The organism is Marivirga sp., from assembly GCF_035704835.1.
Classification (GTDB): Bacteria; Bacteroidota; Bacteroidia; order Cytophagales; family Cyclobacteriaceae; genus Marivirga.
On the sequence record NZ_DASSWQ010000023.1, the window covers coordinates 115,344 to 173,014 of the forward strand.

The window sequence follows — 57,671 nt, forward strand, 5'->3', positions numbered from 1 at the left end:
ATACAGGAAAACACCTTTAATGATCATGAGTTTTTTCAGACTGACTAACCAATTTTTGAATTTCATTAAGCTCATTTGGTGTTATTGGTCTCCATTTTCCTTTTTCAATGTCTAACTTAACATTCATAATTCTAACCCTTTTTAAACTAGCTACCTTGTATTCGAAATATTCGCACATTCTTCGGATTTGCCGGTTTAATCCTTGAGTTAAAATGATTTTGAAAGTACTTTTCCCTAATTGCTCTACAAAACACTTTTTGGTTATGGTGTCTAATATTGGAACTCCATTAGCCATTTTTTCAATAAAGTCGCCATGGATAGGTTTATTTAAGGTAACGATATATTCTTTTTCGTGATTATTTCGTGCTCTTAGTATTTTATTGACAATGTCTCCATCATTGGTTAAGAAAATCAATCCTTCGCTGTATTTGTCTAATCTTCCTATCGGGAAAATTCTCTCAGGATAATTGATGTAATCAATGATATTATCTTTTTCTCTACGAGTATCTGTAGTACAAACAATTCCTCTTGGTTTATTAAATGCTAGATATACAAAATCAGATTTAGGTTCAGAAATCAACTTTCCTTTCACCCTAACTTCATCCTTAGGTCCTACTTTAGTACCCATTTCAGGGATTTTCCCATTGATGGTGACGGCTCCTTGTTCTATTAATTTGTCTGCATTTCTACGAGAACAATAGCCTGCTTCACTTAGAAACTTATTGATTCTTTTTAATGGTGTATTCAAAATTCAATTTTTAAGCGTCATGATTTCAACAATCATTTATTGATGTTAAGTTATAAAAAGAAGATGGAAAAGTGTAACTAATCTTTTAACAAAAAAATCCTGCCCATGAAGCATGAACAGGATTGAAATATTTTAAGATGTTGGGTAAATCAACTTTCAGCTCCTTCTGCTGGTGTCTCTGAACCTTCACCTTCAGTTCCTTCTTCTCCTTCAACATTCTCACCTTCATCATCAGTAGTTTTACCTCTAAGTGCTCTAGGAATTTCAACTACAGCAATAGATGCTTGAGGAGTATCTAAAATCTCGCAATTTTCAACAGATACTGATTCAACTTTGATTGACTTACCAAAGTCTAATGCACTAATATCTAAAGTAATATGCTCAGGCATATCTTTAGGCAATGCTTTTACTAAAAGGTTTCTTCTTTTGTGAATCAATGTACCCCCTTTAGTTACACCAGGTGCTGTACCTTCTAAATGAACAGGAATGTTCATTTTGATATTTTTCCCTTTGTGTAATTCTAAGAAATCAGCGTGTAAGATGATTTCATTTACTGGATGAAATGAAACATCCTGTAAAATAGCCTGATACTTTTCGCCTTCTATGTTTAAGTTAACGAAATGTGCTTCAGCTGTAAATACTAATGGGCGAAAAAGAATCATTGGCGCATAAAAGTGGACTTGCTGATCTCCACCGTATAATACGGCAGGAACCATTGCTTCCGCTCTTAATCTTTTCGCCTCTTTTTTGCCAAGATTTGCTCTTTTATACCCTATAATCTCAACAGTTTTCATAATTATATATTTATTAAAAGTGAATATTTACTATTTATATGAATAATGAACTTATAGATTCATTATCGTGAATTTTTCTTATCGCTTTGGCAAACATGTCAGCTACCGAAAGCACTTTAATCTTTTCTGATTTTTGCTTTAATGGCAATGTATCAGTTGTAATTAACTCATCTAAAGTAGAGTTTGCAATATTTTCATACGCATTTCCAGATAATACAGGATGAGTAATAACGGCTCTAACCGTTTTGGCTCCTTTATCTTTCAAAATGTCAGCAGCTTTACATAATGTTCCAGCAGTATCAACTAAGTCATCAAATAAAATAACATCCTTTCCTTCAACATCTCCAATTACTTGCATGGAAGCTATTTCATTAGCTTTTTGTCTGTGTTTATCACAAACTACCATGTCAACTTTGAAATGTTTAGCATATTTTCTTGCTCTTGCTGTGCCTCCCACATCAGGAGAAGCAAAAATTGTATCTGGAGTAATGCTCTCTTGAAGATAAGGAACAAAAATAGCGGATGCATCCATATGGTCAACGGGGATGTTGAAAAATCCTTGAATTTGTCCAGCATGCAAATCACATGTTACAATTCTATCTGCACCAGCGGCTTCAAATATATTCGCTAACATTTTAGCTCCAATAGCAACCCTTGGTTTATCTTTTCTATCCTGACGTGCATAACCGAAATAAGGGACTACTAAAGTTACTTTGTATGCACTTGCTCTTCTTGCTGCATCCACCATTAAAAGCAATTCCATGATGTTATCAGCAGGAGGGAAGGTAGATTGTATTAAAAAAACGTGATGACCACGAATTGATTCTGTATAATAAGGTGAAAGTTCTCCGTCACTAAACTTTTGTATTTCAACGTCTCCAAGTGGTTTACCGTAACTTGCAGCTATTCTTTCAGATAAATATTTTGAGGCAGAACCAGAGAAGATTTTAACGGAGGACATGTTTTTTATTTTTTGCGCTTAAAATAAAATATCCCGTCCTACTCAATTGGACGGGATTTTGTTGCCCGACTAGGGCTCGAACCTAGACTCTTCTGTACCAAAAACAGACGTGTTGCCAGTTACACCATCGGGCAGTTTTGTTTGCCTTATTGCTAAGGGAACACAAAGGTAAAAACGGTTTTATTATTTGCAAACAAAGAGATGAAAAATATTAATTATTTTTTCCATCTGAAGGAAGATAAGCGTAATTATTTAAAATACTTAAGATAGCAACTCTCACTTTTCTAGGGTCATCAAAAATATTCTCTGAATATAAATCAGTAGTATACCCTTGCCATATCATAGAATAATTTGAACTTTCCGTAAAATTGATTACCAACGTCCCATTAGTAATATTCAAATCTTTGTTTTCGTATTCTTCTCTTTCTTTCTCTTTTTTATTTTTAAATAATACAAAATCTTGCATTTTGGGCTGGTCATATCCTCTATATTTTAGAGAATCACCATAATAGAAGTAGTTTACATAGAAACTGGGTTCTTCAGGATCGTACTCATAGCCCAACAGCTCTAGATGATTTTTAATAGTTGATTTTACTAATTCATTTTGAGAATCTGGAAAGTTCTGAGGTGTTATGAAAAAATCAAATGATTTATAATTATTAAAATCTCCTAAAAAGTTATAATCGTATTCTACTGGATATTCTTTTGTAATAAAACAACCATTTGAAAATAATAATACGGCTAACAGAATTTGATATAATCTTTTCATCATATCAAGTTAACAATATTATTCTATTTCTGTTTTGTCACAGTATAAAATTTTATAAAAGATAACATTTACGACATATTCTCTACCCACTTTCTAGCATTTACCAAGGCCTCAACCCAAGGTGAAATTTCATCTGTTTTTCTTTCGGTAGGATAATTAGCCCAATTCCATGGGAATATACTGCGTTCCAAATGTGGCATAATAGCCAAATGTCTTCCATCATTAGAACAAATAGCAGCTGCATTAAAGTCAGATCCGTTTGGATTTGCTGGGTATTGGCTGAAGCTGTATTTGGCCGCTATATTGTAATCTGATTCTGAAAGTGGCATTTCAAATTTTCCTTCACCATGGGCAATCCAGATGCCTAATTTAGTTTTTCCAAGACTTTTCAGCATTATAGAATTATTTTCTGGAACTTCTACATTTACAAAGCCACATTCAAATTTATGGGAATCATTATGTGCCATTCTGATTTTTTCTTGATGCTGAGGGTAAATCAAATCTAACGCAACCATTAGCTGACAGCCATTGCACACTCCCATACTAAGCGTATCTTTTCTATCATAGAAATTTTTCAATGCTCTCTGAGCATTTTCATTGTATTTAAAGGCTCCTGCCCAACCTTTTGCGGAACCTAATACATCTGAATTAGAAAATCCACCAGTGAAAACAATAAAATTGACATCAGATAAATCTTCCTCTCCGCTCATTAAATCTGTCATATGGATGTCTTTTACATCAAATCCAGCCATATACATCATGTAAGCCATTTCACGCTCACTATTAACTCCTTTTTCTCGAATTATTGCAGCCTTTATGCCGCTTTCTGAATTGCGATTAGTGTCTAAGCCGAGCGATTCAAAAGTACCTTTAAATTGTTTAGGGAAGTTGAAAGATAAGGCTTGATTTTTATAATTATCAAATCGAGATTTTGCTAATTTCTTTCCACTTTGCTTTTCATCAAGCAAGAAAGAAGTTTCATACCATTCATCTCGTAGGTCTGCGATATCTAAGATTAAGTTTTGTTCTCCTTTTTTAATGCTGAGCTTGCCTGAATTGTTGATTTTTCCAAGTGAAGTAACTTCAATGTTAGCTTGCTTTAAGTCTTCTAAAATCGCAATATCTTCTATTTGAAGGACTAAACCAGGCTGCTCGCTGAATAGTAATTTTACTAAATCCACTTCTTCAAATACATTGAAATTTAAATCTAAGCCAATGTTTTGATGAGAGAATGTAATTTCTAATAGAGAAGTAATCATTCCACCCGATCCTATGTCATGTCCAGATAAAATTTTCTCTTTATTTATTAGTTTTTGAATTTCCTCAAAGGCTGTTTTGAAATGACTTGCAGATTTAATATCAACTGTCTTTTCTCCCAATGAAGCTTGAGTTTGAGCAAATGCAGAACCGCCCAGCTCAAAAGTTCCTTTCCCCATATTGATATAAATCAAATGGCTATCTTTTTTCGGAATTAAAGCTGTTTCAAGTGTCTTTTTTATGTCGGATACTTCTCCTGCAGCTGAAATAATCACAGTTCCCGGAGCATAAACTTTGTCTCCTGAAGGATATTTTTGCACCATAGAAAGCGAATCTTTTCCGGTAGGGATATTAATACCCAGTTCGATTGCAAAATTACTTACCGCTTCGACCGCCTCGTATAAACGTGCATTTTCGCCTTCATTCTTTGCTGGCCACATCCAGTTGGCACTTAATGATATTCCCTTTAAACCATCTTGAATAGGAGCGAAGATGATGTTTGTTAATGCTTCAGCTATCGATAATTCTGAACCTGCTTTTGGGTCGATTAATGCACTGATAGGAGCATGCCCAATCGATGTGGCAATTCCTTTTTCACCCATATAATCTAGGGCCATTACTGCCACATTGTTTAAAGGCAACTGGATAGTCCCTGTAGTTTGTTGTTTGGCTACTTTTCCAGTAACACATCTATCTACTTTGTTGGTTAACCAATCTTTACAAGCTACCGACTCTAATTTTAAAACATCTTTAATGTAGCTTTCAAGTTCTTTAGATTCATAATTTAGTGTAGTGAAGTTGGTCTGTTGTTTTTGGTCTGAGAGTATGGTTTTTGGAGCACTTCCAAACATAGAGGCTAATGGCCAGTCAACAGGATTTTCATCATTTTCGTTATCTACAAAACTGAAATGATGGTCTCCAGTGATTTCACCAACCACATAAAAAGGTGCTCTCTCACGTTTAGATACTTTTTCTAATTTAGCGATGTCTTTTTCTTTAATCACTAATCCCATTCTTTCTTGAGACTCATTTCCTACAATCTCTTTGGCTGAAAGGGTTGTGTCGCCAATAGGTAGTTTTCTTAAATCAATTTTTCCACCTGTATCTTCCACTAATTCGGAAAGACAATTTAAATGTCCTCCAGCACCATGGTCATGTATGGATACAATGGGATTTTCAGAAGATTCAGCCATTGCACGAATTGCATTGGCGACTCTTTTTTGCATTTCCGGATTGGCACGCTGAACCGCATTCAGCTCAATTTGATTTGCAAAAGAACCCGTGTCCACTGAGGAAACAGCACTCCCGCCCATTCCAATACGGTAGTTATCACCACCCATCACTACAATTTTATCGCCTTTTTGAGGGATGTCTTTTTTGCTTTGATCAGCTACTCCATATCCAACACCCCCAGCTTGCATGATTACCTTATCATAGCCATATTTTTTTCCAGCATGTTCATGCTCAAAAGTGAGGACAGAACCTGAAATCAATGGCTGTCCAAATTTATTTCCAAAATCGGAAGCCCCATTTGAAGCTTTAATCAGAATGTCAACCGGACTTTGATAAAGCCAAGGTCTTTCTTCCATATGATTTTCCCAAGGACGGTTTGATTTTAGTCTTGAGTAGGAAGTCATATAAACGGCAGTTCCGGCAAGAGGAATTCCTGCCTTTCCACCAGCCATTCTATCTCTGATTTCACCACCAGAACCAGTTGCAGCACCATAAAAAGGCTCAACAGTTGTTGGGAAATTATGCGTTTCAGCTTTCAATGAAATAACAGATTTAAATTTCTTTTTTTGAAAGTAATCGGCTTTTTCAGGATTTTTAGATGAAAATTGCTCTACTTCAGGACCTTCAATGTAGGCAACATTGTCTTTGTAGGCAGAAACTATTTTGTTTGGGTTTTCCTTGGAAGTCTTTTTAATCATTTGGAACAGTGTATGAGGCATTGCCTTTCCATCAATCACGAAAGTTCCATTAAATATTTTGTGCCTGCAATGCTCAGAATTTACTTGAGAGAAACCAAAAACCTCGCTATCAGTTAAAGCACGTCCTAAATCTTTGCTTACCTGTTCTAAATATTGAATTTCTTCATCGCTGAGTGCTAAGCCTTCCTTTTCATTGTAGGAAGCAATATCTTCAATTAATTTAATTTGGTCGGGTTGTTTATCAATCGTAAAAATATCCTCGTTTAAGCCATGATATTTTGCTTGCAACATTGGATCAATTACGTCAGTGAGCTTTTCAATCGATTCAAACATTTCGATTCTGAATATGCCTTCAAGCCCCATTGTTTGAGTGATTTCCACTGCATTGGTACTCCAAGGACTTACCATTTCTTTGCGTGGTCCCACATAAATAGCTTTTAATTCCGAAGCAGGTAAAGTTTTCTCTGCATCAAGTAGCCATAATAGTTTTTCTAAGTCTGTTTCAGAAAAAGGTTCTTGGTGTCCTAAAGCGTAGATTTGATGATTTTTACCTTGGAAAAAGCTCAGCATAATGTATTTTATGTAGGTGGAATTTATAAAGTCGCAAAGTTAGAAATTATCCATTATTTAACCTAGAATCTAGAAAATTAGAATCTAGAATCTATTGCCAAGAACTAAGGGTTAGTTAGAAGCTCAGATCTGAGCCTACGGTATCGTATGATCAAGACTGGCGACTAAGATTATTCTAATTCAAATAATATTTCAGCTTATTTCTACTCTATTTTAAACTTTTCTGTCCCAATTACGACCCTCCGTACTGCCTTTTCTTCCCACTTCGAGCTTGTAACTCCCAACTTTTTCTTCCTACTACATTTCAGCATTTACCACAATCAGTCTGATCTTTGTGTAATTAATGGGCTTTTGCAAGATGTTTAGCCGTATCAGCTATCAAGGTATTGTGTCCTGCCTCCAAAATGACATGTTCATATTCTTTCACATGCTTTAATAAGTCCATCATATTCTCGGCAGTTATGATTTTATCATATTTTCCTGTGAACATCATCATTGGGATTTTATTTTGGTTAAGTAATGATGCGATTAGTTCTAAATCAAATTTCAAATGTCTAAAGACGACCCAGGTAAGGTAAACCCTGCGTCTCTTTTCCCGGGTATTCATTTGTGTATTGGCAAACTTCAATAGGCTTTTATCTACCAGTCCTAACTTTTTGGTAAGATTTAAAATCTGATAAAAATATTTTGGCTTCACTATCATTGCTCTAAAAAATCTGCGAAAGGAAGTAGGGTAGGTTGCTAAACTATACCAAAACAATGTTTTTATCCCATCTGGTGCTATCAATAAAAATTGCTTAATCCTACTTGGAAATAGTTCAAGACTCGCTAAAGCAAATTTTCCGCCCATGCTATATCCACAAACTGCAAATTCTTCGATATTATGTTTTTTAAAGAATAGATTCAATATTTCTTCCCAATACTGTTTCTCTAAAGCCTGATTTCTATCCTTCCATTCACTTTTGCCATGAAAATAAATATCAAATGAATAAACAGTGTATTCATCTCCTAGAAGTTCATGAAAGGGATTGTAAATTTCTTTTGACTGACCAAAACCATGGAAGGCCAGTAGTGGTATTTTTCCATTTCCAGCTATAGAGTAGTGCAAAATATTTTCTCCAAATTTTATATGGTCATTCTTCATTTATAAAAAAGTATAATATGATAATGAAATGCTTAACAGAATTTTTAATTATAAAAAAGACTAATACATTATTATGGTAATTCTCTTAAAATCAGAAGTTTAAAAATAAGTTATCAGAACTCGAAATTATTACAAACAAAAGCTAACTTTGTCCGTTGGAAACCGAGGAAACTTTTAATCTAATTTTAGTTTCCTGAGTATAAATCGCAATATAATCATTTGAACACAGAGAAAAACATATTAGAGGGCGCAAAAAATTTGTTTATGCAGTTTGGCTTGAAATCTATAACAATGGATGACATTGCCAGAAAGGTAGGCGTTAGCAAAAAAACCATTTATCAGTTTTTCAGTGATAAAAATAGCATTGTTTACCGTTCTGTTAATGAACATTTTTCCGATCATAGAGAAGAAATAGACAGAGTTTTGGATCAAAGTAAAGATGCAATTGAGGCGATGTATAAAATTTCTAAATGTATGAAAATGCAAGTAGAAGCGGTTAACCCAACTGTTCTTTACGATTTACAGCGCTATTTCCCGAAGGCTTACAAAAGATTTCTTGAATTTAAAAACACATTCATGAAAGAAAGAATGGAAAAAATCCTTCAGGAAGGCATTGTTTCAGGCTTTTTTAGATCAGAAATCCATACGGAAATACTGATAATACAAAGAATAGAACAAGTTCAACTCGCTTTTAACAATGATATTTTCCCAAGAGATAAATTTGATTTTAAGGAGATTCATGAGCAGCTTTTTGATCATTTTATCCATGGGTTACTTACTGAAAAAGGAAAACAGAAATATAATCAATATTTAAATGAAGAGCAGGATGCTTAACAAAATCAGATTTTTATGCACATGGGCTTTTTTATTGCCATTTGGCATTATAGCTCAAGAGGAAATGGCCAAACCTATGAGTTTGGAAGAATGCGTTAGTTACGCGTTAGAAAATAATCGAAATTTGAAAACAGTCAGACTAGAAGAGGCTATAGCTGAAACACAAGTTGCAGAAACCCGATCAATCGGATTGCCACAAGTTAATTTTCAAACTGGTGTTAATTATAACTATGAAGTTCGGAAAGCCTTCCTTCCTGAAAACTTTGTTGACCCAAATGGAGATCCTGAAAATTCAGTTGCAGCACCTTTTGGTGTTGAATATGATGCCAATGCAAATTTTGCAGTTTCGCAGTTATTATTTGATGGTTCTTATTTTGTTGGTTTGCAAGCTGCAAAAACATTAAGAGAATTAAGACAAAAAGAATCAAATCAATCAGAAGTAGAGACTGTTTCAGCCATTACTAAGGCTTATTATTTGGTTTTAATATCGGAAGAAAGACTAGAATTAGTAGATGCAAACAGGGAACAGCTCGAAAGAGTCCTAACTGAAACCGAAGCACTTTATGAAAATGGGTTTGCTGAGAAAATTGATATAGACAGAATCCGTGTCAATTTGAATAATATTACGACTGAAAATAAAAAGGCGAAAAGAGGATTTGAAGTTTCTATGGATGTATTGAAATTTCAAATGGGACTGCCTTTAGACACTCCATTAGAACTCTCAGGAAATATTGAAAGCCTAAGTTTAGATGCAGGTGAATATTTAAATAAGGAGGAAAGCTTTGATTACCGGGAGCGAACAGAATATTCGATTCTTCAAACAAATCAGGATTTGGCTAATCTTGATTTAAGAAATAATAAAGCAACTTTACTGCCTAAACTGTACGCAAATTTAAGTTACGGTTGGAATACTGGTACCAATAGAACTATTGAATTATTCAATTTTAATGATAGATGGTTAAGTTTTGGTGCAGTAGGAGTGAGTTTAAATTGGGATTTATTTACTGGCTTAAGAAGGTCAAGTAAAATGGAGAGAAACCGAATTCAGATAGAACAGCTCGAGATTCAGAAAGACCAGTTGAAAAGCTCAATTGATATGGAAATCAAGCAAGCTAAAAATGATTTAGCTTCCGCAAAAGAGAGTCTGGATGTGCAGCAACAAAATATGAAATTAGCTCAGTCGGTTTATGAGCAAGTTGAAGTTAAATATAAAAATGGATTGGCGAGTAGTCGTGAATTATTAGATGCTGAGACTTCTAAAAAAGAGGCAGAGACAAATTATTATGGCTCACTTTATGATGCCGTTATTGCCAAAATAGATTTGGAAAAAGCTTTAGGAATATTGTATTGATTTGATAAAAATGAGAATAACTATAAAAATGAGAAATTCAATTTTAATAATTGCCCTTGCCGTTTTCATGGGAGCTTGCACTGGAGAATCCGATGTGGAAAAACTGAAATCAAAGCTAGAAACAATTGAAAAAGAAATTCAAGCTAAATCAATTGAAGCAGCTGAATTACAAGCACAAATTGCAGCACTAGACCCTGAATTTTCAAAAAAATCTAATCAGGCTGTTTTGATAAAGTCGGATGAAATAGAAATTCAAGATTTCGAACATAAAATTCAAGTGCAAGGTGAGGTGGCCTCTCGTAAATTTATTACGATGGGTGCTGAAACAATGGGTAGAGTAACCCAAATAAACGTAACGACAGGCGATATGGTAAAACGAAATCAATTGTTGGTAAAAATGGATGCATCCACAACTGAAAATAACATCAAAGAATTGAAAACTGCTTTAGAATTAGCAACTACAATTTTCAAAAAGCAAAAAAACCTGTGGGAACAGGAAATAGGTACTGAAGTACAATATTTGGAAGCTAAAAATAGAAAGGAAAGCCTTGAAAGGCAATTAGCAACAGCTCAATCTCGATTGGATATGGCTTATATTAGAGCTCCCTTCAATGGTCGTATAAATGATGTTAATGTGAATATGGGTGAAATAGTGCAGCCTGGTATGCCAGTTTTAAGTTTGCTTAGTCAAGAAGAAATGTATCTAAAGGCAGCAATTTCAGAGGAATATATTAATGATTTTGATCAAGGAGATTCTGTAGAAGTTTATTTGCCCTCTATTAAAAAATCCTTTTCAACGGTAGTAAGTGCAGTAAGCTATGTCATAAATCCTGCTAACAGAACTTTTCAATTAGATGTGAAGGTCAATGAATTTGTAAAACAACTGAAACCTAATCAATTTGCTCGCTTAACATTGGTAGATTATGAAAATGAAAATGCCGTGGTGGTACCATCTGATGTGGTGCAGCAAGATAATATAGGGAATTTTGTATTTGTTGTTAAAACTGAAAATAATCAAAAGAAAGCCCAAAAAGTGAGGGTTGTAAGAGGAAAAACTTATAACGGGAAGACCGAAATATTGGAAGGTATAGAGGCAGGAGCAACGATTATTACATCTGGTTATAGAGAAGTCGTGAATGGTATTGATGTTCGTTTAGGACAATAATTTCGAAAAATATTTTTATGAGCGATCAAAATAAAAAGAAAGTAGAAAAGGAATTTGGCCTAACTAGTTTATCGGTCAATAACAGTACGACCGTTTATGTATTGTCTTTCCTTATTGTGGTTTTAGGAATTATATCTTATATCAACTTACCAAAAGAAAACTTTCCTGAAATAGCGCAGCCTACCATTTATGTAGGTACCCTGCATCCTGGGAATTCACCAGCTGATATGGAGAAATTGATTACGCGTCCACTTGAGAAAGAAATCAATACCATTTCTTCAGTCGATAATATAAAATCAACTTCAGTTCAAGATTTTTCAACTATCATCATTGAATTTACTACTGACACGGATGTTGAAGAGGCATTGCAGGAAGTGAAAGATGCGGTTGATCAAGCTAAATCGGAGCTTCCATCGGATTTGCAGGATGAGCCTAATGTATTTGAACTAAACGTGGCAGAATTCCCGATTATGAATATTAATTTATCGGGAAATTATAGCGTGGAAACTTTGAATTCTTATGCTGAATATTTGGAAGAGGAAATGGAGAAATTTCCTGAAATGTCCAAAGCAGAAATCAGAGGTGTAGATGAAAAAGAAGTCCGCATTATGGTAGATCCTCTTGAAATGGAAGCGCGTAAGATCAGTTTCAATGATATCGAAACTGCCGTTCAGCAAGAGAACATGACCATGTCAGGTGGGAATATTAAAATTGGTGATATCAGGAGAACAGTGGCGATTTCAGGAGAGTATGAAAACCCTGAAGCTTTAGAAAACCTTATTATCAAAAATGAAAAGGCCAATATTGTTTACTTAAAAGATATTGCAGAGGTAGAATTTGACTACAAAGAAAAGCAAAGTTATGCACGATTAAATAACGAGGCAGTAGTCATGGTAGATGCTGTGAAAAGAAGCGGGGAGAACTTGCTAATTTTGACAGACAAGATTTATGAAGTAGTAGAGAAGGCTAAGGAAGAGGTTTTTCCGGAAGATTTAGTAGTGACTATTACGAATGATCAATCTCAGCAAACTAGAGACCAGGTAAGCAGCTTGGAGAATAACATTATTTCAGGAGTTATTTTAGTGGTTCTGGTGTTATTATTTTTCTTAGGAACTCGAAATGCACTTTTTGTTGGAGTAGCTATTCCAATGTCAATGTTTATGGCATTTATGATTTTAGGAGCTTTAGGTATCACCATCAACATGATAGTGCTATTCTCTTTAATTATGGCACTCGGTATGTTGGTGGATAACGGCATTGTGGTGGTGGAAAATGTTTATCGATTAATGGAAGAAGGGTATACACCAATAAATGCTACAAAAATTGGTGTTGGAGAAGTTGCACTTCCTATTATTTCCTCAACGGCAACCACATTGGCGGCTTTCTTACCATTAGCTTTTTGGCCAGGCTTAATTGGTGAATTTATGAAGTATTTACCAATTACATTGATTATCACTTTAGGTTCATCATTGTTTGTAGCCTTGGTTATTAATCCGGTGTTTATCGCATCATTTATGCAGATAGATGATGGAGAAAAATTGAACTACAAGAAAGTTTGGAGAAATGCAATTATCTCATTTGTTATTGGTGCTATCTTTATAATTTTTGAAGTGTATGCTGTTGGGAATTTAGCTATATTATTTGGAGTGCTTGGTCTGTTAAATACCTATGTTCTAACACCACTTTCACGTAGATTCCAGAAAGGCTTTTTACCTAATTTAGAAAAATTATATTCCCGAGCCCTTGAATTTGCAATTAGAGGCTGGAATCCCTATTACTTTTTGGGAGGTACAGTTTTGGCGCTTATTGGTTCAGTAATGCTTTTAGGTGTTTTTACACCTAATGTGTTGTTTTTTCCTGAAAATGAGCCCAAATATGTAAACGTTTTCGTGGAATTCCCTGTAGGGACTGATGTTGAACATACTAATGAATTTTCTCTTAAAATTGAGCAGGAAGTGAAAGAAGTGATTGCTCCTTATTCTGATATTGTAGAATCAGTTGTGGCTAATGTAGGAAGGGGTGCAAGTGATCCAAGTGATCCTACTGCTATGGGACAATCTGATACTCCTAATAAAGCTAGGATAACGGTCAATTTCGTAGAGTTTAAGTACAGGAATGGTGTTTCAACCACTAAAGTCATGAATGAAATAAGGGATGCTGTTTCAGATAAGTATGCTGGCGTTTCCATTACCGTAGATAAGGACCAAGCAGGTCCTCCCACTGGAAAGCCCTTGAATATTGAAATCAGTGGAGAAGACTATGATAAATTAATTCAAATTACGGAAGATTTAAAAGTTTTTATTAATAACCAAAATATTGGGGGAATAGAAGATTTAAAAAGTGATTTGGAAGTGGGGAAACCAGAACTTACTATCAATATTGATAGGGAAAGTGCCCGAAGATTTGGTTTGAGCACCGCTATTATTGCGAATGAAATCAGAACAGGTCTATTTGGAAAAGAAATATCAAAATATAAAGAAGGAGAGGATGATTATGAGATTCAATTGCGCTATTCTGATGAGTATCGATATGATGTGGATGCCTTAATTAATAAAAAGATTACTTATCGAGACCAATCCACTGGAAAAGTGAATCAAGTTCCAATTAGTGCTGTAGCAGACTTATCTTATACGAGTACTTATGGTTCTATCAACAGAAAGGAATTGGATAGGGTAGTAACTGTTTATTCCAATATTTTGGATGGATATAATGCCACAAATGTCAATAATCAGCTGAAAGCTGCTATGAATGATTTCGAGGTCCCTACTGGTTATGAAGTAAAATTCACAGGTGAACAAGCAGAGCAAGAAGAGGAATTAGAGTTTTTAAGCTTAGCTTTATTAATGGCAGTTTTCCTGATTTTTTTAATAATTGTGGCACAATTTAATAAATTGACAGCTCCATTTATCATCATGAGTTCTGTGATTTTCAGTACAATCGGAGTTTTCTTAGGGTTAGTGGTGTTCCAAATGGATTTTATCATCGTTATGACCATGATTGGAATTATTTCACTAGCTGGGATAGTTGTCAATAATGCCATTGTGTTAATTGATTTTATTGAAATCAGTAAAGAGAACAGGAAATTAAACTTAGAAGAGGGTGAAAAATTAACTTACGAAATGGTGAAAGATGCTGTAATGCTTGCAGGTAAGACACGTTTAAGACCGGTTTTATTGACTGCAATCACAACTGTTTTGGGACTCATTCCGCTGGCTATAGGATTCAATTTCGACTTTATAAAATTATTTACAAGTTACGATCCTGATTTCTATTTAGGTGGAGATTCTGTAATGTTTTGGGAGCCAATTTGTTGGACTATTATTTTTGGTTTGACATTTGCTACTTTTCTAACATTAATAATTGTGCCCGTAATGTATCTTATCGCAAATAAAGTAAATGCTAAATTTGGGATAGGTAGGTAATTGAGTTAGAAGTAGGAAGAACGAAGTTTTCGCTTCCTACTTCTAACCCCTAACTTCCCACATCTAACATCAAAACATGTCCAAAGTTATTCTCATACCAATAGTAGCGGTAATATTCATCCTGATTGATCTTTATGTTTTTCAGGCGGTGAAGATTGCTGTACAGAATTTTTCGCCCTTGGCGAAAAACATCACTTATGGTATTTATTGGGGATTTACGGCCATTACTATTTTAGGCTTCTTTTTGTATCACTTTACTGATCCAGACTTCTTTTCCAGAATTGCTCGTCAGTTTATGTTGGTATTGGTTTTTATGAATTATCTATCCAAGGGCATTGCTATGATAGTCCTGATTTTAGGTGACTTGTATCGATTGGGCGAATGGGTAGTTTATCAAATCAAGGATCAGTTTTCAAGTTCTAATTCATCAATCGAAGGAAAAAAAATTACACGGTCCGAATTTATAGCAAAATCAGCTATAGTAGCGGGAGGATTGCCTTTGGCAGCTATGAGCTTTGGGATTATTTCAGGTGCACATGATTACCGTATCCGTAGAAAATCAATTGTAATTCCTAATTTACCCAAAGCGTGGCACGGAGTTAAGGTTGCACAAATTTCTGATATCCACAGCGGAAGCTTTTGGAATAAAGTAGCCGTAGAAGGTGGAGTAGATATGTTGATGGCTGAAAAGCCCGATATGATTTTCTTTACTGGTGACTTGGTTAATAATGAAGCTGATGAAGTAGAAGGTTACATCTCCATATTTTCAAAGCTTAAAGCAGATTTAGGAGTATTTTCAACTTTGGGAAATCACGATTATGGTGATTATAAAAACTGGAGTAGTGAAAAAGCCAAAGCTCAAAACTTAGCAGACGTAAAAGAAGCGCACAAAATAATGGGTTGGGATTTGCTATTGGATGAAAATCGGATTTTGAAGGTGGATAATGAACCACTAGCAATCTTAGGAGTTGAAAACTGGGGAGCAGGCCGATTTGCTAAATATGGAGATATCAGCAAAGCCTATGCAGGCACTGAAGATTTCCCAGCGAAAATATTATTATCGCATGACCCAAGCCACTGGGATGCGCAGATTAGAAAAGATTACAAGGATATCGATTTAATGCTAGCGGGACATACACATGGTTTCCAGTTTGGCATAGAAGTTCCGGGGTTTAAATGGAGTCCTTCGCAATATGTATACAAACAATGGGCAGGTCTTTATGAGGAAGGTAACCAAAAACTATATGTGAATAGGGGGTATGGTTATCTTGGATATCCTGGAAGAATTGGCATGCCGCCTGAAATCACTATTTTGGAGTTGAGGCAGGGTTAAAGTCACCAAATCGTTCGCTCTAGCCTAACATTTGCACGCACTTCCAATTTTTCTTAAATCAAATTCTTAAGTTTAAGCTAATTTTTCGAGTTTCTAACTCGATATTTTTAGAATCCTCGATACAATCGAGGACTAGCAGTGTGCCGCGTGTGACTAGTTCAATAAATAAACTAATCCCATCAAACTTTCCGCTCAATCTCTTTCAAATTCTCCATTTTCTTATTTCGTAAGAAGCCGTTAATGTCCTCAAAATGCTCTTTCACTCTTTTATTGCCAAATTCAAACACTTTGTTGGCTAGGCCATCGAGGAAATCCCGGTCGTGAGAGACTAGTATCATAGTACCCTCAAAAGCTTTTAAAGCATCTTTTAAAATCTCTTTAGTTTTGATATCCAAGTGATTGGTAGGTTCATCCAGAATTAACAAATTAACTGGCTGAAGCAATAATTTAATCATCGCCAAGCGAGTGCGTTCCCCACCGGAAAGTACTTTTACTTTTTTATCAAGGGCATCACCACTGAACATAAAAGCACCCAACATATCCTTTATTTTAGTTCTTACGTCTCCTTTGGCAATATTGTCAATGGTTTGAAATACGCTGAGGTCACCGTCTAATAATGCCGCCTGATTCTGTGCAAAGTAGCCAATCATACTATTATGCCCCACTTGTAGCTCACCTTCATAATCAATTTCGCCCATGATGGCTTTCACTAAAGTAGATTTACCTTCACCATTTTTACCTACAAAGGCAATTTTTTCACCTCTGGCTATGGTCAGGGAAACATCATTGAAAACTACATGATCACCATATGCTTTACTCAAACCATCTGCAATAACAGGATAATTCCCTGAGCGTGGAGCAGGAGGGAATTTCAAATTCAATGCGGCTGTGTCTACCTCATCAACTTCCACAATCTCCATTTTTTCCAGCATTTTCACGCGTGATTGTACTTGAAGGGTTTTGGAATAAGTACCTTTAAAACGATCAATAAATTGCTGAATATCGGCTATTTGCTTTGCCTGGTCGTCAAAATGTTTTTGCTGCTGTTCACGTCTTTCCTTGCGAAGTTCTAAATAGTGAGAGTAATTTGTTTTATAGTCGTAAATTTTTCCTTGTGTGATTTCTATTGTGCGATTGGTTAAATTATCCACAAAAGTTTTATCGTGACTGATTACCATTACTGCTTTTGCATTATTGGTTAAAAAATCTTCTAGCCATTGCACCGACTCTATATCCAAATGGTTGGTGGGCTCATCTAAAAGGATTAAATCAGGTTTTTTCAATAGAATTTTAGCCAATTCAATTCGCATTCTCCATCCACCACTAAATTCAGCAGTAGAGCGATTAAAATCTGACCGTAAAAAACCTAAACCTAGCAAAGTTTTTTCTACTTCAGCGTCCACATTAATATCATCAATGCTATAGTATTTTTCGCTCAGTTCAGAAACTTGCTCAATAATCTTGCTGTATTCATGAGATTCATAATCTGTCCGTGTTTCCAATTGTTGATTACACCACTCCATTTGATTTTTCATTTCTAAAATGGCAGCAAAAGCTTTAGAGGCTTCTTCAAAAACAGTAGAGTCATCTTCTGTTAATAAATGCTGTGGTAAGTAGGCTATAATGGCATCTCCGGGTGCTGAAATTTTACCATAAGTAGGTTTATTAGCCCCAGCAATAATTTTTAATAAAGTCGATTTTCCTGCACCATTTTTCCCCATGAGGGCTATGCGGTCATTCTCATTAATATTAAAAGTAATATTGTTAAATAGGGTGGAGCCACTAAATTCAACGCCTACTGCATCAACTGAAATCATATTGTATCAAATTAAGCCGCAAAGGTATCAATTAATCGGGTGATAATTTCAATAGCTTAAGAATGTTTGTTTATTAAGCTGTTTAGAATTAATAAAGCCCTATTTCAATTAAACTTTTTGATTTTTAGTTTTTAGCTACTCAATTACGTAAGTGATAATAAACTATCAATTAAGTAAAACTGCTTTCTTGATTTGACCACGAATAAAAATCATGATAGTAAATACCACAAATAAAGGATGGGAAATCATTTCTCAATATGCTCATGGCTTGCTGGCGGGTCAAATTGCGGCACAGATTCATCCAAAATACCGTCCTAAGCAATGGGTGGAAACCCTTACGGCTATAATTGAGCATGATGATAAACAGATGGACTTAGATATGCAGTCTTGTTTGTCTGACACAGGCCTGCCAATGGATTTCGCATTGAGTAAATCAGAATCACAAAACAGTATAATAAAAAGAGCTCGAGGTCTGATGGATCTGGCCCTTCATAAATCGAGCTGGATAGGCTTATTAATTTCCTCACATTTAAATTTCCTCTATAATAATGATGCGGCAGGAAAAGAACTGAAAGGCTTCTTAAAAGAAGGTGATACATTTAGAAAACAGACGGTTAAAAAATTTGGAATTAATGAGGAGCAATTAAATGAATATTATCAACTACTAAGATTTAGCGACAGACTTTCCTTAATGATTTGTAAAGACGAAGTACCGATAAATGGTAGAAAACTAGAAATCAATAAAAGCATAGATAATCAAACTTATTTTGCAAGTAAGGATGAAAAAGGAAATTTAATTATAGAGCCGTGGTGCTTCAAAGCCCAATCATTTGACTTTTCAGTTGAAACACGATACGTAAAACAAGCGGTTTTTGGTTCAGGAAAAGCGTTGAAGAAAGCTATAGATAAATCAGAAGTAACTTTAAAGGATTTTAAGTTTAAAATAGTAGTTACTTAGTATAATAAATTGAAGGGTTCTAAATATAAATTTATGAGGTATTAACTTCATAAATAGGTGAATTAATTGTGATTTTCTAAAATTAGAAATATAACTCCTGGGTTGAAATACCTCACATCCTCAGAAACTGTTTACTGAGCCCACGTTGATTTTTAATCTATTAATTTCTGTGATTTATGTAAGATTTAGATGTTTGGATGTAAATGATTTTATCATGAAATATGGACATTTGACTACTAAAACATCTAAAATTAGATTATGAAAAATTTAAAAGTTTACATCACGGTATTAGCTATCGCTTTTTCCTTCTTTCCAGTTAGTCTGAAAGCTGATTCAGCTAGAAATGTGAATAAAGCAGATTCTTCTGCAGCAATGCAAATAAGGTCACAAGTTTTAATGAATCGTATTGTTGAAATCAAGGACATGAATTTTTCTGACATGGATCGCACAGAGAAAAAAGAATTGGCAGAAGAAGTAACAGCGGCTAAAAAAGAGCTTAAGGCATTAGGTGGAGGCGTTTATTTGTCAGTGGGGGCAATTATATTAATTGCGCTTGTATTGATTCTTATTTTGTAAGAATATCGTTACGTTAACAAGATAAAATTTTAAAATTTCGAAAGTTCGAGTCTAAAGCTCGAACTTTTTTTGTTGGGGGTAAATTTAATTGTATTCCAATACTTTTTTTAAAGTCAAAGAATATTTACCTCAAGAACCAAGTTAAAGATCTAGACAGGTTTGTACTCTTTAATAAAACCTAATCCTTTTAATTTAAATAGGTTTGAAGCTCTCAAAAGCCTCGCCACAACTATTACAATGGTGTAAAGACCTACAAAGCGTTGGTCCGAATGGTGATTTTAGAGTCGTATTTGTACTATCGCAATTTGGACATTCTGCATGTTCAATGATATCCAAGTCTTCAATTAGATTATTATGAACAGGAGGGGGAGCTAATCCGAATTTTTTTAATGCTCTTTTACCTTCATCAGAAATCAAATCAGAGCTCCAGGTTGTTTTTAAGTTCAAATTGACTGTATGATTGTCGATTCCATTTTTACTGAGAACATCTACCACATCTTGCTTCATATAATCCATAGCCGGACAACCAATAAAAGTAGGGGTCATGTTAACGGTTACATGGTCCTCTTCGATTTCAATGCCCGTTATCACACCCAAATCAACTAATGAAATAACAGGGATTTCAGGGTCTTTCACCTCTTTCAACAATTCCAATATTTTATCATCAGTTAATGTCATTTTAATAATGATTTTATATTCTTTATCTATTAGTTCTGATTAATGAAAATCTATTACCAATCCGCTGTAGGATCTACTCTAAAAACTTCACTCATCTCTTCTACTAGAGGTTGAAGATGTTTAGTATGTTTTCCATATCTACCCCCAAAAATAGGTTTAATAGTATTCCACTTTGGTAAATTCAAATTAGCTTGCTCTAAAACTATCGCAATATTTTCTTTCCATTGCTCTTCAATCGCTTTTTCACCAGGATAAACACCTGCTTCAATTATTTCTTTTTCGAATTTTGAAGGTTCAAATATCCCTAAAGCATATGGTAAAGCTTCATTCAAGCTGTTTTGCAAACGATCATGAGCTTCTAAGTTTGCTGTTGCTAACTGCTTTATCCAAGTATTAGCGTGCATTACGTGATATTTAATTTCACCTTTTAATTTTCTAGCTACTTGTGCAACTTCTTCAATTGGACACTCAGCCAACATACTAAATCTAATGTAATCTGCATGGTCGAATAAAAAATGACGAATCAAACTGAAGTCATACTCCCCAATAGGAAGTTCAACAAATTGACAATTATGAAATTGGTCAGCATTTCTTGTGAAGGCTACGGTATCAGGCTCTTGCTCACCCAGTTGATGCAATAAACTATAAAAAGCTAGGCTTTGACCCACTTTATCTTGCGCCATTGAAGAAAATGCAATATCCTCTTCCAATAAAGGTCCCATACCTGTCCACTCAGAATTTCTATGACCTAAAATCAATAAATCATCTGCAATTTTATATAATAAATCTTTTAGTGCTTCTTCAGTCATGACTTATACGTTTTGTTCTGCTTTAAATTTTTTGATTTTATCGGTTGCTTTATAATCCATAGCATCACGATATTTTTTGTCAGGTAGCGTATCCCAGATATCTTTGAAATCTTCCCCTTCAATTTTAAGAAGGTCTTCTGTTTTAGCTACCCAAATATTGAGAATAGGCTTCTCCTCTCGAAAATTACTTTTTGCTTTGAGAAGTGAATCTTCATAACAAGTAGCATCTAAATTCCCTACATGAGCATGTTGCTTCCCTCTTTTTCTTAAATGAAAGATTTCATATTTCTCATCCTTTCCCTTTTCGGCATCGTCCAATATTTCTTTATGTATGAAATCGTAAATATCCTCACCATTTTCCGTGATAGGGGATACTTTTATATTATCTGTCTTTACTACCCAAACTCCTGTGCAACTCATTCCCCTTCTGCTAAATTGTTCTTTGGCAAAAAGAAAAGCCATGTCAATCGTAGGAGCATGCACAATGCCTTCATGCTGATAGGGTTTGTTTTCTTTGGGCTGCACGAATACTTCGAAGGTGACAAATTGATCCTTGCTATCCTTACTTGGAAAAGTAGTTCCAAATTCAGCAGGAATGTGTAATCTGTTTATTCTAGGATCTAATGAGTTTAAAAAATCAGACATATTTTAATTAACAATTAGTAATTAATGATTGATACTACTTTTGATTAAGTAATATTCCCTCCTCCCGACTTTGAGTACGGGACAGGTTACGCGGGAATGAAGAAAGTGCAGCTAATTCGTAATTCTTTACGCAAGTGGTGCTACGTATTCTTCGCCTTTAGTTTTAGCTGTTAAGGCTCTTCTAACCCAAGCACCTCTTTCTTCTGCTGTTCTTCTTACGGCTAAGCGCTCTTTGTTACAAGGCCCATCACCATTGATTACTCTTTTAAATTCTTCCCAATCTGGCTCAGAGAATTCCCATTCTCCACTTTCAGTATTCTTTTTCAAGTTTTCATCAGGAATAGTTAATCCTAATTCCCAGATTTTAGGAACATACATATCCAGGAACTGCTGACGGCATTCATCATTGGTTGCCATTTTCACTTTCCATTTGGTCAAAATCTGAGTATGTGTGGACATTTTATCAGAAGGGCCAAAGAAGTGCATCATAGGAGGCCACCATCTGTTTACAGCAGCTTGCATCATTTCTCGTTGCTTTGGAGTTCCTGTAGCCAAGTGAATCACACAATGATGACCATATTTCAAGTGGAAAGACTCTTCAGCGCAAATTCTATCCAATGCACGGCAGTAAGGTCCGTAACTACCTCTAGCATTTGCCAGTTGGTTTACAATTGCACCAGCATCTACTAACCATGAAATAAAGCATGAATCTGCCCATGTAAAAGTAGGGTAATTGAAGATGTTAGAATATTTGGATTTTCCTGTAATTAAATCTTCAATCATTTGCTCACGGCTTTTTCCTAGAGTCTCGGCAGCACCATAAAGTAATTGTGCATGACCTACTTCATCTTGAACTTTGGCCATTAAAGCCAATTTTCTTTTAAAACCAGGAGCTCTTGTAATCCATGTTCCTTCAGGTAAAGAACCGATAATTTCAGAATGAGCGTGTTGTTCAATCATTCTGACTAATTGTTTTCTATACAGCTTAGGCATCCAATCGTTAGGTTCAATTTTTTCACCTCTTTCGATTCGAGCTTCAAATTCTGCTAATTTTTGTGGGTCTTCATCTTTTAATAAATCATTATTGATTGATGATGATTCAAATACTTGTCCGCCTCCGTACATAATTTTTTATTTTTTTTATTTTAAGATCTAATTTTTAGCCCATTAATGAATACGTCTGTTACATTTTCAGCTATATCTTCTGGGCTTAATTTTCCTTCTGGTTTATACCATGAAGGCATCCAGTTGATGGAAGAAAGCAATGCTAAAACAGTAAATTTTGCATCCATTTTTTTAAAGATTCCTTCCTTATGTCCATCTATTAATATTTGTACAAACTTATTTTCATAATTGTTACGCATCGTAAGAAAGTCTTTTAAATAAGCTTCACTTAAATGTCGCCATTCTGAAAAGAAAACTGCACTAGCTGCTCTATCTTTCGTTAAAACTTTAATATGAGAAACCACAGCTTTTTTTAATTTTTCATCAGCACTCATTTCCTCTAATTCAATTTTCTCTAGTGATTCAAAAAAATCATTAGCCATTTGAAAACAAATAGTTTGTAAAATTTCCTCTTTTGACTTAATGTGAGAATACAAACTAGCAGCTTCAATGCCGATGTAACCCGCTAGATCACGCATGCTCGTTGCTGCATAACCTTGTTTTTGAAACAGGTGAGTAGCTTTTTCAATAATTTGTTGTTTCCTATTTACTTTAGTTTTGGTTATCATTGCTCAAATATAATAAACAAACGTTCGTTAGGGTAATTTAGTTCAAAGATTTTTTTCATTGAGGTAGAGTTACTAATTCAAATCCTCAAACATCCTCTAAATCCTCTTGCTCCATAATATGAATCAGCACCATTGTGATAGATAAATACTGTTTCATATCGATAATCACCAAACAAAGCACCACCTAGTTTTCTGATTTTATCAGGTGTCTTTATCCAACTTGAGGTTTTAGTATCGAAATTTCCCAAGGTTTGTAAATATCGATACTGGACTTCAGAAAGCAATTCGATGCCAATTTCTTTTGCCATTTCCTCAACATTGTTTTTCGGAGGATATTTTTTTCGACCTAGTAGGGCTGCCTTATCATAACAGATACTTCTTCTGCCTTCAGGGCTCTCCTTTGAACAATCATAAATCAGAAATTCACCTGTTTTTTCATCTTTTCCTACCACATCAGGTTCACCACCAGTGGATTCCATTTCATCGAGTGTTTGTAATTTCTCGGTGTTTGTTTCTAATCTATTTTGTACTTCTATCCATTTTATGGATGAATGTCTATGTTTATTTTGTTCAAATCTTAGTTTAAGCTTTTCTAAAATAGCAGATTGCTTCTCTGTACTTAACTGCTTTGTGATGGCCATATTTAAAATTATGCTAGTTTGATATGAATATAGTAAATTATCCTCAGAAATAATTAATTGAAAATTTCAATCCTTTTGAATTTATTTTGTGTCTTTTTCCAGTATTGAAATTATTCTTTGATATGAGTAAAAAAATGATCTTTATTTTAGTATTATTTATATCTTTTGGTCTTAACGGACAATCTGATTCTACAGCATTTAATAAGAAGCGATTTGTTTTTTCTGTGGGATTAACAGCCACAGCTTATACAGCTGGTATTTTGTATCTATCCGAAGTGTGGTATAAAGATTATGAGCGCGTGCCTTTGCATTTTTATAATGATAATGCTGGTTGGAATCAGATGGATAAGGTCGCGCATGCTTATATAGCTTATCATCAAAGTAGAGCGGGTTATGAAATGCTAAAATGGAGTGGTGTAAATGAAAATACTTCTATTTTCTTAGGTGGGAGTTTAGGCTTCATTTTCCAACTTCCTATTGAGATTTTTGACGGGCTCTATGAAGGTTATGGGTTTTCCTGGGGAGATGTTTATGCTAATACTGCTGGCTCTTTATTATTCATGACACAACAAAAGCTTGCTAATGAACAAATAGTGAAAATGAAGTTCTCTTATTTCCCAAGTTCATATTCAAAAATTAATCCTCGTGTATTGGGTGATAATGCATTAGAAAGTTTATTTACGGATTATAATGCGCAAACATATTGGTTAAGTTTGAATCTTAATAGGATAATACCAAATCAAAAAATTCCTGAATGGTTAAATGTAGCCATAGGATATAGTGCTGGTGGTATGCTTTCAGAATTCGATAATCCATCAAGGGTAGGAGGTCAGCAAATTTCTGAAATTAATCGATATCGTCAATTTTTTCTCTCTCCCGATATTGATTTTGGGAAACTTAAATGTAATAACAGATTTTTAAATGGAGTGCTAGAAGCATTAAATTTAACCAAATTACCTGCACCTGCAGTGGAATATAGCACAGAATATGGGTGGGTATTTCATTTTATTCATTTTTAGTAGTTTCTAAGTTCTTGCTAATAGTAAAGTAAAATGTACTTCCTTTCTCAGGAATTGAATCAACCCAGATATTACCGCCATGTATTTCTACAATTTTTTTACAGTTAGCTAAGCCTAATCCTGTGCCTGGAAATTTGTTTCTATGTAATCTGTGGAAAATGGTAAATATTTTTTCTTTGTGTTTAGATTCAATGCCTATTCCATTATCAGTAATTAAAAACTCCCATAAATCTGCCTTCTCATTTGCCTTGATTTTGACGGTGATGTCTTCATCATCTTTTTTGAATTTAATAGCATTTGCAATCAGGTTTTGCAGTAATTGCTTAAACTCAATTTCATAACCTTTTATCTTGGGTAAGCTATTATAAATTATTTTAGCTTGATTTTCAGTAATAAGTTGGTTCAGATCCTTCTCTAATTCTTGAACTATATCTTTTACTGAAAAAACAGATATCCGTTTTCCTTTTCCTAACTGAGCATATTCTAATAATGAATCTAGTAATATTGCCATTCGTTCCGAAGATGTTTGAATATGGCTTAAAAATTCCTGTCCCTTTTCGGGTATAGATTCTTGATATCGACTAATGGTTAAATGAGCGAAGGTCTGCATAGACCGTAATGGTTCCTTTAAATCGTGGGCAATGGTATGAGCGAATTGGTTAAGTTCCTCGTTTTTATCTCTTAATACTTTTTGCGTCTCTGCCATTTTCAGATTATCGTTATTAATGGTTTCATTAAGCGTCCTTTGCTGAATTATATTTTTTTCTAATTTCTTAAAAATCACATCAAAACAAGCGACAATAATGATACTTAAGAAAATAAGGTTAACCACTATTCCGAACCATGTTATCATTTGATGATTTTCCGTCAAAGGAAGATGAAACCATTTAAATTCAATATTTAACCCTATAAAAGTGAATATAATGGCATTTATTAAAATCGATAGATAAGCTAATTTTCCAGAATGGATAAGGCAAGAGACAATAGTAACTGAAAACAAATATATTAGTCCAGGACCTTCCAATTTTAGTTGATAAAGGAGTGTCCATGCAACACCAAATAGAAATGAAACGAGTATTAATTTCCTAGCTTTTATTTTAATTGGTTTTGCAAAACCCAAAATTAGTAATACTATAAAAGTAAGAATATTTAAAATCACTAGATTATAGTACCCAGTTCGGTAAGAAGCAATTATACCTGGAATGATAGCAATGGGAGAAAATGCTAATCCATATAGTAAAATGTAAAAAAATAATTGATTTCGATAATAAGATAAATTTTGTATTGAATCTTGTTGTCTAAAAATCGTTCTGGCCACTGTAATTTTATACTTGCTCCAAAAGCTCATTACCTAATTTTAAAAAGTAGATTTAATTGATATTCAAGATAATAGAATATATTCACTTTATGAATTTAGATTATTAAAACTAGTTGTAATGTAATGTTTTTTACTGGAATAATTTTATTTCAATTATGTCAAGTCAAATGTTTAAATTCCAAATAAATATGTAAAACCATTGACCCTGAACTTCTTCATTAAAATATAAAATCTTGTTTTTATAATAATCAGCGACAAGAAGGAAAGACTAATTTACTCTTATGTTCATTAAACCTGCTGCTCCATTATGGTAAAAGCTTTTTTTAAGATGGAGTGAAACAAAAAAGCCTTTCGTATTTCTACAAAAGGCTTCTGAACTTATGTTTTAGAGGTATTAATCAGCTTCTACAACAAGTGAAATTTCTTTCTTCACTTCTTTGTGTAAGTCAATAGTAGCTTTATACTCTCCTAATTGCTTAATATCTCCTGAGATAGCAATTTTCTTTCTATCAATATCAAAACCTTTTTCTTTCAAAGCATCTGAAATTTGAACTGTTGTTACAGCTCCAAATATTTTTCCGCTTTCACCAGCTTTAGTTTTAATATTTAAAGTTAAATCACCTATTTTATCAGCGATAGCTTGAGCATCATTCTTCAATTTTTCTGCTTTATGTGCAGCCTGACGAATGTTTTCAGCAATTTTCTTAGCGTTTGAGTTATTGGCAATTATTGCAAATCCCTGTGGGATAAGATAGTTTCTACCATAACCGGGCTTTACATTTACTGTATCATTTTTATAGCCCAATCCATTTATATCTTGTGTTAAGATTACTTCCATTTTTATAAATATTTTTGGGTTAATTATTTTAATGAATCAGTAACATAAGGTAATAAGGCAATGTGTCTTGCTCTTTTTACCGCCTGCGCTACTTTTTTCTGATATTTAGCACTTGTCCCAGTAATTCTGCTTGGTAATAATTTACCTTGCTCATTAACAAACTTCAACAAGAAGTTAGGATCTTTGTAATCAATATATTTGATACCGTATCTTTTGAATCGGCAATATTTCTTTTGATTATCTTGCTTTTTCTGGTTAATTGGCTCGTTATGAAGTGTCATTTCGCTACCTCCTCTTTTTGTTCTTTAGGTTTATTAAATGCGCCTTTTCTGCGTCTTTCTCCGTATTCTATAGCATGCTTATCTAAAGCTACTGTTAAGAATCTCATGATTTTCTCGTCTCTTCTATACTCCAACTCCAGTGCAGCAACAACTTCAGGCGTAGCCTTAAATTCAATTAGGTTATAGAAACCAGTGCTTTTATGCTGAATAGGGTAAGCTAATTTTTTTAAGCCCCATTGCTCAGCATTAATGATTTCAGCCTTTTTGTCTTCTAAGACTTTTCTGAACTTGTCGACAGCATCCTTCATCTGAGCATCAGATAAAACGGGAGTAAGTATGAATACCGTCTCGTAATTATTCAATTGCATTTGTTTATTGTTTAAAATTAAATCGCAAAAATAGTGATAATCTTTAAAATCAACAAATCATTGCTTGAAGTTTATTGATATATTATTGTTTCTTTGCAACCTTTATCGAGTTTCCGCTGTCTTACACACCGAAAGTACAAACTATGAGATTTTTATTTACCGTATTTGTTTTGTCAATTTTTACTATTTCTTGTATGGACATGGATCAAATTAATCAAGATTTATGTATTCCTGTGGTTTGTGGCGAAATTCAAAATAATAAAGCTAATCTAGCCTTATTTAATGATAGTGGAGTCGATTTTGACGTTTTATATTATGATATAAGTGGACAAAGTGACTCTATTGGTTTCTTTCCATTGAAGCAATATACTTGTTGGATTAATATTGATTCACTTAACACTGATTATTTTATTGCAAAAGGTCTATCCGATAATCAAGTCTATAAATCAGATACCTTATGGCTTAACCAAAATAGTGAAGCTTACACTTCAGGTGTGTTTGTTCTAGAGATTTATCACTCGAATATTGATAATAAACTTAATCTTCAATTTGTAGAAGATTATTCAGGAGAGTGTAAAGGTTTATAAAAGCTTAAGTGAAGCTAACTTTTTGGTCAGAAATCAGTTTTCTAATAATGGCTAGAAAGTTAATTGTTTTTATCATTCTAATACTTCTTCTTTTTGTTTTACTTGTCCCTAGGCAAGAAGATTATTTCCAAAGAATTGCAGCTGACTATGGCACTATTCATAAAAGTTCAGAATTAAGTTCAGATGCTTTAAAGAAACTTGGTCAATTTGAATATCACAACAGATTATTTTACAGTCAATTTGAATATCAATTTGGTAATATTTCAGTTTCTTATTTCGGAATTTTGAGTTTCATCATTTTTGAAAAATCAGAATTTAAGGAACCACAAAGTCCTCAAATCACAGTTTGAGGATGATTTATAGACCATTTTTTGCTATTTAATTATTTTTTATAATTTTAGGATTGACATTAGTCATCACTTTTTAATTCCACTTAATCATCTCTATGAATTTTTTTTACCGTTTACAAACAATCGGAGTTCGAGAAAATTACCCTGAATACGGAAATGCTAAAATCAGATTAAGCAACATGGCGGCATTATTTATAATGTTTTTTGTTGCGATGCCATTCTCTTTAATTGCTTATTTTTATGTACCTCAATTAATTGCAATTCCCTTGGTAGGAATTTTAGCAATGGGATTAGTCTGGGTTTTTAATAGAATTGGAGCTATTTATCTTGCCAGAATACTAGTTGCTGTGGGACCTCTTTTTCTCGCTGCACTTTTTACCTCAAATCTGATTCATGAAAATGATACGGTTCCTTTAGTATTCTATCTCATCATGACCTCTTTTTCAATCATTCCTTTTTTAGTATTTGATATCAGGGAGAAGTCTTATTTACTCATCTCAATCATTCTTAATTTCATCATTTTTGTTGGGGTAGATTATTTGCCTTTCATTTGGGTAGAAAATGTAAGTTTAGACTTTATCACAGAAGGAATTTTATTTCAGGTGAATTATGTGGTATCTATCTTATTAATATATGCGGTTGTCTTTTTATTAGCCTACTTTAATTATAGGTCAGAGCTGAAAAGCCAGCATTTAATTGAAAGTAATAAGGAGCAAACTCGTGAGCTGCATGAGTCCGAAAGTGATTTAAAAAAGAATTTAGAAGAAGTACAAAAAGCACAGGAAGAGGAAAAAAATAGAGCTTGGGTGACAGAAGGTTTAGGTAGGGTAAATTCTCTTATGAGACAATTTGACAATCTTGAGCAGCTCTCAAAAGAAGTAATCAGTGAAATTGTTAAATATGTAGAAGCTAATCAGGGTGCGATTTATCTTGTAGAGAAGGAAGAAGAAAATGAGGAACCTTATTTGGAAATGAAGGCTGCTTTTGCTTTTGGTAGAAAAAAGTTGATTAAAGATAAGGTGAGAATCGGAGAGGGGTTAATAGGACAGTGTTATCTTGAGAATGATATGATTTATCTGACTGAAGTCCCTGATGATTTTATTAGGATAAAGAGTGGTTTAGGAGATGCACCTCCAAAAAACATTGTCATTATGCCATTAATGACAAATGATAAAATTGAGGGCGTTCTTGAAATTGCCTCTTTTAAGGTTTTACCAGATTATAAGATAGATTACCTGAAGAAGTTAGGAGAAAGTTTAGCAACTTCATTTAGTATGAATAAAATTAATGCTAATACTAAAAGATTGTTAGAGCTTTCTCAAGAACAAGAAGAACAGATGCGTTCTCAGGCAGAAGAATTGCATCAAAATATGGAGGAATTGCAGGCTACTCAGGAAGAGATGGAGCGGAAGAATAAAGAAACTGAGGAGCAAAATCAACAACTTCAGCAGCAGGAAGAGGAACTACGACAAAATATGGAGGAGCTTAGCGCTCAGACGGATGAAATGGAAAGACAGATGCATGATATGGAAAAAATGCAAGCTGAAATGAAAGCAAGAGAGGAGATTTTGAATGAATCAACGATTGTTTCAGAAGCTGATTTGTACGGAACCATCACTTATGTAAACCAGAAACTTATTGAAGTTTCTAAATATTCGAAAGAAGAAATGATAGGGAAGGCACACAACATTTTCCGTCATCCTGATATGCCATCAGAAGTTTTTAAATTATTATGGGAAACCATTAAAGCAGGAAAAGTATTTCGAGGCATAATAAAAAATAAAGCTAAAGATGGATCTGTGTATTGGGTTGATGCCGTTATCTCACCAGTTTTAGATGCAGATGGAAAGCCTAAAAAGTATGTGGGAGTTCGTTATGTAATTGAACAAGAAGAAATTGCTCAGAAATTATTTGATAAACAGCTAGAGGAGATAAGGTTGATATAAATTATTGGAAGTTGTAAACGTAACCTAAGCTTGCTTCTGAAAAGTCGGCTTGACCAAAATTAGCATTTATATGAGCCGAAATGTATAGGTTATGTTTCGGCTTTTTCGCAGTATTTAACAGGTAAAGCTTAATTCCCATTCTGCTAGGAAATATTTTTTTCAGAGTATACTTTATGCTTTCTGTATTTTCATATTCTTCGGCAAAATGGTAATAGAATGGTTTCGATAAATTTATACCCCCTTCAATTGAAATCCCCACATGGTAAATTAAATATTCTATTCCCATCATAAAAAAATGATTATTAGGGTGTATTTCCAATTCTTGCAATATAGGGCTGTTAGCTATGGAATCAGCATAATGTTGATAATGTCGGGTTCCGAAACCTGCATACCAACGAAAATGCTGTTTGAAAGTGATTCCAACTCCAAAACTACTGCTAAAAACTAATTTCTTATCTCCACCCACGGGACTAGTTGTGCTTCCCAATTCATGGAAACCAATTCCACTTCTTGCAACAATAAATACTTCTCTACTTTTAGGTATTTCTTTTGAATTTGATTTTGCGATATTGAAGGTAGAAGGAGTTAATGCAACGGATAGAACTGCTGAATTTAGACCATAATTAGGTAATTGTGTATGTCCATTTGATGAATGATGGTATCCAAAACCCAGCCGTATGTTGTTATGATCAGTTAATTTAAAGTTTCTGTAATACATCCATTGAAAAGCCCAGTTAAAATGACTCCCAATCGATTTATTTAGTTCATTTTGTTGGTGGGTTTTCGTAAAATATGAAGTACCAATTCCCCACTGAAACATACCTTTTTTAAGATTTAAACCTAAAACTGGCATAACATTTAATTCATTACCATATACAAACGGATTTCCTAATCTATGGAAGCCAGCTTGAATTCCGATCAAAGGAAATTTATAATATTGGTTGGTAGGAGTATCCTCATTTGAGGATTTGTAATAGGTGATGGCAGCACCAATTCTCGGACCAAATTGAGGTCCATTCATATAATTAGGCACAATTGAGCCTATCATGACCTCAGGAATTAAGTAGTTATTTTTTTGGGAAAATGCGGTAAATTGCAATGTAGCAAAAAAAGCAATTACAGTGATTGTTTTTAATAGTGGCATTAATTATTTAAATAAAAATCACTTAATTGATCACAAACTTCATTTTACCAATGATATAATCGTCTGCATATAATTCGACATTATATACACCTTCTTCATATTCCTCGCCTCTATCATAGACAAATGAAAGTTGTTGTTGAGTATTATCAAAAAGTATTTCCTGTTTTGCAGTATAGAACATTTCTTTCCCTTCTACCATGAAAGATCCTGAGCCAGTGGAAATATCAAATAATGCATTACCAGCAGGATTTATAACTCTTAATATAATATCTTTTCCTGCTGGCTGAGCTATATTATTTTCTGCTAAATTAAACTGAATTTTTAATTTAGATAGATGTCTTGGTTTGAATTCAGTTCCTTCTCTTTCTCGACCTCTGTCATTGATGGCAGTTAATCCAATGTTTTCAGCTTTCAGCTTGGAGGCTTCTGCTACCTTATCCTCTAATCTTTCTCTATTATCTTTAAGCCTACTTATACTATCATTAAGCGCATTTTTATCAGATTTCAAGTCAGTGTTTTCAACAAGCAATTCTTTATTGATTGCTTCTAATTTTTTTATTTTCTCATCCTGCAAATTCAATAATTCTTCGTACCCCCCCACTTTATCTTGATAGCGTTGAATTTGATTTGCTGCCCAATTGTTAGACCGTTTAAGTTCTTCTTTTTCACTTTCTAAGTTTTTTCTGATAAGCTGAAGCTCGCTTATATCGCCACCCAAATTCTTTATTTCTGCGATTTTCTTATCTAATTGGATACTGATACTATCCAGTTCACCATATGTTTTTGCCAAATCCTGTTGTAATTGCTGATTTTCTTTTTCGGCATCTAGGTAAAATTTAATACCAATAATTGCCACAATCACTACGATAAAGGAAAAAATGATTATAATCTTCTTGGAACTTTTACTTTCTTGTTCTTGTGAGTTTAGATCGGATTTATTTGGTTCTGCTGACATTTGAATAAAACTTTTTATAAGTTTATTATTGTAGTTCTTTACTACAATTTATTTAGTAAAATTTAAACTTCAAATTTAATCAAATATTATAGTTTACCGCATGGAGTTAAATGAAACTTATTGGACTGATAGATATAAAAATAATCAGCTTGGATGGGATATAGGATATCCATCACCTGCTATTGCTGAGTTTATGGGCCAAGTAGAGAATAAAAACGCTAAAATTCTTATTCCTGGATGTGGAAATGCCTACGAAGCTGCGTATTTATGGAAAAAGGGTTTTAATAATGTTTTTCTGTTAGATTTCTCCAGTATTCCATTACAAAAATTTTCTAGTGAAAATCCTGATTTCCCGAAAGCTCAGTTACTAAATATTGATTTTTTTAATGTAGATGGAAAATTTGATTTTATAATAGAGCAAACATTTTTTTGTGCTTTAAATCCAGATTTAAGGAGTAATTATGCTGAAAAAATGATTCAGCTACTTGAGCCTGCGGGTCGGTTAGTTGGTTTACTTTTTAATATTCCACTCTTTGAGGATCATCCGCCCTTTGGAGGTAATCAAAAAGAATATAAGAAATTGTTTTCTAAATATTTTGAAATTCAAAAGATGGAGACTGCTTACAACTCCATCCCTGAGCGGCAGGGAAATGAGCTTTTTATCAAATTAAAGCCTATTAATTAAAAATCAAGAATATAATCTTGTTTCTGGAAATCGGGATTAAAAAACAATAAACCAGCATCAAATAAATCAATACTTGTAGTTACCTCTTTATACTTCTTTAATTCCTCCCAAGCTTTTTTCATGTCAGCTGACCAATGAATATCATCTAAGATATAAATCGAATGCGTATTCAAGTAAGGTTGAATCATATTAAAATAATCGAGGCTAGCTTTATAAGTATGGTTTGCGTCTGCATAAACTAGGCCAATTTGTTGATTATATTCTTCAAGCAACTTTGGGAGCATTTTTCCAATATTTCCCTCATGAAAATTTATATTTTTGGAGTCTTTGTTTATTTCTCTAGCAATATTTAATGAATACGGGTCTGCTTCAAAGGTAAATACGGAGGCTTCTGGATTTGCACTAGCCATATAAGCTGTATTAATTCCTAAACTTGTACCTAGTTCAATATTATTTTTAAATTTAAAATTTTGGATTAAGCGGAAAAGGAATTGTGAGAATTTGGCACTAGAAAGGCTGTTTTTGGCAATAGATTTTACTTGACGTTTGTGTGATTTTTCCACTTTTGAACCGGCTCCTAAATCAACTATTTCAATTTCAGAATTATCCTTCAGTAATTCAAGTCGCTTCAATTCAATTATTTTCCATTCAGACTGGAAGCTTTTATCTTTAATAAGGTTTTGATAAAAATGATAGAAAAAAGGGGAGTGGAGCGAATGCTCATCAGTTTTTTTATGAAAATAGATTAGGTATTCTTTTAATAAAAAGAAATTCAATTTAATTAAGTTTGAATGGAACAATCATATTAAATTCTGGTATTCTTACCTCAATTAATTGTCCATCTAGCATTCTTTCCATTTGGTAATAACCGTGCATTTTTCCGTAAGGGGATTTTAAATTGCAACCCGAAACATAGGTGTGTTTTTGACCAGGCTCAAGGATAGGTTGTTGTCCAATCACACCTTCTCCTTCAACTTCTTTAAGTTCAAAACCAGCATCATGAATGAACCATTGCCTTCGAAGTAATTGCACAGTTTGATCACCTTTATTTTCAATTTCTACCTTATAAGTGAATACATAGTGAAATTGTACTGGACTGCTATACTCCGGCTGGAATTCCGTTTGAACGGTGACATGTATGCCTTTTGTGATTGACTGAACCATAATGTAAATATACACAAATCAAACCCCTAAGCGCATGAATTGTTAATAGATTTATTACATTCAAATAAAACTATTGGCTTTTTAGATCTTTTTCTAATTTTGAACAAAGAAAATCAATGGAAGTAAAAATAGAAAATAGCTGGAAAGAAAAACTCTCAAATGAATTTGAACAAAATTATTTTCATAATTTAGCAAATTTCGTCAAATCTGAATATCAAAATAGAACAGTTTATCCTCCTGCAAAAGAGATATTTAAGGCATTTGATGCTTGTCCTTTTGATGAAGTGAAAGTAGTGATTTTGGGCCAAGATCCATATCATGGAGCAGGGCAGGCTAATGGATTATGTTTTTCTGTTCATTCTGGTGTGCCGATGCCCCCATCTTTAGTTAATATTTTTAAAGAGCGAAAAGCCGATTTAGGAAAGTCAATGCCACCAAATGGCGATTTAACGGGCTGGGCAAAGCAAGGAGTACTTTTATTAAACGCTACTTTAACTGTTGCCGCTAAATCCCCTGGCTCACATCAGAAAAAAGGTTGGGAAGAGTTTACAGACGCAGTTATTCAAAGGGTTTCTGAGGGTAAGGAAAAGATTGTTTTTATCTTATGGGGAGCTTATGCCCAAAAAAAAGGAGCGATTATTGACCGAAAAAAACATTTTGTAATTGAATCTCCTCATCCTTCCCCATTTGCAGCACATAGAGGTTTCTTTGGTTCAAAACCTTTTAGTGCATGTAATGAATTTTTGGTCAGTCAAAATAAAAAACCAATTGATTGGTAGTTAAGGATTAATTTTTTGGTCTAGCTCAATACTTACTTTTACGCCTTTTTTTTGTAGTGTTTCCAAGGTGTTTTTTAATTCCTGTGCTTCTTCTTTTCCTGACGCTTCAAAAGTAATACCTCGCATCCATAGATATTTCAGATGGTGCAACTGCACTAATTCAGGTGGAAATTTATGGATGTCATTAAATGAAATATCCAAATCTTCTAATTTCTTGTAGTTTAAAACGAATTCAGGAAAGCCTTGAAAATAATTATTGTGAATATGAAAATCTGTGATGTGTTCCAATTTCGATAAACTTTCCGGTAAATAGGAAACACGATTATGATGGATGTAAAATTCTTTCAATGATTTTAATTTCCCAATAGTTTCTGGTATGCTGTAAAACCTATTATGCGCAACATAAAACCTTTCCAATTTTTGCAGATTGCCTAGTTCTTGAGGTATTGTTTCAATTTCATTGAAATATAAGTCAAGCTCTTTCAAGTTTTTCAAATTAAAAATAAATGGCGGTAAACTATCCAAATCATTTTTGTAGAAGGAGAGAACTTCCAGCTTTTTCAAGCTTCCTAAAGCCGGGTGGATTAATTCACTTTTAATATCGTTTTCTGCAAATTGTAAATCTATCAGATCCTTCAATAGACCAATTTCTTCTGGTATAGAGGTTAAATTATTAAACGATAAAACGATGTATTTTAAATTATGAACGGAATCTTCAGCCAAATTAGCAAGGTCAATATTGTTCCTTGATAAATTTAGATGTTCCAGATTTTCAATGTTTTCGAGGTGAAATTCAGTTTCTTCTTGAAAGTCATTTCTGGCCAGATCTATTTCTTGAACATTTTTAAGTTTATGAATATTTTTCGGAATAGGAGAGTAGGGACTATCTCGGTAAACTAGCTCTGTAATGTTTGTATTCCTTTTGAATTTAATGGTTTTGTCAGGTGCGTGGTTGTAAATTCTTATAGTTTCCAAGCTATCCAAGCTAAAAATTTTCCAGCTCAGAAGCCAAGGTATTTTTTTTACTGAAGTATTAACAAGCTCAATTTCTTTCAAATTTTTACATTTTAGCAATTTGAATAGTGGTAATCTTTTTAAATCTATTCCTTCAAATGAAACATGAGTAATAGTATCATATTCGGTAGTTTTATTTAAGTCTTGAGCTTTGGTATAATCCGCATTTTGTTTTCGAATGTAATATTCGAATCTCGGAATTTCCTTCATCAGTTTGTAAGCAGAATCGTAATCAATGAAATTTTTTGAATCTTGATAACTGCTATCGACTAACTCACGAGTAAATACTCCATCCTTAACGCTAATTTTATAACCCGATGACATAATCATACTGTAATGATGATAATCAATTGAATCTTGTTTATTGTAAAATTTATGGGTTTGTTGAGCAAACAAAATATTTGATGCTAAAAACAATAGCAATATGAGGAGTTGGAAAATTTTCATAAATCAATCTATTTAAAACTAAATATATAGTAATAAAATGATAGTTTCAAATTTATTTAAAATTGTTTTAAAGCTCAATTAGGTAATTAAGAGGAAAAAACACTTAATAAAGCTATCAAAATCCATTAAAATAACCTATTTTTGACCTTTTGGTAAAAACACTATGAGTACAGAAAAAGATAAAAAGAATACAGAATATTCAGCGGGTAATATTACCGTTTTAGAAGGCTTAGAGGCAGTTAGAAAACGACCAGCCATGTATATTGGTGATGTTGGGGTTAAAGGACTACACCATATGATATGGGAAGTAGTGGATAACTCCATTGATGAAGCCATGGCAGGACATTGTACTACAATTACGGTAGAATTGAACGAGGATAACTCGGTTACTGTAATGGATGATGGTCGTGGTATTCCAGTTGATATACACGAAAAAGAAGGTCGCTCTGCATTGGAAGTTGTAATGACTGTTCTACATGCTGGGGGTAAATTTGATAAAGATTCTTATAAAGTTTCTGGTGGTCTTCACGGTGTAGGGGTTTCTTGTGTGAATGCCTTATCTATTATGTTGAAAGCTACTGTTTACAGCAGAGATGGTAAAATTTACGAACAAGAATATTCTGAAGGTTTTCCAAAAGCGCCTGTAAAACCAGTTGGTGAAACTGATATCACGGGTACTAAAATTCAGTTCAAACCCGATTCCACTATTTTCATGGAAACGGAATTTAAATATGCAACAGTTGCTTCTCGTTTGAGAGAATTAGCATATTTGAATGCTGGAATTAAAATAAAATTACAAGATCATAGAGATAAAGACGATGACGGTAACTCGAAAGAAGAAAATTTCTTTTCAGAAGGTGGTCTTTTAGAGTTCGTGGAATATTTAGACGTAAGTCGCGAAAAATTAATTCCTCAACCAATTTATATGGAGGGGGAGAAAAATGGAGTACCAGTTCAGGTAGCTTTAAATTATAACACTTCCTACAGTGAAAATGTAGTTTCTTATGTAAATAACATTAACACGATAGAAGGAGGAACCCACGTTTCTGGTTTTAGAAGAGCATTAACCAGAACACTTAAAAGTTATGCAGACAAATCAGGACTTTTAGAGAAACAAAAAATTGAAATAACCGGAGATGATTTCCGTGAGGGATTAACAGCTATTATTTCAGTTAAAGTACAAGAGCCTCAGTTTGAAGGGCAAACCAAGACAAAATTAGGTAACTCCGATGTGATGGGTGCAGTGGAAAGCTGTGTATCTGAAACCTTACAATATTTCTTAGAGGAAAATCCTAAGGCAGCAAAAACCATCGTTCAAAAAGTGATTTTGGCAGCGCAAGCTAGGAATGCTGCTAAAAAAGCACGTGAAATGGTGCAAAGAAAGAATGTAATGACTGGTTCAGGCTTGCCTGGTAAACTAGCAGATTGCTCTGAAAAAGACCCTGCATTATGTGAAATATACTTGGTGGAGGGAGATTCTGCCGGTGGTTCTGCAAAACAAGGACGTGACCGTAACTTTCAAGCAATACTACCTTTGAAAGGTAAGATTTTGAATGTTGAAAAAGCACAAGAGCATAAGATTTACGATAATGATGAGATTAAGAATATTTTAACCGCATTAGGTGTGCGTATTGGAACTGAGGATGATGAGAAAGCACTTAATCTGGAAAAATTAAGGTATCATAAAATAGTGATCATGACCGATGCTGATATTGATGGATCTCACATTCGTACCTTAATTCTTACACTTTTCTTCCGCTATATGCGCGAACTGATTGATCTTGGTTATATTTATATAGCACAACCACCTTTATATTTAATTAAAAGAGGTAAAACAGAACGTTACGTCTTTACCGAAGATGAAAGAGTTCAGGTAGTGAAAGAAATTTCTCCCGATGGATCAGAAGGGTCTGTTCACCTACAACGATATAAAGGTCTTGGAGAAATGAATCCTGAGCAATTGTGGAGTACTACAATGGATCCTAAAACAAGAAAAATGAAGCAAGTTTCAGTTGAATCGGCTGCTGAAGCGGACCATTTATTTAGCATGTTAATGGGGGATGAAGTTCCACCAAGAAGAGATTTCATCGAAAAAAATGCAAAATATGCTAAGATTGATATTTAATCAATTTTAATAAAGCATAAAAAAAGCTCAAACTGAATGGTTTGAGCTTTTTTTATGTGCAAATTTCAATTCCTAAAGATTATTTTAGAACTTCTATTTAGTCTTCTATGGTATCATCGATTTCTAAAGTCTCTAGAATATCCGCAAGCTCATCAAAATCTTTGTACCCGGGTCTAATTTCTTCTCCGCCTTTCAAAGAGATTCCTTTGATTCCCGTTTCCTGAATTAGATTCAGTACATTATCATTACTAATATTAAAGCCCAGTAATATCGGGTAATCATTTGCAAGAGCAGTCACTTGAGCAACTATATTATCTTTATAATGATTTTCATTAGTAGATTCGAACAAGAAAAAAACTACCTTATCTTTAACATCATTCATGATGTTTTTTACTTCTTCGGCATCAGCTATTTTATCTATATCAAACCTCAGAATTTTCTTGAAATCCGGAAAAAGGTGCACTATTGCTGGATTATCAGTCTGAAGAAAATGAATTTCATAATCCTTAATAGAATTTTTGATTGATGCTTCAGATGCGCTTCCAAATTCGCCAACGAATTCCAAGCCGGAAACCCATCCTGTTAGTTCCATGAAGTTTTCTGGACTAACGTAAGAGGAATTCTGATTATCTAGGTTAAAGCCCATTAAATCTACCGTCATTCCAGCGCAATATCTGGCATCACTTAAATTATTTACTTCCGATATTTTAACAAAGGTTTTTAAGGCCATATTTTATAAAATTTAGAAACAAAAGTTATCAATTGTTTATAAACAAGAAAGCCTATCCAAAATGTTTGAATAGGCTTTAAAAGTGATCCGTTCAGGATTCGAACCTGAGACCTACTGCTTAGAAGGCAGTTGCTCTATCCAGCTGAGCTAACGGACCAAAAATGATATTTCAATGTTTTTTTATTTGCTTTTAGGTCTTTCCCCAAAAGCGAGTGCAAAGAAAAGTATTTTTAATTTTTAATGCAAAGCTTTTTGAATGATTTCTATTAAAAATTTGAAAGAAAATTGTTATCCTCTGTTTCTGAATAACTTAATTAAAAAGCTTTTTTCAACTTAAGGTCACCAAAGTGATTCCATCACCACCTCTTTCTACATGTTCGTCTTTCAAAGCTTTAATATAATTGTATTTCCTAAGGTAATCTCTAATGAATCTTCTTAAGATTCCATCGCCTCTTCCATGTAGAATACTAACTTCATGGTATCCTAAAACCATCGCGTCATCTACAAATCTATCAACGGATTGAATGGCTTCTTCAGACCTCATTCCTCTCACATCTATTTGATGTTTGAAATTTGTACTGCGCTCCACCATGCCAGTGGAAGTCCCTGAAAAACTTTTCTTCTTTTCTTTTTTGATGGCTGTTTTGGACATCTTCTCTAATCTATTGAGCTTTATTTTAGATTTGAGTTCACCCAGCATAATTTCAGCCTCTTTTTGACCTAATGACAACACTTCACCAATCGTATCCTGCCCATCAATTTTCACGTAATCGCCAACCTCTATAGCTCCACCAGCTGGTGTGAATTTAGGTTTTGCAGCTTGTTTTGACTTCTGTTCTTTAGGAAGATCTAATTTTTGGTCAAAATCAGTAAGTTGCTTACGGGCATTTTTAGTACGTTCTTTATCAGCTTGCGATTCTTTGATTTCTCTTATGGCTTGCTCTACTCTTTTGTTAGCTTCTTTTACAATGGCCTTCGCTTCCTGCTTGGCTTCTAAAATAATTTGCTTTTTCTGAGTTTTTAAGAATTCATTCAATTCATCGTAGTCTTGAGCGCTCTGTTCTAAATGGCCTTCCTTCTTCTGAATTTCCTTTATTTTAGCCTCTAACTCCCTTTTCTCTTTACCTAATTGATTTAGTAGCTTGTCATAGTTAACTCGTTCTGTCCCAATTTTTCCTTTTGCTTTTTGGAGAATAGTGGGAGGGATCCCCATTTTTTCAGCCACTTCAATAGCAAAAGAACTGCCCGGTTTGCCAATTTCCAATTCATAAAGAGGTTCTAGGTTTCGCTCATCGAATTTCATAGCGCCATTGACGACATTTTGGTTTTTCACCGCAAAATTTTTGATGTTATCATAATGGGTAGTAATTACACCGAATGCTTTTTGTTGATACAATTCTTCTAAAATAGATTCGGCAATAGCTCCTCCAAACCTTGGTTCTGTTCCCGTTCCAAATTCATCTATCAAAAACAAAGTCTGCTTATTAGAATGCAATAAAAAGTTCTTCATATTTTGAAGATGAGAACTGTAAGTACTCAAATCATTCTCAATACTTTGCTGATCGCCAATGTCTATAAATAGATTGTTAAAAACTCCGCACTTGCTATCGGGATGAACGGGAATTAATAATCCGCACTGAAGCATAAACTGTAAAAGCCCAACGGTTTTCAAAGCAACTGATTTACCTCCTGCATTGGGACCAGAAATAATTAATATCCTTTTATCTCCCTTTAACTGAATGGAAAGTGGGACTACTTTTTTATTGTTCTCCGCCAAGCTTAGCTTTAGAAGAGGGTGCTCTGCATTTCTAAATTCAATTATTCTGGAATTCTCTAACTCAGGCAGTACAGCTCCAATTTTTTGAGCAAAGCGCGCTTTAGCTCTAATAAAATCTACAATAGCTAAAAATCGATAAGCCTTATCAAGATTTTCTAATTCAGGCTTCACTAATGATGTCAATTGCGTTAGAATTTTCACAATTTCCCTTCTTTCAGCATATTGTAATTCTCTTACTTCATTGTTCAGCTCTAGCGCTTCTGTTGGTTCAATGTAAACGGTTTGGCCAGTTCCTGATTGGTCATGTATAAATCCTTTAACTCGTCTCTTGTACTCTGCTAAAACAGGAATCACAATTCTACCATCACGAACTGTAATAGAGGCATCCTCTGGTGTATATTTATTAGCGGAAGCTTGTTTGTATATTTTTTCTACTTCGCGTCTTAACTGTGTCTGGGCTTTGAATATATCGCTTCTAATTTGTTGCAATGCTGGACTGGCATTATTTCGTAAAGCACCTTTGTCATCAATTTTAGCATCAATGGCTTTGTATAATGTTGGCTCAAGATTTACTGCTTTTCTTAAATTAAAAAGGGTAGGATATTCATTTTCAAAATTATCAAAGAAGGAAATGCAGTCCAGAATAGTTTTAAGACTTAGTTTTAATTCAAAAAATTCATCTTCTGTAAGAAAAGCTCCATTTACTTTTGCTCTTTTGATGAAAGTAGAGACATCAATAAAATTAGATGAAGGAAAATATTCACCAGATTGAAAAATTTTCAGGAATTCATTTGTTTGTAATAGTAGTGTTTGAAGCTTATCGAATTTTGTGATAAAGTCCATTTTATCAACTATATCCTGACCCAAATTACTGCTGCACTCTGCAGAAATTAATTCTCGTACTTTATCAAATCCTATTCGTTGTTCAAAATCTAAGGGTAAATTCATAAATTATTTCAAATCTGGTACTTGTCTTAAACCTTGAGCATTTTTTACTTGTTCTTTAAGACTTATTGAATCAATTACGATATCATAAATAGATTCTAATTTGATAGGATTATCTAAATAATATTTAAAACTCTCCTTATATATAGAATCGGTGGTATTATGATCTTCGAATATTTTCAATTCATAATGACGCATAACTATCTGAGCAGAATCTTGTTTAATTCTTACATTATTAACTTTATGTTCTGCCAAATAAATATCGGATAGAATTTCTGCCATTTTTTCTGGTGCTATTACACCTTTTGGCACTTCTTCTTTTCCACTACAGGAAACTATTATTAATATTGTGATGATGTAGATAAGTTTTCTCATTTTTACATTATTATTAAAACTGTCTTCATCAAAATCGTTGCCAAAGATTTTGACAACTGATGAGGACAATTATCGTTATTTTTTTCGTTTGAGTTTTATGTATAGCAAAATTAACAAATTAAAAGACCTATTATGAGGGAGCTGTTTAAAAAGCTTCGAAAATATGAAATAAAAATTCGGAAAGCTGTCAACAATCAAATGCAGGGTGATTTTCATTCTGTATTTAAAGGTTCAGGTTTAGAATTTGATGACGTGCGTCCCTATCAATATGGAGATGATGTTCGTACTATCGATTGGAATGTTTCGGCAAAAGGGCATGGAACCTTTGTGAAAACATTCAAAGAAGATAAAGAACAAAGTGTTTATTTTTTAATAGACGTAAGTGCATCTCAAGAAATTGGTTTAGAAGGCAAACAAAAATCTGATATCGCAAAAGAGATAGCAGGGATTTTATGTATTTCTGCCCTAAAAGAAGGAAGCCAGATAGGTATGATTGGTTATTCTGATCAAAGAGAATTGTATATAAAACCTGGAAAAGGTCAAAAGCATGGGTATTATGCTATTACCAAGCTTTTTGATTTGCAGCCAGAATCTTTAAAAACTAGTTTGGATAAAGGGCTTTCTTATTTACTTGGTTTAGTAAAAAGAAGAAGTGTTATATTTTTGATCAGTGATTTTGTGGATGAGGGATATGAACAACATTTGAAAGCACTGGCTAGAAAACATGATTTAATTGTCATTCATGTTAAAGATAAATTAGAAACTGATTTACCCATGTTAGGGATAGTACCTATAAAAGATAAGGAAACAGGTAAAACAAGATGGGTAAATACCTCTAGCACTGCTTTTAAAAAGCATTTCCAGCAAAAGAATAAAGATCATTCTGCAGAATTAAAAGATATTTGTAAAAGGAACCAGGCAGATTATATATTGATTGATACTCAAGAGGATTACACCTCAAAATTAATTAAATTATTCAAAATCAGGAATTTAAGCAAGAAAAAAGCATGAAAAAATTTAGTTTGAGCTTAATTTTCAGTCTTGCATTTGGTATACATTTATTCGGTCAACAGATTCAACCGAAGGGACAGTTCTTACAGGATAGTATGGCTATCGGAGAGCCGATCCAATATAGTTTGAGTGTTCGTTATCCTGCTGAATTACAACTATTAATGCCTGATTCATCATTCATTTATGCTCCATTCGAATACACAAGCAAGCGCTATTTCCCTACCAAAACAGATAGTTTACAAAGTTTTGATAGCGTAGTATATACCTTGACTTCATTCGAAATTGATGAAGTTCAGAAGTTGAGATTACCGATATTTATTATTCAGGGAAGTGATAGCACAGCTGTTTATACAGAAATAGATTCTATCTTTTTAGAGGAGCAGATTCAGGTAGTAAGTGACAGCTTACAAATGAAAACGGAAACCAGTATTTCTAAACTGGAAAGAGACTTTAATTATCCTTATTTAATTGCCTTTTTAATTGCACTAGGGGTAGTTATTCTTCTTATTACCATATTTTTTGGTAAGAAAATAAGAAGAAAATGGCGTATCTGGCGATTGAATAAAAGGCATAAGAAGTTTAGAACTTCGTTTGAAAGCAAATTGGCTTCTGTAGGAGAAATGTCAGCAGAAAAAATTGAAAAAATGCTCTACACATGGAAAAAACATGCTGAATTTATTTCAAAATCACCTTATGCAAAATTGACGAGTAAAGAAATAAATGAACTGCAGCAGGATGAGGAATTATATGAAAACTTAAAGTCTGTTGATAAAACTATTTATTCATCAAAAGGAAGAGAAAATGCGACTAATGCCTTTCATTTTCTTTTGAATTATGCCGATGTTATTTTAGAAGAAAGAATTAAAGAAATTAGAGATGGAAAGTAATGATTGGTTAAGTTTAGATTGGTTTTCACCTGAACGGCTTAAAGCTTTTGATTATGAATTTCCAATGGCTTTTTATGGGATGATTGCCCTGCCAGTCATTTATTTATTGATAGAAGTCGTTAAAGGTAGATTTAGTCCAAAAGTACCGGTTGCTTTTAGGGGTGAAGGTATAGGTTTTCAATTTTCTTCTATTCTTAGATTTATTCCTTTAGTCCTTTTATTGTTTTCAGCTCTATTGATGTTACTTGCATTAGCTCGTCCTCAGCAAACCAATGAGCGTGTAGAGCAGTGGACTGAAGGGATTGATATTATGCTGGTGTTAGATATATCTGAATCTATGAAGATTCAAGACTTCACGCCTAATCGTCTTGAAGCCGCCAAAGAAGTCGCTATTAATTTTATAGATGGAAGATTCCAAGATAGGATAGGATTGACAATTTTTAGTGGTGAAGCTTATTCACTTTCTCCATTGACTACTGATTACAAGATGCTAAAAAATCTGATTTCTGATATTGATTTTAATATGATGGAAGCTTCTGGTACCGCAATTGGAAGTGCCTTGGCAGTGGGGACTAATAGAATGAGGGAATCGGATTCAAAATCTAAAGTACTAATATTATTAAGTGATGGAGATAGTAATGCAGGAAATATTGACCCTGAAACAGCAGCCAAATTAGCCAATGCTTTTGGTATTAAGATTTATACAATTGCCATTGGTAAAGAGGGGAAAGTACCTTATGGTAAAGATTTCTTTGGGCGAACTCGATATATAGAAAATTCTATGGATGTTACAGGTTTGAAAAATATTGCTGAAATAGGAGAGGGTGAATTTTATAGAGCAACAGACAATCAAGCACTTGAACAAGTTTTCAGTATTATTGACCAATATGAAAAAGCAGAAATTAAAGAGACTCGTTACAAAGACACCAAAGATTATTATGACGTTTATTTGAAATGGGCTATTGTCTTTTTTTTACTTTGGATGTTGACTAAATCAACTTACATCTCGAACGTTTTGGTGGATTAAACTACTACAAAAAATGGCCGACTATATGTCGGATTTTTTTGTCAATTATCTATAGGTAAATGCTTCCTATGCGTTTTAATCAATCCAAACAGTTTTCTGATTTATAAATTCTTTAATTCCCATTTCAGACAACTCTCTTCCATAACCGCTCATTTTAACTCCTCCAAAAGGAACTGCTGGATGTGAAGCCATTAATTTATTAATGTAAATTGCACCGCTTTCTACTTCTCTTACCAGTTTTTTAGCTTTTTCTATATCTTTACTCCATAAAGAACCTCCCAAGCCAAATCTGGAATCATTAGCTAGCTTAATAGCCTGTTCTTCATCTTTAGCAATTAAAACAATAGCAACAGGACCAAATAATTCTTGCTCATAAGCAGGCATTCCAGGTTTTACATCTGTGAGAATTGTCGGTTCAAAGAATGCTTTATTTCTCTTTCCTCCAATTAAAATTTTAGCCCCTTTTTCAACTGATTTCTGCACTTGCTCTTCCAGTTCTGCAGCTAAATCTTCTCTTGCCATGGAACCATAATCGAAATTATCATCAGAAGGATCTCCAATTTTGATTTTTTCAAATTCGCTTTTGAAAATATTAAGAAATTCATCTGAGATAGATTCTTCCAAAATAAAACGCTTCGCTGCTATACAGCTTTGCCCATTATTAATCATTCTGGCTTTGGCTCCGGTTTTAGCTGCTTTTTCAATGTCAGCATCTTTTAAGACGATAAATGGATCGCTACCTCCTAATTCCAAAACCGTTTTTTTAAGATTTTTCCCAGCTCTTTCGGCTACTTTACTTCCAGCTCCTTCGCTTCCTGTAAGTGTAGCCGCTTTCACTCTATGATCATCTAAAATCGTATTAATTTTTGATGAAGATATTAGAAGTGTTTGAAAACACCCTTTAGGAAATCCTGCATCTATTAAGACTTCTTGAATTGCTAAAGCACATTGTGGTACATTCGATGCATGTTTCAATAAGCCTACATTTCCTGCCATTAAATTAGGTGCTAGGAAACGGAAAACTTGCCAAAAAGGAAAATTCCATGGCATGATGGCTAGTACAATTCCAATTGGATCATGAGCAACATAGGCCTCACCCTCTGGCACTTCCAGCTTTTTATTAGATAGAAACTTCTCTGCATTTTCACCATAATATTCACATGCCAAGGCACATTTCTCCACCTCAGCTATAGCCTCTCTTTTGGCTTTACCCATTTCAACCGTCATTAGGCTGGCATAATGCTCTTTTCTTTCTCGAAGCAAAGCAGCTGCTTTTAAAATTAATTCTTTTCTATGATTAAAATTAGTTGTTCGCCAATACCGATAAGTGCTTTCTGCCAACTCAATTTTATCTAAAATCTGATTTTCATTTTCCTCTTCAAAAGATTTTACAACTTTATTATTGAATGGATTTCTACTTTCAATAGCCATATTAGGTCGCTTTTTGGGTTAAAAAATTATCGAATAACTTTATTTGCATGTATTCCAGCCGCGATTACTGCAAAGGAAGGAGCAAATAGAACACCAACAATAGGTATAAGTATAAACAGGTTTAAAGCTAAACCGTTACCTAAAACCAAACCTTTATGCTCGAAAATTTTATTCAGGCTGGTTTTTATGTCTAAATGGAAGTATTCATTCCTGTAATCGAGCATAGAAGCACCAAAGAAAAAGCTCTCCAAAAGGAAGACAGAAATGGCCAAAGCAGGAGAGAGGAAAGGGAGAATTAAACTCAGTGATATAAGGGCGAGATATAACAGTAAATTAAGATTGATAAGAATTATAGCCATAAGCATCCCTCTTCCAATTTCAGATATCAATCGGACTAAATTAATGGACTTTTTTTGTTGATTTAGAATATTTTGAGTTCGCTCAGATAAAATGGCTAAAACAGGTGCAAAAATTAGAAGCACTACGTATTTATAAAGATTGATATAAAGTGAAATTAATAGTAATCTAATAAATATAGAAATTATTATCTGCAAGATGCTGCCCCATTCTTTCCAGTCCTCTGGAAAACTAAAGGCTGTATAAATGAAATCAATAAGTTTACCAGTATATAGCCAGGCAATCAATCCAACAAAAATGAATGCAAAAAAATTGAAGAATGCAGCACCCAAAATAAAGCCTTTCATTTTGTGTCTTTTCACAAATTGAAAGGCTTCATAATAGGCTAATGTTGATTGACTAAATTCTCGGAAAAACCTTATCATTTTTCGATTGGTAATTTTGCTGCTTCCCAAGCTTGCATTCCACCAGTAACATTAATAATATGTTTAAAACCTGCTTCTTTCATTTGGTTTAAAGCTTTCTGACTTCTACTACCAGATCTGCAAATCACATAATAGGTTTTTTCTTTGTCTAGTTTTTGAATGGAAGTTGTAAAAAGATCCGTTTTTAAAACATCTAGATTTTCACTTCCAGCTATTCTGCCTTCGGAAAATTCTTGAGCAGTCCTCACATCTAGAACTACCTTGCTATCATCTCCCCTAAAATTTACTGTATTTAGTTCGCCAACTGTCATATTATCTTGAGGATTGCTCTGAGCACAAGCTGTGATTAAAAATGCAGATAGGATAAGTGTAAATATGGATTTCATAAGTGTCTTTTAAATAATATGTACAAACGCAAAACATATAATAAAATCTAATCTATCAATGCTTACCGATTTAGAAGAACAAGATTTTGGGTCAAAGTCTCTTTTAGGTGAAATTTTTGATTCTGAATAGATTTGAATTTTTTACTCTCAACTCACTGGTAATTAACTATTACTTGAGGTAAAAACGTAATTCTCTGTCCTGTGTAAAATGATTTCTTATAATTTATTGGTTAAAGAGTGCCCATTTTCAAAAGCGATATTTTTATGCGAAGTTAAATGGAACAAGACTCTAGAATAGTTTTTATCCTTAAACATATATTCATCACTTCTTACTTCGAACTTCAAACCTCCTAGCTCTATCTATTCCATTCTCTCAATCTTTGCACCCAATGCATTCAATCTGGTATCAATGTTTTGATAACCTCTATCAATTTGTTCTACGTTATGAATTGTACTTTCACCCTCAGCAGATAAAGCAGCAATTAATAAAGAAACCCCAGCTCTAATGTCAGGAGAAGTCATTGAAATTCCTCTTAAATTAATTTGTCTGTCTAAACCAATAACGGTAGCTCTGTGGGGATCACATAAGATGATTTGAGCGCCCATATCGATTAATTTATCAACAAAGAACAATCTGCTCTCAAACATTTTTTGATGGACCAAAACCGTTCCTTTTGCTTGAGTAGCTACTACCAATACAATGCTTAGTAAGTCAGGTGTGAATCCTGGCCATATTGCATCAGCAATGGTCATGATGGAACCGTCAATGAATGTTTCTATTTCGTAATGCTGTTGGGAAGGGATGAATATATCATCTCCTCTGAATTCCATTTTAATCCCTAATCTTTGAAAAGTTTCTGGAATAATTCCTAAATGTTCAACACCTGCATTTTTAATCGTAATTTCTGATTGTGTCATAGCTGCCAATCCAATGAAACTGCCAATTTCAATCATGTCAGGCAACATGGTGTGTTCTGTTCCTTTTAACTCTTTAACACCTTCAATGTGTAGAAGATTGGAGCCAATACCGTCAATTTTCGCACCCATTCTCACCAACATTTTGCACAGTTGTTGCAAATAAGGTTCACATGCTGCATTATAAATGGTCGTTTTTCCTTCAGCCATAGAGGCAGCCATTATAATATTGGCTGTTCCAGTGACTGAAGCTTCATCTAAATGAATGTAAGCACCTTTTAAACTCGATGCATCAATATGGTAGTAACTTTTTTCTGATTCAAACAGAAATTTTGCCCCAAGTTTTTGGAAGCCTATAAAGTGAGTATCTAACCTTCTTCTACCGATTTTATCCCCACCTGGTTTAGGAATCATTGCTTTACCAAATCTTGCTAATAGTGGACCTAATAGCATAATGGAACCTCTTAAAGAGGCTGCTTTTTTGGTATACTCTGCAGTACCGAAAAACTCAAGATTTACCTTCTTAGCCGTAAATTCATAACTTTCTTCACCCAACTGATTGACCTCAACTCCTAAATCTTTTAATAATTCAATGAGCTTATTGACATCTACTATATTGGGAACTTTGTGAATAGTAACTTTCTCTGAAGTTAATAAAACAGCGCAAAGGATTTGTAAAGCCTCATTTTTTGCACCTTGTGGATGTATTTCACCTGACAGTTTTTTTCCTCCAGTAATTTTAAATGATGCCATCGATTAATTTCTTCTTCTTTTTGGATTGTTACCTTTACTTGGTCTTTTGCCTTTATTAGAATTCCTTGGTCTGTTTTCTTTGAAAATGGCATCAAAACCATTTGTTGCTTTTACGTGCTCAATATCAACAGTAAGTTTTCCATTTGATAATTGTGAGATGTTATCAGCAATAGCTTCTTCTACTACATTATCTCTATTCCAAGTAGTATAGAAAGTTTTCATTAAACGTCCTATATAATAAACAGCAGCTCGTTTTTCTTCCTCATCTTCAATGGTGATGGCTTTTTCTACAAGCAACTCAATATTACGGCCATAATGCTTAAATTTAACTTCTCCGGTAGCATATTTTACTGGCTGTGGTTTTTTACCTAAGATTTCTTTTTCCGGCATAGGAAAAGGACTATCTACATCCAAATTGAAATCTGACATGATATATAAATCATCCCAGTATTTCTGCATATTTTCATTTGTATAGTCTTTTGGCCCGCTGCTTAGTTGCTTTATTAAATCAACAACAGTATTAGCCATTTTATTACGCGTCTCTTTATCTTCTACGGTACGCAAATGTTTTACCAACTTCTGGACATTGCGGCCATATTCTTTTAACTTCATTTCAGGTCTCTGGGTATTGTAATCTAACATAGTCTTCCTTAGCTTATTCTTTCACAAAGGTAGAAAATTAGAAAGAAATAACAGGCATTACAATTTTATCCTTTAAAAATTAAAAATTCAGGCGCTAATAAGTGATTTTAATGCTTTTCATCAGCTAAATACCAAAGCTTATATAAAATGCATTGGCATATTAAATAGAATTAACCATTTTTGAAATTGAATTAAAACCAAAATTTAATCATTATGAAAATAAAATTAGTAGGATTAGTAACGGCAATACTCATGAGTACAGTAGTTGCTTTCGCTCAAACTGATCGTTGGCAGCAAGCTATTGATTATGAAATAGAGATTGATATGGATGTGGAAACGCACCGTTTTGATGGTAAACAAAAAGCTGTTTATACCAATAATTCTCCAGACGAATTAAATAAAGTGTTTTATCATCTTTATTATAACGCATTTCAGCCAAATAGTATGATGGATGTTCGCTCAAGAACAATTCAAGATCCTGATAGAAGAGTAGGAGATAGAATTAGTAAATTAAGTGAAGAGGAAATTGGCTATCAAAAAATTAAAAACTTAACTCAAGATGGGAAAAAAGTAGATTTTGTAGTAGATGGAACTATTCTTGAAGTTAACTTAAATAAGCCTATAAAATCTGGCGAGTCTTCTACTTTTGAAATGGAATTTGAAGCACAGGTTCCAGTGCAAATCAGAAGAACAGGAAGAGATAACGAGGAAGGAATCAGCTACTCAATGGCACAATGGTATCCAAAAATGGTAGAATATGATTACCAAGGATGGCATACAAATCCTTATATAGGCAGAGAGTTTCATGGTGTTTGGGGAGATTTTGATGTGAAAATCACAATTGATAAAGATTTCGTTTTAGGTGGAACAGGATATGTGCAAAATCCTAATGAAGTTGGACATGGATACCAAGCGGATGGAGTGAAGCCGGGTAAAGGTAAAAATGGAAAACACACGTGGCATTTTAAAGCTCCTAATGTGATTGATTTCATGTGGGCTGCTGACCCAGATTTTACCCATACAAAAGCGCAAGTTCCTAATGGACCTGAATTGCATTTCTTATATCAAATGAATGATGCAACAAAAGAAAACTGGGAAAAATTACCTGAGTATACTATTAAAGCATTTGAATATGCGAACGAAACCTTCGGTAAATATCCATATAAGCAATTTTCAGTGATTCAAGGTGGTGATGGCGGAATGGAGTACCCTATGTCTACATTGATTACTGGAGAACGGAGCTTAGGAAGTCTTGTAGGAGTTACTGTTCATGAGATGTTTCACAGCTGGTATCAAGGGGTGTTAGCTACAAACGAAGCATTATATGAGTGGATGGATGAAGGTTTCACTTCATTTGCGTCCTCAGAAACGATGAATGTAATCATGGATCAAGGTCAGGAAAATCCACAATTAGGTAATTATAGAGGATATTTTGCTTTGGCAAATAGTGATTATGAGGAACCAATGAGTACGCACGCTGATCATTATTCAACTAATTTCGCTTATGGAAGAGCGGCTTATTCCAAAGGAGCTACCTTTTTAGGTCAATTAAGATATATTATGGGAGAGGATGTTTTTTATCCGGCAATGAGAACTTATTTCGATAAGTGGAAATTCAAACACCCTAACGATAACGATTTCATCCGGGTAATGGAAAAGGCTTCAGATTTAGAATTAGATTGGTATAAAGAATATTTCGTATACTCTACCAAAAAAATTGATTATGGTTTCAAGTCTGTACTAGAAAAAGATGGAAAAACTTTCGTTACTTTAGAAAAGGTGGGAGAAATGCCGATGCCAATAGAAGTAACCATAACCTATAATGATGGAACTGATGAACTTATTTACATTCCTTTAAGAATAATGAGAGGAGAAAAATCATTTAGTTCCGATTCAAAGGTGACAACTTTAGCGGATTGGCCATGGGTATTTCCAACTTACACTTTTGAATTAGATCAACCTTCAGCTAATATTAAAAGTATGGTTATTGATGAAAAAGAGGGAATTGCTGATATTGAAAGAGAGAATAATATATTCGATGTAGAGAAACATTTAAAACCTACATTTGAAAATTAATTAAACTTTATTTTTAAAAAAGTCTTTACAGGAAATCCAGAAAGTGAATTGCTTTCGTAAATTGGACAAACTGTAAAGACTTTTTTTATTATGGATAATCAATCAACATCATCAATCCAGTGGAAACAAATGTTTAGCTTATTAGCTTTATATGCTTCCGTAATTATAGGTTGGATAGCTTATCATCGTTATCAACCAGCACTTTTGGATACTTTTAATATGACTGAATTTGAGCCGATTTTGATATGGGGTCAAGCGATCATATTAATTATTACACCACCATTAGCTGGATATTTGGGAGATAAATATCGAAATAAATTAGGCAACAGATTAAGAATTGTAACCTTAGGGGTGAGCTTTGCTGCCATGATTTTTATGACTGTGGCATTTACTTTAATTGTAAATCCACCACAATCATTTGTGGTTTATGCACTCCCTGTATTAGTAATATTGTGGTTATTCGCTATGAGCTTATTTACAAGTCCAGCAATATCTACTATTGAAATGTTTAGTCCTAGCACTAAATTACCTATTACAGTTGCAGCATTAACGATCACTTCAGATTTACTTTATTCCTTAGAGCCTGTAATTGTTGATATAATTGATTATTTAGGAGGTGCTGCAACTTTTGCGGTGGGAGGTATTATAGTTTCCATTTCTGGATATTTACTACGAAAATTTTCTTTAGAAGTGACTGATAATGGGCAAGAAGCACGACCTGATGACTATAATCCTAAAACCAAAATGGGTAAAGTTATTTTGCTAGGTATTGGTATGGGCTTGTTTTCAGGCTTAATTATTGAAGTTTTTCCAGATTACTTAGACAAATTAAAATCAATAGTAGGCATTACAGGTCAATGGATTTCTTCAATTGTTTTGATACTTACCGCCATCTTTTCCATTATTATCAGTAGAAAGGTGACCAAAAATAATATCATTAAATTACTGTCTATAGGGTTGGTTTTTGCTGCTATTAGTACGTTAGGAATTTTTACTATTTCAAGTGATATGCTTGTCATTGTTGCATTAGTTGTATTCGCAGTTTTTTATGCTATGGTTAATGTTACTGCACTTCCTTTGGCTCTGCAAAATACGAGTGTAAAAGAGAAAGTATTGGGTGTTGGGATTTTCTTTTGTGGTTTTGAAATCCCAAATAGTGTTATAGATGTTTTGTTGATGTAATTACCCAATTTGAATGAATAAGGAGAAGAATAATGATACAATATTGGTAACATTATTCTTCTCCTAAGTTCATTAAGTGAATGGCTACTATGCCAGCCGTTTCTGTTCTTAACCTACTATTTCCTAAACTAACCGATACAAAACCATTTTGCCGTGCAAGCTCAATTTCTTCTTTTGTAAAATCACCTTCAGGACCGATTAATATCAAAGCGTCCTCCTGCTTTCTCAGTTGAGTTTTGAAATGCAAAGGATTATCGAAATCTACAAAAGCGATGTATTTATTTTTTGCATTTGGAGAAGAAATGAAATCCTTGAACTTTCTCAGTTCATTTAATCTTGGTTGATACGCTTTTATAGATTGTTTCATTGCACTTACAACTTTCTTCTCAAGCCGGTCTAATTTTAAAATATTTCGTTCTGAGTTTTGACACTCCAAAAAACTGATCTCATCTATACCAATTTCAGTAGCCTTTTCTACTAACCATTCCATTCGGTCAAGATTTTTTGTAGGAGCGATTGCAAGATGTCTGTGAATAGTTGGCTTTTTGTCATTTATTTTTTCAAATACCTCAAATTCACATTTCTTATGATTCACATTGGAAATTTTAGCTTTATAGAAAGTTCCTTTTCCATCTATGATCTGAATTTCATCCCCTAGCTGTTTCCTCAAGACCTTAATACAATGTTTGGATTCTTCTGGTTCTAAGTAATTGACGTTTGGAAGTTCGGATTGGTAGAATATCTGCATATGCAAATCTAATTATTTTTATAAAAAGGTGGCTTTTTAGGAGCAAATAGGTGTAGGTGTTATCAAATGTGTGAAGAGGTTTTTTAATTAGATACATTCCTTTAATTTTGTTGCTGCTTTAAAATAATATATGGATTATCTCAGAGGGCTTATAGGATTATTGGTTTTGGTGGGCTTTGCCTGGCTTTTTTCAGTCAATAAAAAGAAAATTGACTGGCGTTTAGTGGGTACAGGTTTACTTTTACAGGTAATTTTTGGTCTACTCATTACTAAAGTTGAGTTTGTTGAAGTAATATTTAAAAAGGTTTCTGAGGCTTTTGTAATCTTTTTAAGTTTTTCAGGCGATGGAGCCCGGTTTCTTTTTGGAGATTTAGCAGGAGATTCTTTCGGTTTTATTTTTGCATTTCAGGTTTTACCTACTGTTATTTTCTTTTCCACAGTTACCGCTGGCTTATATTACTTAGGCATTTTACAAAAACTGGTCTATGGTATTGCTTGGGTAATGTCCAAAAGCATGAGGCTCTCAGGTGCCGAGAGTTTGTCAGCTGCTGGAAATATATTTTTAGGACAAACAGAGGCACCTTTACTAGTAAGACCCTTTGTTCCTAATATGACTCGTTCCGAATTAATGTGTTTGATGACAGGTGGAATGGCCACTATTGCTGGAGGAGTACTAGCTGGTTATGTTGCTTTTTTAGGTGGAGACGACCCAGTGGAGAAAGCACGTTTTGCTTCCTATTTGCTAAGTGCTTCGATTATGAATGCACCAGCTGCAATTGTAATTTCAAAGATTTTAATTCCTGAAACTAATCCTGATGGGATAGATGACAGACTAAATGTAAGTCAAGATAAACTGGGCGTAAATTTAATTGATGCGCTATCAAATGGTGCAGCGGAAGGCTTAAAATTAGCCTTAAATATCGGAGGAATGCTTTTAGCTTTTATAGCTGTTATTGCTGCTATTAATTATTTTTTAGGAAATATGATAGGTGAATGGACAGGTTTAAATGCTTTTGTAGCAAGCTCCACTAATGGTACATTTGATAATTTTAGTCTTGAATATATCTTAGGACAAGCATTTCGGCTTTTTGCATTTGCCATGGGCGTGGAGTGGAATGATACGTTGGCGGTCGGGAGTTTACTTGGTCAAAAAACAGCTATAAATGAATTTGTAGCTTATCTTGGACTTGCAGAAATGAAAGCGGATAATTTGTTGAGCGATAAATCTATAATTATTGCAACTTATGCATTATGTGGTTTTTCAAACTTTAGTTCAATTGCAATTCAAGTTGGAGGTATTGGTGGAATGGCTCCTAATCAGCAAGGTAATTTATCTAAACTTGGAATGAGAGCCCTTCTTGCAGCAACGATAGCTTGTATGATGACTGCTACCATTGCTGGAGCTCTAGTGGAATAATTAATCTGTTTTAAATGGACTACAGTTTTTTAATTTATGGCTCAAACAATAGAAAGAAGTGATGGCTTTGTTTTTAATTTTGCTTTGCTGAAATCTTAGTTTTCTATTTCTTTTGCAAAATAACAATAGGTTAATGTGAATTTGTAGCTGCAATTAGCTGTAATTTTGTTAATTTGTTATTGAAGCTCTTATTTAAGTCTGATCTAAAATTTTATTCTTTTTAGTTCAGATAATTCAAAAGCTTTTTAAATTTAGAGATTGAATAATATCCAATGGCAATAGATAGAATAAACTCATTAATAAATAGAAGTAATTTAGTAAGTCGTGACTTAAGTTGGTTGCAATTTAATTACAGAGTATTGGATTTGGCTCGTAAGCCTAACAGGACCGTATTTGAGAGACTTAAATTTTTAGCCATTACAGCCTCCAATCTGGATGAGTTTTTTATGATACGAGTGGGCTCACTTTATAACTATATAGACTACGGTAGGGAACGTATCGACTATTCAGGTTTAAGAGAACTACCTTTCCGTAAAAAGTTATTAACCGAGTGTCAGAATTTTGTAAAAGAGCAGAATAAGATTTTCGAAAATGATCTTGAGCCATTATTTGAAGAAAATAATTTAAAAATTGCAGAATTAAGTAATTTAACGCCCAATGAATTAAAGAAAGCAAATGGTTTTTTCGATAAAATCATTTTCCCAATGCTTACCCCCATGGTATATGATAATTACCATACATTTCCAATTCTGATGAATAAATTACTTATTTTTTCTGTAGTTACCAGGACCTTCGGAGAGAAAAAGGATAATAAAAAGCTTTCTTTTATACAGATTCCGCAGAATATTCAACGTTTCTATGAGGTAGAAAGAGAAGATAGAATGCTTTTCATTCCAATAGAAGAATTGGTCAAAGCCAATATTGATAAGCTTTTCAGGAATATTGAAATAATTTCTGTTAATCTATTCCGAATCACTCGAAATGGGGATTTCACACTGGAAGAAAGTGATGATATTGAAGCCAATTTCTTAGAAGAGATGCGTAAAAAGCTGAAAACAAGAAAGACGGGTAGGGTAGTGCGTATCGAAATCGATAAAGATTATGATAAATGGATGATGAAAATTCTTTGCGATCGTTGGGAGATTGACAAAGACAATATCTTCAAATTTAATAAAGGAGATTTAGTGGATTACAGTGCCTTATGGCAAATTATTAAACACACTGATTTCAAAGATAAAATTCCATCAACTCCAGATCCTGTGCCACCTTTAGCATTCCCAGAGCACAAATCTGATTCTGATAATATCTTCGAAATATTAAAAGATAGGGATATATTACTGCATCATCCATACAATAATATTGAGCCGGTTATTGATATGCTTGAAAAAGCTTCGGAGGATCCTAAAGTTTTATCCATTAAATTGACTATTT

Annotated in this window: 53 protein-coding genes and 2 tRNA genes (2 of these 55 cut by a window edge); 21 read left to right on the forward strand and 34 right to left on the reverse strand. The window is 33.9% G+C overall.

The features are described 5' to 3' along the window. The 8 genes from VFM92_RS04165 to VFM92_RS04200 form a co-directional block, all read right to left on the reverse strand. On the reverse strand, positions 1 to 66 hold the 5' portion of the coding sequence (locus VFM92_RS04165; protein WP_325120936.1) for an alpha/beta hydrolase. It extends 696 nt beyond the left edge of the window; the window shows 66 of its 762 coding nt (coding positions 1-66); it begins with the start codon at positions 64 to 66; its stop codon lies off the left edge, out of view. After that, positions 17 to 748, reverse strand: a complete 732-nt coding sequence (rluF, locus tag VFM92_RS04170; protein ID WP_325120937.1) for a 23S rRNA pseudouridine(2604) synthase RluF — start codon at positions 746 to 748, stop codon at positions 17 to 19. The genes VFM92_RS04165 and rluF overlap by 50 nt, the downstream gene beginning before the upstream one ends. A 149-nt stretch (positions 749 to 897) precedes the next feature. Next, on the reverse strand, positions 898 to 1,542 hold the full coding sequence (locus VFM92_RS04175) for a 50S ribosomal protein L25/general stress protein Ctc (RefSeq protein WP_325120938.1): 645 nt from the start codon (positions 1,540 to 1,542) through the stop codon (positions 898 to 900). Between the two features lie 34 nt (positions 1,543 to 1,576). Continuing rightward, a complete protein-coding gene (locus VFM92_RS04180; RefSeq protein ID WP_325120939.1) occupies positions 1,577 to 2,503 on the reverse strand; it encodes a ribose-phosphate pyrophosphokinase in 927 nt (308 codons plus the stop codon). Between the two features lie 61 nt (positions 2,504 to 2,564). Beyond that, positions 2,565 to 2,637 (reverse strand) — tRNA-Gln (locus VFM92_RS04185). Positions 2,638 to 2,714: 77 nt separating this feature from the next. After that, entirely contained in the window at positions 2,715 to 3,275 is a 561-nt protein-coding gene (locus VFM92_RS04190) for a DUF4136 domain-containing protein (protein WP_325120940.1), read from the reverse strand. A gap of 65 nt (positions 3,276 to 3,340) precedes the next feature. After that, positions 3,341 to 7,030: a phosphoribosylformylglycinamidine synthase gene (gene purL, locus VFM92_RS04195; protein WP_325120941.1), complete on the reverse strand. Its 3,690-nt coding sequence runs from the start codon at positions 7,028 to 7,030 to the stop codon at positions 3,341 to 3,343. A 340-nt stretch (positions 7,031 to 7,370) separates the two neighbouring features. Next, positions 7,371 to 8,174: an alpha/beta hydrolase gene (locus VFM92_RS04200; protein ID WP_325120942.1), complete on the reverse strand. Its 804-nt coding sequence runs from the start codon at positions 8,172 to 8,174 to the stop codon at positions 7,371 to 7,373. 219 nt (positions 8,175 to 8,393) lie between these two features. Between VFM92_RS04200 and VFM92_RS04205 the strand changes: the two genes are divergently transcribed. The 5 genes from VFM92_RS04205 (at position 8,394) to VFM92_RS04225 (ending at position 16,279) form a co-directional block, all read left to right on the forward strand. Continuing rightward, the gene (locus tag VFM92_RS04205) at positions 8,394 to 9,008 is read left to right on the forward strand and encodes a TetR/AcrR family transcriptional regulator (protein WP_325120943.1); all 615 of its coding nucleotides are present in this window, start codon (positions 8,394 to 8,396) and stop codon (positions 9,006 to 9,008) included. Beyond that, positions 9,001 to 10,359 carry a TolC family protein gene (locus VFM92_RS04210; RefSeq protein WP_325120944.1) on the forward strand — a complete coding sequence of 453 codons (1,359 nt, stop codon included), beginning with the start codon at positions 9,001 to 9,003 and terminating at the stop codon, positions 10,357 to 10,359. Before VFM92_RS04205 ends, VFM92_RS04210 begins: the two co-directional genes overlap by 8 nt. A gap of 28 nt (positions 10,360 to 10,387) precedes the next feature. Further along, on the forward strand, positions 10,388 to 11,524 hold the full coding sequence (locus tag VFM92_RS04215) for an efflux RND transporter periplasmic adaptor subunit (RefSeq protein ID WP_325120945.1): 1,137 nt from the start codon (positions 10,388 to 10,390) through the stop codon (positions 11,522 to 11,524). A 17-nt stretch (positions 11,525 to 11,541) separates the two neighbouring features. Further along, positions 11,542 to 14,946 (forward strand): efflux RND transporter permease subunit, encoded by a 3,405-nt coding sequence (locus VFM92_RS04220; protein ID WP_325120946.1) that lies wholly within the window; start codon positions 11,542 to 11,544, stop codon positions 14,944 to 14,946. Positions 14,947 to 15,022: 76 nt separating this feature from the next. Further along, positions 15,023 to 16,279, forward strand: coding sequence for a metallophosphoesterase (locus VFM92_RS04225; RefSeq protein ID WP_325120947.1), 1,257 nt, complete (start codon positions 15,023 to 15,025; stop codon positions 16,277 to 16,279). 179 nt (positions 16,280 to 16,458) lie between these two features. Here VFM92_RS04225 and VFM92_RS04230 read toward each other — a convergent pair whose 3' ends face one another. Beyond that, positions 16,459 to 18,096, reverse strand: coding sequence for an ABC-F family ATP-binding cassette domain-containing protein (locus tag VFM92_RS04230; RefSeq protein ID WP_325120948.1), 1,638 nt, complete (start codon positions 18,094 to 18,096; stop codon positions 16,459 to 16,461). A gap of 211 nt (positions 18,097 to 18,307) precedes the next feature. Here VFM92_RS04230 and VFM92_RS04235 point away from each other — a divergent pair, with 211 nt between their 5' ends. Further along, positions 18,308 to 19,054 carry a DUF3891 family protein gene (locus VFM92_RS04235; protein WP_325120949.1) on the forward strand — a complete coding sequence of 249 codons (747 nt, stop codon included), beginning with the start codon at positions 18,308 to 18,310 and terminating at the stop codon, positions 19,052 to 19,054. Positions 19,055 to 19,312: 258 nt separating this feature from the next. Beyond that, a complete protein-coding gene (locus tag VFM92_RS04240; RefSeq protein ID WP_325120950.1) occupies positions 19,313 to 19,630 on the forward strand; it encodes a hypothetical protein in 318 nt (105 codons plus the stop codon). A 192-nt stretch (positions 19,631 to 19,822) separates the two neighbouring features. On the opposite strand, the gene paaD is transcribed toward VFM92_RS04240, so the two are convergent. The 6 genes from paaD to VFM92_RS04270 form a co-directional block, all read right to left on the reverse strand. Further along, positions 19,823 to 20,308, reverse strand: coding sequence for a 1,2-phenylacetyl-CoA epoxidase subunit PaaD (gene paaD, locus VFM92_RS04245; RefSeq protein ID WP_325120951.1), 486 nt, complete (start codon positions 20,306 to 20,308; stop codon positions 19,823 to 19,825). Positions 20,309 to 20,361: 53 nt separating this feature from the next. Further along, the gene (gene paaC / locus VFM92_RS04250) at positions 20,362 to 21,117 is read right to left on the reverse strand and encodes a 1,2-phenylacetyl-CoA epoxidase subunit PaaC (protein WP_325120952.1); all 756 of its coding nucleotides are present in this window, start codon (positions 21,115 to 21,117) and stop codon (positions 20,362 to 20,364) included. 3 nt (positions 21,118 to 21,120) lie between these two features. Continuing rightward, positions 21,121 to 21,762 carry a phenylacetic acid degradation b gene (locus VFM92_RS04255; RefSeq protein WP_325120953.1) on the reverse strand — a complete coding sequence of 214 codons (642 nt, stop codon included), beginning with the start codon at positions 21,760 to 21,762 and terminating at the stop codon, positions 21,121 to 21,123. 126 nt (positions 21,763 to 21,888) lie between these two features. Next, positions 21,889 to 22,887, reverse strand: a complete 999-nt coding sequence (paaA, locus tag VFM92_RS04260) for a 1,2-phenylacetyl-CoA epoxidase subunit PaaA (protein WP_325120954.1) — start codon at positions 22,885 to 22,887, stop codon at positions 21,889 to 21,891. A 20-nt stretch (positions 22,888 to 22,907) separates the two neighbouring features. Continuing rightward, positions 22,908 to 23,495: a TetR/AcrR family transcriptional regulator gene (locus VFM92_RS04265; RefSeq protein WP_325120955.1), complete on the reverse strand. Its 588-nt coding sequence runs from the start codon at positions 23,493 to 23,495 to the stop codon at positions 22,908 to 22,910. A 77-nt stretch (positions 23,496 to 23,572) separates the two neighbouring features. Then, on the reverse strand, positions 23,573 to 24,136 hold the full coding sequence (locus tag VFM92_RS04270) for a DUF4256 domain-containing protein (protein ID WP_325120956.1): 564 nt from the start codon (positions 24,134 to 24,136) through the stop codon (positions 23,573 to 23,575). Between the two features lie 122 nt (positions 24,137 to 24,258). Here VFM92_RS04270 and VFM92_RS04275 point away from each other — a divergent pair, with 122 nt between their 5' ends. Continuing rightward, the gene (locus VFM92_RS04275) at positions 24,259 to 25,155 is read left to right on the forward strand and encodes a DUF2279 domain-containing protein (protein ID WP_325120957.1); all 897 of its coding nucleotides are present in this window, start codon (positions 24,259 to 24,261) and stop codon (positions 25,153 to 25,155) included. Here VFM92_RS04275 and VFM92_RS04280 read toward each other — a convergent pair. From VFM92_RS04280 to rpsF, 4 genes are all read right to left on the reverse strand, one after another. Further along, positions 25,142 to 26,503 (reverse strand): sensor histidine kinase, encoded by a 1,362-nt coding sequence (locus tag VFM92_RS04280; RefSeq protein ID WP_325120958.1) that lies wholly within the window; start codon positions 26,501 to 26,503, stop codon positions 25,142 to 25,144. The genes VFM92_RS04275 and VFM92_RS04280 overlap by 14 nt on opposite strands. 364 nt (positions 26,504 to 26,867) lie before the next feature. After that, the gene (gene rplI, locus VFM92_RS04285; RefSeq protein ID WP_325120959.1) at positions 26,868 to 27,311 is read right to left on the reverse strand and encodes a 50S ribosomal protein L9; all 444 of its coding nucleotides are present in this window, start codon (positions 27,309 to 27,311) and stop codon (positions 26,868 to 26,870) included. Positions 27,312 to 27,334: 23 nt separating this feature from the next. Further along, a complete protein-coding gene (gene rpsR / locus VFM92_RS04290) occupies positions 27,335 to 27,592 on the reverse strand; it encodes a 30S ribosomal protein S18 (RefSeq protein WP_013452439.1) in 258 nt (85 codons plus the stop codon). Further along, positions 27,589 to 27,960 (reverse strand): 30S ribosomal protein S6, encoded by a 372-nt coding sequence (rpsF, locus tag VFM92_RS04295; protein WP_325120960.1) that lies wholly within the window; start codon positions 27,958 to 27,960, stop codon positions 27,589 to 27,591. Before rpsF ends, rpsR begins: the two co-directional genes overlap by 4 nt. Positions 27,961 to 28,103: 143 nt before the next feature. On the opposite strand from rpsF, the gene VFM92_RS04300 reads away from it, so the two are divergent. From VFM92_RS04300 to VFM92_RS04310, 3 genes are all read left to right on the forward strand, one after another. Beyond that, complete coding sequence (locus VFM92_RS04300; protein WP_325120961.1) at positions 28,104 to 28,547, forward strand: hypothetical protein; 444 nt, start codon at positions 28,104 to 28,106, stop codon at positions 28,545 to 28,547. 47 nt (positions 28,548 to 28,594) lie between these two features. Then, on the forward strand, positions 28,595 to 28,897 hold the full coding sequence (locus VFM92_RS04305; protein WP_325120962.1) for a hypothetical protein: 303 nt from the start codon (positions 28,595 to 28,597) through the stop codon (positions 28,895 to 28,897). A 95-nt stretch (positions 28,898 to 28,992) separates the two neighbouring features. Further along, positions 28,993 to 30,843: a PAS domain-containing protein gene (locus VFM92_RS04310; protein WP_325120963.1), complete on the forward strand. Its 1,851-nt coding sequence runs from the start codon at positions 28,993 to 28,995 to the stop codon at positions 30,841 to 30,843. Between the two features lies 1 nt (position 30,844). On the opposite strand, the gene VFM92_RS04315 is transcribed toward VFM92_RS04310, so the two are convergent. Together VFM92_RS04315 and VFM92_RS04320 are read right to left on the reverse strand one after the other, a co-directional pair. Further along, positions 30,845 to 31,987 (reverse strand): acyloxyacyl hydrolase, encoded by a 1,143-nt coding sequence (locus VFM92_RS04315; RefSeq protein ID WP_325120964.1) that lies wholly within the window; start codon positions 31,985 to 31,987, stop codon positions 30,845 to 30,847. 22 nt (positions 31,988 to 32,009) lie between these two features. Further along, on the reverse strand, positions 32,010 to 32,942 hold the full coding sequence (locus VFM92_RS04320) for a chromosome segregation protein SMC (protein WP_325120965.1): 933 nt from the start codon (positions 32,940 to 32,942) through the stop codon (positions 32,010 to 32,012). 100 nt (positions 32,943 to 33,042) lie between these two features. Here VFM92_RS04320 and VFM92_RS04325 point away from each other — a divergent pair, with 100 nt between their 5' ends. Next, complete coding sequence (locus VFM92_RS04325; RefSeq protein ID WP_325120966.1) at positions 33,043 to 33,627, forward strand: methyltransferase domain-containing protein; 585 nt, start codon at positions 33,043 to 33,045, stop codon at positions 33,625 to 33,627. Here the strand turns inward: VFM92_RS04325 and VFM92_RS04330 are convergent. After that, complete coding sequence (locus tag VFM92_RS04330; RefSeq protein WP_325120967.1) at positions 33,624 to 34,403, reverse strand: class I SAM-dependent methyltransferase; 780 nt, start codon at positions 34,401 to 34,403, stop codon at positions 33,624 to 33,626. The genes VFM92_RS04325 and VFM92_RS04330 overlap by 4 nt on opposite strands. A 1-nt stretch (position 34,404) precedes the next feature. Then, the gene (apaG, locus tag VFM92_RS04335; protein WP_325120968.1) at positions 34,405 to 34,791 is read right to left on the reverse strand and encodes a Co2+/Mg2+ efflux protein ApaG; all 387 of its coding nucleotides are present in this window, start codon (positions 34,789 to 34,791) and stop codon (positions 34,405 to 34,407) included. Positions 34,792 to 34,907: 116 nt separating this feature from the next. Between apaG and ung the strand changes: the two genes are divergently transcribed. Further along, positions 34,908 to 35,570 (forward strand): uracil-DNA glycosylase, encoded by a 663-nt coding sequence (ung, locus tag VFM92_RS04340; protein WP_325120969.1) that lies wholly within the window; start codon positions 34,908 to 34,910, stop codon positions 35,568 to 35,570. On the opposite strand, the gene VFM92_RS04345 is transcribed toward ung, so the two are convergent. Beyond that, positions 35,571 to 37,031, reverse strand: coding sequence for a leucine-rich repeat domain-containing protein (locus VFM92_RS04345; protein ID WP_325120970.1), 1,461 nt, complete (start codon positions 37,029 to 37,031; stop codon positions 35,571 to 35,573). 163 nt (positions 37,032 to 37,194) lie between these two features. Between VFM92_RS04345 and gyrB the strand changes: the two genes are divergently transcribed. Then, the gene (gyrB, locus tag VFM92_RS04350) at positions 37,195 to 39,156 is read left to right on the forward strand and encodes a DNA topoisomerase (ATP-hydrolyzing) subunit B (RefSeq protein WP_325120971.1); all 1,962 of its coding nucleotides are present in this window, start codon (positions 37,195 to 37,197) and stop codon (positions 39,154 to 39,156) included. A 97-nt stretch (positions 39,157 to 39,253) separates the two neighbouring features. Here the strand turns inward: gyrB and VFM92_RS04355 are convergent, their stop codons facing one another. The 4 genes from VFM92_RS04355 to VFM92_RS04370 all read right to left on the reverse strand — a co-directional run bounded on the left by VFM92_RS04355 (position 39,254) and on the right by VFM92_RS04370 (position 42,983). After that, positions 39,254 to 39,886 carry a phosphoribosylanthranilate isomerase gene (locus VFM92_RS04355; RefSeq protein ID WP_325120972.1) on the reverse strand — a complete coding sequence of 211 codons (633 nt, stop codon included), beginning with the start codon at positions 39,884 to 39,886 and terminating at the stop codon, positions 39,254 to 39,256. Positions 39,887 to 39,969: 83 nt separating this feature from the next. Next, a tRNA-Arg gene (locus tag VFM92_RS04360) sits at positions 39,970 to 40,043 on the reverse strand. A 171-nt stretch (positions 40,044 to 40,214) separates the two neighbouring features. Next, a complete protein-coding gene (locus tag VFM92_RS04365) occupies positions 40,215 to 42,611 on the reverse strand; it encodes an endonuclease MutS2 (protein WP_325120973.1) in 2,397 nt (798 codons plus the stop codon). Between the two features lie 3 nt (positions 42,612 to 42,614). Then, complete coding sequence (locus VFM92_RS04370; RefSeq protein ID WP_325120974.1) at positions 42,615 to 42,983, reverse strand: DUF4296 domain-containing protein; 369 nt, start codon at positions 42,981 to 42,983, stop codon at positions 42,615 to 42,617. 132 nt (positions 42,984 to 43,115) lie between these two features. Between VFM92_RS04370 and VFM92_RS04375 the strand changes: the two genes are divergently transcribed. From VFM92_RS04375 to VFM92_RS04385, 3 genes are read left to right on the forward strand one after another with little or no spacing between them, the layout of a single operon-like run. Beyond that, complete coding sequence (locus tag VFM92_RS04375) at positions 43,116 to 43,994, forward strand: DUF58 domain-containing protein (protein WP_325120975.1); 879 nt, start codon at positions 43,116 to 43,118, stop codon at positions 43,992 to 43,994. Further along, entirely contained in the window at positions 43,991 to 44,881 is an 891-nt protein-coding gene (locus tag VFM92_RS04380) for a hypothetical protein (protein WP_325120976.1), read from the forward strand. Before VFM92_RS04375 ends, VFM92_RS04380 begins: the two co-directional genes overlap by 4 nt. After that, complete coding sequence (locus tag VFM92_RS04385; protein ID WP_325120977.1) at positions 44,871 to 45,908, forward strand: VWA domain-containing protein; 1,038 nt, start codon at positions 44,871 to 44,873, stop codon at positions 45,906 to 45,908. The genes VFM92_RS04380 and VFM92_RS04385 overlap by 11 nt, the downstream gene beginning before the upstream one ends. A gap of 75 nt (positions 45,909 to 45,983) precedes the next feature. On the opposite strand, the gene VFM92_RS04390 is transcribed toward VFM92_RS04385, so the two are convergent. The 5 genes from VFM92_RS04390 to VFM92_RS04410 all read right to left on the reverse strand — a co-directional run bounded on the left by VFM92_RS04390 (position 45,984) and on the right by VFM92_RS04410 (position 50,817). Continuing rightward, a complete protein-coding gene (locus VFM92_RS04390) occupies positions 45,984 to 47,339 on the reverse strand; it encodes an NAD-dependent succinate-semialdehyde dehydrogenase (RefSeq protein ID WP_325120978.1) in 1,356 nt (451 codons plus the stop codon). A gap of 26 nt (positions 47,340 to 47,365) precedes the next feature. After that, complete coding sequence (locus VFM92_RS04395; protein WP_325120979.1) at positions 47,366 to 48,121, reverse strand: EI24 domain-containing protein; 756 nt, start codon at positions 48,119 to 48,121, stop codon at positions 47,366 to 47,368. Continuing rightward, a complete protein-coding gene (locus VFM92_RS04400) occupies positions 48,118 to 48,507 on the reverse strand; it encodes a rhodanese-like domain-containing protein (RefSeq protein ID WP_325120980.1) in 390 nt (129 codons plus the stop codon). The genes VFM92_RS04395 and VFM92_RS04400 overlap by 4 nt, the downstream gene beginning before the upstream one ends. Positions 48,508 to 48,867: 360 nt before the next feature. After that, positions 48,868 to 50,175, reverse strand: a complete 1,308-nt coding sequence (murA, locus tag VFM92_RS04405; RefSeq protein ID WP_325120981.1) for a UDP-N-acetylglucosamine 1-carboxyvinyltransferase — start codon at positions 50,173 to 50,175, stop codon at positions 48,868 to 48,870. A gap of 3 nt (positions 50,176 to 50,178) precedes the next feature. After that, positions 50,179 to 50,817 carry a DUF4290 domain-containing protein gene (locus VFM92_RS04410; protein WP_325120982.1) on the reverse strand — a complete coding sequence of 213 codons (639 nt, stop codon included), beginning with the start codon at positions 50,815 to 50,817 and terminating at the stop codon, positions 50,179 to 50,181. 213 nt (positions 50,818 to 51,030) lie between these two features. Between VFM92_RS04410 and VFM92_RS04415 the strand changes: the two genes are divergently transcribed. Further along, positions 51,031 to 52,893: a M1 family metallopeptidase gene (locus VFM92_RS04415; RefSeq protein WP_325120983.1), complete on the forward strand. Its 1,863-nt coding sequence runs from the start codon at positions 51,031 to 51,033 to the stop codon at positions 52,891 to 52,893. A 90-nt stretch (positions 52,894 to 52,983) separates the two neighbouring features. Then, a complete protein-coding gene (locus VFM92_RS04420) occupies positions 52,984 to 54,075 on the forward strand; it encodes an MFS transporter (protein ID WP_325120984.1) in 1,092 nt (363 codons plus the stop codon). A gap of 52 nt (positions 54,076 to 54,127) precedes the next feature. Here the strand turns inward: VFM92_RS04420 and VFM92_RS04425 are convergent, their stop codons facing one another. Then, entirely contained in the window at positions 54,128 to 54,823 is a 696-nt protein-coding gene (locus VFM92_RS04425) for a 16S rRNA (uracil(1498)-N(3))-methyltransferase (protein WP_325120985.1), read from the reverse strand. 130 nt (positions 54,824 to 54,953) lie between these two features. Between VFM92_RS04425 and VFM92_RS04430 the strand changes: the two genes are divergently transcribed. Both VFM92_RS04430 and ppk1 read left to right on the forward strand, forming a co-directional pair. Next, entirely contained in the window at positions 54,954 to 56,240 is a 1,287-nt protein-coding gene (locus VFM92_RS04430; protein ID WP_325120986.1) for a NupC/NupG family nucleoside CNT transporter, read from the forward strand. A gap of 272 nt (positions 56,241 to 56,512) precedes the next feature. Continuing rightward, positions 56,513 to 57,671 carry the 5' portion of a polyphosphate kinase 1 gene (gene ppk1 / locus VFM92_RS04435; protein WP_325120987.1) on the forward strand. The gene runs 959 nt beyond the window's last position, so 1,159 of the gene's 2,118 nt are visible here — the first part of the coding sequence; the start codon lies at positions 56,513 to 56,515; its stop codon lies off the right edge, out of view.

Coding starts and splice junctions, on each gene's coding strand:
- VFM92_RS04175 (WP_325120938.1), bottom strand. CDS start 1,542: ATGAAAACTGTTGAGATTATAGGGTATAAAAGAGCAAATCTTGGCAAA.
- VFM92_RS04180 (WP_325120939.1), bottom strand. CDS start 2,503: ATGTCCTCCGTTAAAATCTTCTCTGGTTCTGCCTCAAAATATTTATCT.
- VFM92_RS04190 (WP_325120940.1), bottom strand. CDS start 3,275: ATGATGAAAAGATTATATCAAATTCTGTTAGCCGTATTATTATTTTCA.
- purL (WP_325120941.1), bottom strand. CDS start 7,030: ATGCTGAGCTTTTTCCAAGGTAAAAATCATCAAATCTACGCTTTAGGA.
- VFM92_RS04200 (WP_325120942.1), bottom strand. CDS start 8,174: ATGAAGAATGACCATATAAAATTTGGAGAAAATATTTTGCACTACTCT.
- VFM92_RS04210 (WP_325120944.1), top strand. CDS start 9,001: ATGCTTAACAAAATCAGATTTTTATGCACATGGGCTTTTTTATTGCCA.
- VFM92_RS04215 (WP_325120945.1), top strand. CDS start 10,388: ATGAGAAATTCAATTTTAATAATTGCCCTTGCCGTTTTCATGGGAGCT.
- VFM92_RS04220 (WP_325120946.1), top strand. CDS start 11,542: ATGAGCGATCAAAATAAAAAGAAAGTAGAAAAGGAATTTGGCCTAACT.
- VFM92_RS04225 (WP_325120947.1), top strand. CDS start 15,023: ATGTCCAAAGTTATTCTCATACCAATAGTAGCGGTAATATTCATCCTG.
- VFM92_RS04230 (WP_325120948.1), bottom strand. CDS start 18,096: ATGATTTCAGTTGATGCAGTAGGCGTTGAATTTAGTGGCTCCACCCTA.
- VFM92_RS04235 (WP_325120949.1), top strand. CDS start 18,308: ATGATAGTAAATACCACAAATAAAGGATGGGAAATCATTTCTCAATAT.
- VFM92_RS04240 (WP_325120950.1), top strand. CDS start 19,313: ATGAAAAATTTAAAAGTTTACATCACGGTATTAGCTATCGCTTTTTCC.
- paaD (WP_325120951.1), bottom strand. CDS start 20,308: ATGACATTAACTGATGATAAAATATTGGAATTGTTGAAAGAGGTGAAA.
- paaC (WP_325120952.1), bottom strand. CDS start 21,117: ATGACTGAAGAAGCACTAAAAGATTTATTATATAAAATTGCAGATGAT.
- VFM92_RS04255 (WP_325120953.1), bottom strand. CDS start 21,762: ATGTCTGATTTTTTAAACTCATTAGATCCTAGAATAAACAGATTACAC.
- paaA (WP_325120954.1), bottom strand. CDS start 22,887: ATGTACGGAGGCGGACAAGTATTTGAATCATCATCAATCAATAATGAT.
- VFM92_RS04265 (WP_325120955.1), bottom strand. CDS start 23,495: ATGATAACCAAAACTAAAGTAAATAGGAAACAACAAATTATTGAAAAA.
- VFM92_RS04270 (WP_325120956.1), bottom strand. CDS start 24,136: ATGGCCATCACAAAGCAGTTAAGTACAGAGAAGCAATCTGCTATTTTA.
- VFM92_RS04275 (WP_325120957.1), top strand. CDS start 24,259: ATGAGTAAAAAAATGATCTTTATTTTAGTATTATTTATATCTTTTGGT.
- VFM92_RS04280 (WP_325120958.1), bottom strand. CDS start 26,503: ATGAGCTTTTGGAGCAAGTATAAAATTACAGTGGCCAGAACGATTTTT.
- rplI (WP_325120959.1), bottom strand. CDS start 27,311: ATGGAAGTAATCTTAACACAAGATATAAATGGATTGGGCTATAAAAAT.
- rpsR (WP_013452439.1), bottom strand. CDS start 27,592: ATGACACTTCATAACGAGCCAATTAACCAGAAAAAGCAAGATAATCAA.
- rpsF (WP_325120960.1), bottom strand. CDS start 27,960: ATGCAATTGAATAATTACGAGACGGTATTCATACTTACTCCCGTTTTA.
- VFM92_RS04300 (WP_325120961.1), top strand. CDS start 28,104: ATGAGATTTTTATTTACCGTATTTGTTTTGTCAATTTTTACTATTTCT.
- VFM92_RS04305 (WP_325120962.1), top strand. CDS start 28,595: ATGGCTAGAAAGTTAATTGTTTTTATCATTCTAATACTTCTTCTTTTT.
- VFM92_RS04310 (WP_325120963.1), top strand. CDS start 28,993: ATGAATTTTTTTTACCGTTTACAAACAATCGGAGTTCGAGAAAATTAC.
- VFM92_RS04315 (WP_325120964.1), bottom strand. CDS start 31,987: ATGCCACTATTAAAAACAATCACTGTAATTGCTTTTTTTGCTACATTG.
- VFM92_RS04320 (WP_325120965.1), bottom strand. CDS start 32,942: ATGTCAGCAGAACCAAATAAATCCGATCTAAACTCACAAGAACAAGAA.
- VFM92_RS04325 (WP_325120966.1), top strand. CDS start 33,043: ATGGAGTTAAATGAAACTTATTGGACTGATAGATATAAAAATAATCAG.
- apaG (WP_325120968.1), bottom strand. CDS start 34,791: ATGGTTCAGTCAATCACAAAAGGCATACATGTCACCGTTCAAACGGAA.
- ung (WP_325120969.1), top strand. CDS start 34,908: ATGGAAGTAAAAATAGAAAATAGCTGGAAAGAAAAACTCTCAAATGAA.
- VFM92_RS04345 (WP_325120970.1), bottom strand. CDS start 37,031: ATGAAAATTTTCCAACTCCTCATATTGCTATTGTTTTTAGCATCAAAT.
- gyrB (WP_325120971.1), top strand. CDS start 37,195: ATGAGTACAGAAAAAGATAAAAAGAATACAGAATATTCAGCGGGTAAT.
- VFM92_RS04355 (WP_325120972.1), bottom strand. CDS start 39,886: ATGGCCTTAAAAACCTTTGTTAAAATATCGGAAGTAAATAATTTAAGT.
- VFM92_RS04365 (WP_325120973.1), bottom strand. CDS start 42,611: ATGAATTTACCCTTAGATTTTGAACAACGAATAGGATTTGATAAAGTA.
- VFM92_RS04370 (WP_325120974.1), bottom strand. CDS start 42,983: ATGAGAAAACTTATCTACATCATCACAATATTAATAATAGTTTCCTGT.
- VFM92_RS04375 (WP_325120975.1), top strand. CDS start 43,116: ATGAGGGAGCTGTTTAAAAAGCTTCGAAAATATGAAATAAAAATTCGG.
- VFM92_RS04380 (WP_325120976.1), top strand. CDS start 43,991: ATGAAAAAATTTAGTTTGAGCTTAATTTTCAGTCTTGCATTTGGTATA.
- VFM92_RS04385 (WP_325120977.1), top strand. CDS start 44,871: ATGGAAAGTAATGATTGGTTAAGTTTAGATTGGTTTTCACCTGAACGG.
- VFM92_RS04390 (WP_325120978.1), bottom strand. CDS start 47,339: ATGGCTATTGAAAGTAGAAATCCATTCAATAATAAAGTTGTAAAATCT.
- VFM92_RS04395 (WP_325120979.1), bottom strand. CDS start 48,121: ATGATAAGGTTTTTCCGAGAATTTAGTCAATCAACATTAGCCTATTAT.
- VFM92_RS04400 (WP_325120980.1), bottom strand. CDS start 48,507: ATGAAATCCATATTTACACTTATCCTATCTGCATTTTTAATCACAGCT.
- murA (WP_325120981.1), bottom strand. CDS start 50,175: ATGGCATCATTTAAAATTACTGGAGGAAAAAAACTGTCAGGTGAAATA.
- VFM92_RS04410 (WP_325120982.1), bottom strand. CDS start 50,817: ATGTTAGATTACAATACCCAGAGACCTGAAATGAAGTTAAAAGAATAT.
- VFM92_RS04415 (WP_325120983.1), top strand. CDS start 51,031: ATGAAAATAAAATTAGTAGGATTAGTAACGGCAATACTCATGAGTACA.
- VFM92_RS04420 (WP_325120984.1), top strand. CDS start 52,984: ATGGATAATCAATCAACATCATCAATCCAGTGGAAACAAATGTTTAGC.
- VFM92_RS04425 (WP_325120985.1), bottom strand. CDS start 54,823: ATGCAGATATTCTACCAATCCGAACTTCCAAACGTCAATTACTTAGAA.
- VFM92_RS04430 (WP_325120986.1), top strand. CDS start 54,954: ATGGATTATCTCAGAGGGCTTATAGGATTATTGGTTTTGGTGGGCTTT.